Below are 57,193 nucleotides of genomic sequence, written 5' to 3' on the forward strand. Positions count from 1 at the left end.
GAAGTTAAGCTCTTCAGCGCCGATGGTACTGCACCGGGGACGGTGTGGGAGAGTAGGTCACCGCCGGACAATCTTTTGAAGGGCCCCCACCACTGGTGGGGGCCCTTTTTTTGCGTTCCGGGGCTCCGGATTCGCGGCGAAGGGCCTCGGGCTTCGGCTAAAGGGCCTCGGGGGTCCGGTGAAGCGTCTCGGGGCTCCACTTAAAGGGGCTCGGATTTGTGCCGAGAGGTTCCCGCGAAGGGTTTCGTTCAGCCGCCGGGCGGCTCACTGGCACATTGACCTCACCGGTACATCGGCCTCACCGGCACATGAGCCTTCCCGCCGCCGCGATCGCCTGCCCGGCCGCCGGGGAGTTGAGCTGCACCACCACCTGGCGTCGGCCGTCCTCGCTGCTCATGGCGATTCCCGAGTATCCGTAGATCATCCCGGAGTGGTTCCATACCCGGGTTCCGCACGGCAGCCTGTCGGCGAAGACGCCCAGGCCGTCCGCGCGCTTCAGCGCGGCCCCCTCGGGCAGCCGCCTCGGTGCCGATCCGCCGGACACGGCCCGCCTCTCACCGAACAGTGCCTCGTAGAAGGCACCCACGTCTCCCGCGGTCGACACCAGCCCGCCCGCGGACCAGAAGATCGAGGAGTTCACGACCGTGGCCCCGGGACCGTCGCCCTGCCTGCCCGCGGCGAGCCCGGGTGGCCGCAGGTCCCGTGGTAGTTCGGTGTCGCGCAGGTTCAGGGGCTCGGTGACGCGCTCGCGGAGCGCCTCGGCGTAACTCCGGCCGGTGACCTTCTCGATGATGAGCCCGAGAAGGATGAAGTTGCCGTTGGAGTAGCGGTTCACCCCACTCCTGCCGGGGCTGCCGCCGTAGCCGAGCAGTTCTCTCGGTGGCCAGTCGCGCGTGTGCATGCCGCCGTCGACGATGGCGTCCATGAAGCGGGAGTCGGTGAGATAGTCCGGTATCCCGCTGGTGTGGGTGAGCAGTTGTTCCACGGTCACCCGGTCGGCACCGGGAAGGACGCCGGGAAGCAGCTTGCCGAGCGTGTCGCGGAGGGCCAGCCGCCGCTCGCGTACCAGCTGGAGGGTGATCGCCGCGGTGAACGTCTTGGTGATGCTCGCGATCCGGAAGCGGTGGTCGACCCGCATCGGGGTGCGCGTCGCCGGGTCGGCGAATCCGGAGGCGGCCTCCTGGACCCTTCCGTCGTCACGGACGTGCACGACGGCCCCGGGGGATCCGGCGGCGGCCACCAGGTCGTCCGCGATCACCTGGATGGCGGAGGCCGAGCCGGGCGGTTCCGATGCCGTAGGAAGACGCGGCCGTTCGGAAGACGCGGGCACGGGGCTCGTCCGCGAGGGGGAGGCCGGCGGGGCGGCGCCGGGAGCCGGGGCGCAGGCGGTCAGCGCGATCGCCAGCGAGATGGCTCCGAGTCCGGTCGCGCGCATCCGGCGTTTCCCTTCTCGTTCCCCGCGTTCCTCGCCGGGATCATCGGTTCTCCTTGGACGTGGACTGGACGTGGAGACCCCCGCCTCCGGGCGGGAAGGATGTCAAGACGCTACAAGCGCCGTGCCGAGTAGGGAAGCACACCTGGTGGAGGCCCGGTCCTCGGTTGGAGGTCCGGTGCCCGGCCGGTTCCGGCCTCGCCGGTCGGCGAGCTGCTCGGTGCCTCGTGTTCACTCGATCTTCTGCCGATTATGAGCGAAAGTTCCAGGTTTCTCAACCAAAGTACCCGCCGGATAGGCTCCGTGACGGTTCGTGGCGAGACGGCTCGCGCGTTGATCGGCGAGCCCGCAGGTCCGGCCGGGTGCGGGCCCCGGAACGGGCCGTCCGGTGGCGGTATCTGCCCATATCGTTACAAACCAAGTCTATTGCGGTGCCCCGGGGGGTGGCCACCCCGGTTGACCAGGCAAGATCCCTCATTCGAGGGTGCGCCGGGGCCCGCTGAGCGAGGCCGTGCGCCGGGGTGGCTTTGGTCGTCGATCGTAGAAAGTTCAAGTGATCATGACAAAAGTTCTTCCAAAAAGAGCAGAAGGCGCGTAACTTCCACGCCAAGTTCTCTGCACAACATCAAGAGGGCGAAGTGAGTCGGTCGGCGGCGTTCGCGGGCGGATCTCCTCGGAGAGATGACCCGCCGGACGGGCCGCCGGGCCTGCGGCGGAAGGGAGTCGGCGGTCACTCGACCGAGGCGTCGGGGATCACAGGGCTCCATCCACCCACACGGAGGTAGGAAAGCATGAGTGCACACGAAGAAGAGATCGACGAGGTCGCGGGCGCGCTGCGCCGCAGGCTCGGGCTGAACCGCCGCCAGTTCCTCGCGGCCACGACGGGAGTCACCGCGGTGGCCGCCGTGTCGGCGGTGGGCCCGCTCGCGTCGGCCGCGTACGCGTCTCCCGGAGACGAGCAGGAGCGCGGCCGGGGCCACGGCCACCGGGACCCCCTGGTGCCGGAGGCGAAGCGGGGCATCATCCTCTACACCGTCCGTGACGTCATCTCCCGCGACCCGGCGACGAACCTGCCGGCCGGCTTCCGGCGCGTGTTGGAGGAGCTGTCGCGGATCGGCTACAAGCAGGTGGAGTTCGCCGGCTACCGCCAGCACGCGAACGCCGAGGGCGGGGCCGACCTGGAGACCGTCGAGGGTGCCCGGCTGCTGCGCGGGTGGCTCGACGACAACGGGCTCAAGGCCCAGGGCAACCACGGCTTCATCCCCGGCTCGTGGCCGCTCACCGAGGCCGACCTCGACCGCTTCAAGCGGACCCTGGAGATCGCCAACATCCTCGGCATGGAGCACGTGGGCACCGGTGGCGACCCGACCAACAGCGCCTACAAGGCGGACTGGGACCTCGCCGCCCAGAAGTGGAACGGTCTCGGCTCGATCGCCTCGGCCGCCGGTCTCAAGCTGTACACGCACAACCACGACGCGGCGTACGGCTTCCTCCTCGACGAGGGCCCGCTCGACGAGCTCGGCCGTCCCACCCGCTCGTCCGGCATCCGGAAGCTGGAGTACTTCCTGCGGATCACCAGCCGCAGGCACGTCTATCTCGAGATGGACATCTTCTGGGCGCACGTGGCGCAGTACAAGCACCGCTCGTACGTCTCGCCCAACGGCTCCACCCAGACCGACATCTTCGACCCTCTGAAGCTCGTGCGGCAGAACGAGAAGCGGTTCCCGCTGTTCCACGCCAAGGACGGAAAGGCCAACACGGCCACCGGCAACGGCTACGACATGGTGCCGTTCGGCACCGGTGACATCGACTACAGCGCCTTCTTCTCCAAGCTGGACATCGAGAGGCGCCACAACCCCATGTACGAGCAGGACAACGCGCCCGGAGGGGCCGCGGAGCCGGGTCGCTCGCTCCAGTACGCCGACCTCAGTTACAAGAACCTGGCCGCCCTGCGTCGCCGCCGCTGAGAGCCCGGTAAACGACCGCGAGCACACGCTGAAGAGCACCTCGAACAAGGACCCCGGAGAAGAATCCGCGGGTTTGGCGGACCGCCACGTGATCGAAGCCGTTGCCGCGGCACGCGTGGCGGCCCGCCCTGTCCTGACACCCCCCTGAAGAAGAGGCTCAGGAAGTTGAAGCGTACCCGCGCCATGCTCGGCGGCGCACTGGCCGCCCTGCTGTTCCCCCTGGCGGTGCCCGGCGCCGCACCCGCACAAGTCCATACCGGCGTCCTGGACGCACCCACGGACTGGTCGAACTACGAGAAGATCACACTGACCAAGAACGTCGGCGAGCCGATCGACCTGGCGGTCCTGCCCGACAAGAGGGTCCTGCACACCGCCCGCAACGGTGACATCCGCCTGACCGACGGCGCCACCGGTGTAACCAAGGTCATCAACACGATCCCCGTCTACGCGAACTCCGAGGACGGTCTCCAGACGATCTCGATCGACCCGAAGTTCGCCGAGAACAAGTGGGTCTACGTCTACTACGCGCCGAAGACGATGACGGCGCCGTACCCGGAGACGACCCCCACCGGATCGGCGCCCAACTCGCTGCCCGCGGGCGCGGACGAGTCGTACTGGAACCAGTGGAAGGGCTACAACCAGCTGTCGCGGTTCAAGTGGACCGGTGACGCGCTGGACCTCTCCACCGAGCAGGTCATCATCAAGGTCGAGGCGCAGCGCGGGCAGTGCTGCCACGTCGCGGGCGACGTGGACTGGGACGCCGCGGGCAACCTCTACCTCGTCACCGGTGACAACACCCCCGCGGGCACGCCCGGGGCCAACGGCATGGCGCCCAACAACGACGCCCCCGGGATGAACCCCGGGCTCGACGCGCGGCGCGGCGCGGGCAACAGCAACGACCTGCGCGGCAAGATCCTGCGGATCACGGTGAAGGAGGACGGTTCCTACACCGTCCCGGCCGGCAACCTCTTCCCGCCGGGAACGGCCAAGACGCGTCCTGAGATCTTCGTGACGGGCGTGCGGAACGCCTTCAGGATCGACGTCGACGACGTGACCGGCACGGTCTCCTGGGGCGACTACGGCCCCGACGCCGGGGCGGCAGACCCCGCCCGCGGGCCCCTGGGCTACGTCGAGTGGAACGTCACCCCCATCGACAAGCCGATGAACAGCGGCTGGCCCTACTGCACCGGCAACAACTTCAACTACAACGACTGGAACTTCGCGACCTCGACGCCGCGCGCGTGGTTCGACTGCGCGGGAGGGCCGACGAACACCTCCCGCTGGAACACCGGCGTGGACAAGCTGCCGGCCGCGACCCCCGCGGACCTCTACTACGGTGACAACAACACCCACCAGCCCGCGGAGTGGGCCGGGCTCACCGACTTCGAGCCGGCGGGCGGCCAGGGGCCGATGGGCGGTCCCGTCTACAACTACGACGCGGCGAACCCGTCGACGACGAAGTTCCCGGCGTACTGGGACAAGAAGTTCTTCTACGGCGAGTTCTCCCAGGACTACCTCGCGGCGTTCACCGTGACGGGGTCGGACGGGCCGGTGACCAAGCTCGAACACTTCCTGCCCAACGACGCGCTGACCACGGCGGTGATGCCGATCACCGACAGCCCGATGGACATCGAGTTCGGTCCCGACGGGTCGCTGTACGTGCTCGACTACGGCGACGGCTTCTTCCGCGCGAACCCCGACGCGGGCCTGTACCGCATCGACTACGCCGAGGGGAACAAGACGCCGCAGGCGAAGATCGTCGCCAAGCCGGTATCGAGCAGCGCCGCGCCGCTGACCGTCGCGTTCAGCGCGGAGACGTCCACCGACGCCGAGCCGGGCGCGCTGAGCTACGAGTGGGACTTCGACGGCAACGGCACCTTCGACGCCACCGGCGTGACGGCCTCGCACACCTACCCGGCGCTCGGCCAGTACGCCGCCAGGCTCCGCGTGACCGACGTGCAGGGCAAGTTCGGGCTCACCTCGACCGAGATCACCGTGGGCAACACCGCGCCCGAGGTGACCATCCAGACGCCGGGCAACGGCTCCTTCTTCAACTGGGGCGACGCGGTGCCGTTCCAGATCAAGGTCTCCGACAAGGAGGACGGCGACAATCCGGTGTGCAGCCGGGTGCAGTGGACCTTCGGCCTCGGCCACGACGCGCACGCGCACCCCGAGACCCTCGGTTCGGGATGCTCCGGCGCGTGGCCGACACCGGCCGACGCCCCCGAGCACGGCGAGACCGAGAACATCTTCGGCGTCGTCGTCGTGAGCTACCGGGACAACGGCGCCGGTAACATCCCCGGGGCGCTCGGCGACGCCACGCTCATCCTCAACCCCAAGCAGCTGCAGGCCGAGCACTCGGACGCCGGTAGCGGCGTCACCAAGGTGGAGGACGCGACCGCGTCCGGCCTGGCGAAGATCACGTCCTTCGACGCCGGGGACTGGATCGCGTACGACCCGGTGAACTTCGCCGGTGTCACCGGCGTGAAGACCCGCGCCTCCGGTGCGGGAACGCTGTCCCTGCGATGGGGCTCGGAGACGGCGGAGCCGTTCGCCACCGTCACCGTGCCCGCAGGGTCGGGCTGGCAGAGCGTGGACACCTCGCTCACCGGTGCCCCGACGGGCAGCGGGAAGCTCTACGTCACCTCGACCGGCGGCGTGGAGGTCGACGGGTTCACCTTCCAGGGCGACGGGGTCTCCGACGAGACGCCTCCGACCGTGTCGGCCACGCTCGCCCCGGCCGAGCCGGGCGGGGAGAACGGCTGGTACACCGGCAACGTCACGCTGACGGTCACCGCGACCGACAACGGCACGGTGTCGAGCCGCCAGTACTCGCTCGACGGCACGACGTGGCTGAACGCCAACAACCCGGTCACCCTGACCGCCGACGGGACGGCCACCGTGCGCTACCGGGCGACCGACAACGCGGGCAACGTCTCGCAGGTCGGCACCGTCACGGCGAAGATCGACAAGACCGCCCCGGTCCTGTCCGTGAGCGGGGTGGAGCCCGGCAAGTACGGTGACTCCGCGTCCATCACGCCCGTCTTCTCGGCGTCCGACGCGACGTCGGGGGTGGCGAGCGTGACGGCGGCCATCGGTGACCTGCAGGTGGTCTCCGGCAAGCCGCTCGCCCTGTCCACGCTGGCGCTCGGCGCGCACACGCTGACCGTCACCGCGAAGGACAAGGCGGGCCACGTGACGAAGCAGACCGTCGCGTTCGAGGTCACGACCTCCTTCGCCGACGTGCGCAAGCTCCTGGACCGCTTCAAGGCGGAGGGCTCGGTGCGGGGCGTCCTGCTCGGTGTCCAGCTCGACCAGGCCAGGAAGCACGCGGAGGCGGGAAGGACGAAGGTCGCGATCGCCTCGCTGGAGGTCTTCGTGACACTCGCCCGCCTCAAGCTCTGGGTGCCCGACACCAAGGCGCGCGACGTGCTCGTCCGGGACGGGGAGGCGCTGATCGCTCAGCTGCGCGCCCCGGCCGGCGGCTGACGCGGCGCGGGGGGAGGGCCCGGCCGGGCCCTCCCCCCGTGTTCGGCGTGCGGGTGTCAGTGGGTGGTGAGGTCCAGGTCCTTGATCCTGGGGTCGCCCTCGTCGGCGAAGTAGTGGTCGGGCTTGGTGGAGTCTCCGCCCTCGGTCATCTTGGCGGAACGCGCGATCACTGTGCCGAGCGCGGCGACGGCGAGGTTGACCGCGAGCGCGATGATGCCCGGGTAGATCGTCATCTTGGTGTCCAGGCCCAGCTTCTCCAGCGGGAACGCGGATCCGGCGAAGTGCAGCTTGCCGGTGGCGGGGTTGCCGATGTTGTAGAGCAGGAGCATCCCGGTCCCCATGCCGGCGATCCATCCGGCGATCAGGCCGCCCGGGTGGAACCAGCGGGTGTAGAGGCCGAGCGCCACCGACGGGAGTGTCTGCAGGATGATGACGCCGCCGATGAGCTGCAGGTCGATGGAGAAGCCGGTGTCCAGGAACAGGATGCACAGCACCGCGCCGACCTTGACGAGCAGCGAGGTGATCTTGGAGACCCGGGCCTCGTCGGCGTCGCTCGCGTCCGGCTTCAGGTACTCCTTGTAGATGTTGCGGGTGAACAGGTTCGCCGCGGCGATCGACATGATCGCGGCCGGGACCAGCGCGCCGATGCCGATCGCGGCGTAGGCGACGCCGGTGAACCAGTCGGGGAACATCTTGTCGAACAGCTGCGGCACGATCGTGTTTCTGTCGGTGCCGATGGGCGTGATCCCGGCCGCGATGGCCATGAAGCCCAGCAGCGCGATCAGGCCGAGCAGCAGGCTGTAGGCGGGGAGCGCCGACATGTTCCGCTTGATCACGTCGCGGTTCCTGGAGGCGAGCACGCCGGTGATGCTGTGCGGGTAGAGGAACAGCGCGAGCGCCGAGCCCAGGGCCAGCGTGACGTACTGCAACTGGTTGTTCGCGTTGAGCAGGATGCCGTCACCAGGCGCGGCACTGGCGTCGAACTTGGCCTGGGCGGCGTCGAAGATGCCCGACCAGCCGCCCTCGATCTGGGCGGGGATCGCGAAGATCGCCACCAGGATCACGATGTAGATCAGCGTGTCCTTGACGAACGCGATCAGCGCCGGGGCGCGCAGGCCCGACTGGTAGGTGTACGCGGCCAGGATCGCGAACGCGATGATGATCGGCAGGTGGCCGGTCACCCCCATCGACTTCAGCACGGCCTCGATGCCGACGAGCTGGAGCGCGATGTAGGGCATCGTCGCGACGATGCCGGTGATCGCGATCAGCAGCGCCAGCGTGGGGGAGCCGAACCTGGCCCGGACGAAGTCGGCCGGGGTCACGAAGCCGTGTATGTGCGAGACCGACCAGAGGCGGAGCAGCACCAGGAACACGATCGGATAGACCACGATCGTGTACGGCACCGCGAAGAAGCCCATCGCGCCCGCGCCCCAGAGCAGGGCGGGTACGGCCACGAAGGTGTAGGCGGTGTAGAGGTCGCCGCCGACCAGGAACCAGGTGACCCACGGGCCGAAGTTGCGGCCGCCGAGCCCCCACTCGTCGAGGCTGGCCAGGTTCTCCGGGCGGCGCCAGCGCGCGGCCACGAACCCCATGCCGCTGACCAGCAAGAACAGCACGGAGAAGACGATGATCTCTGTCAGGTGAGCTTCCATCGGATCACCGCCGCCGCTTCGTCATCTGGTAGACGATCGAGGTGAACGTGACACCGACCGCGATGAAGGCGAGCTGGAGCCAGTAGAACAGCGGGAAACCGAAAAGCCGGGGTTCAGTGGAATTGTAGAGAAACGGGAGCAAAGGTAGGATGATCGGCACGATAAGCAGCCAGTTCCATGGGCTGCGGTCGCTCCGGTCCCCGTTTGGAGTGGTCAACACGGTCTCCTCTAGCTGGAGAGGGGACGTCCGGGCAGGATCGTCCCCTTCGGCTGACCGGCAGCGTAATTACACGGCCGTTTCATTCAGGTCACCGAGCGCCGAGCGGCACCGGTGGCGCGACGAACGGCGGTCTCACTCCTTCGGCCAGGCCGAAGGCCAGGTCACGGCTACCGCGCCTCCGGGGCGGGTTCACTTCGCCGACGGGTTCCCGCCGGTCACCGAATCCCCGGCGCGGCTTCCTTGACACGATCGAGTGCATCTCGTAAAGGCGCGCTGGACAAGGTGGGCCGGCCCGTCGTCACGCGGTGCTGCCGCCCCGTGGGGCTCGACCGCCGGTGCCGTCGTACGAGGTGTCGTCGCCCCTGCCGGTGGGCCGTCTCACGAGGTGCCGCCGGTGCGCCGCGTCATGCGCTGCCGCCGCCGGTGCCCGGCCCGCCGGTGTGCCGTCTCACGAGGTGTCGCGCGCGGGCTCACACGGTCCTGTCGGCGGCGGTTCTCGGTTCGTGCCGTACGTCCTCCGGCAGGCCGAGGTTCCTGGTCCAGGCGGCGAACTCCACCAGGATGCCGTCGGGGTCCTTGAAGTAGATCGACCGGACGAACACGCCCTCTCCCATGGCGGGCGCTATGCCGAACTCGCTGTCGTCGTGGTTGAGGATCACCCCGACGTCCACGCCCTTGGCGATGAGCTTGTCGCGGTACTCCTCGATCCGGTCCGGGGCGACGTCGAGGGCGATGTGGTTCATCGAGCCGACCGCCGAGAGCAGCTCGCCCCGGTCGGGCAGGTTCTTCGGGGCCGAGACGCCGGGCACGCCCTCCGGTGCGTCGGGGAACCAGAAGAACGCCAGCGCGTTGCCGCCGCCGCAGTCGAAGAAGAAGTGCTGCCCCCAGCCCATCGGCAGCTCGATCGTCTTGATCAGGGGCATGCCCAGAACGCCGGAGTAGAAGTCGACCGTCTGCTTCATGTCCGAGCACACCAGCGCGAGGTGGTTGATCCCGCGAAGCTCGAACTCGGTGTTGTCCGCCATGTTCTCCTCGCTTCTTCCAGTAATGAACTGCTTATCACAGGGAGGTGTGGCGGGCAGACGCGGGCGCCGGTCGTACGTGTCAGCGAGAAACGGCACGGCCCGCCGCGTCGCTCACGGCCGTCCGGCGGTGGTCACCAGGCGACCTTCAGGGACGACAGGCCGTACACGAAACTGAAGGAGCGGAAGTGCGCGTCGGGTTCGACCGCGTGAAGCTCGGGGAAGCGCGCGAGCAGCGCGGGGAAGGCGATGTGCATCTCCATCCGCGCCAGCGGCGCCCCCAGGCAGTGGTGCACGCCGTGACCGAAGGCCACGTGGCCGGGCGCCCCCCGGGCGATGTCCAGCACCTCCGGGTCGGACAGGAACGCGGGGTCGCGGTTGGCGGCGAGCAGCGCGCACATCACCAGCTGGCCGGGCCCGATCTTACGGCCGGCGATCTCGACCTCCGTGGTGGTCGTCCTGAAGGTGCTGGAGTGGACGATGCTGAGCCAGCGCAGCAGCTCCTCCACCGCGGCGTCGATGCGATCGGGCTCCTTCCTGAGCAGCTCCAGCTGGTCGGGCTGGCGCAGCAGGGCCAGTGTGCCCAGCCCGAGCATGTTGGCGGTGGTCTCGTGACCGGCCACCAGCAGCAGGCCACCGATGCCGGTGAGCTCGTCCGCCGTCAGGTCGTCGTGCTCGCGCACCAGCATGCCGAGCAGATCCTCTCCCGGCTCGGCCTGGGCGCGGGCGACCAGCTCGGCCATGTAGGCGCGCGATTCCGCCTGCGCCGCCCTGCGCTCCTCGACGTGCGCCGACATGTCGAGCAGCCGGCCGGTCCTGCGCTGGAAGTCCTCCCGGTCGGTGTACGGCACGCCCAGCAGCTCGCAGATGACGAGGGAGGGGATCGGCAGCGCGAACGACGACACCAGGTCGGCGGGGGAGCCCGCGCTCTCCATCGCGTCCAGGTGGTCTTCGACGATGCGCGTGATCCGCGGCTCCAGCCGGCGCATCCGGCGGAGCGTGAACTCCGGGGTCAGTATCCGGCGCAGCCGGGTGTGCTCGGGAGGATCGAAGGCGAGCAGGTTGCCCGCGCGAAGCGCGGCGAGCTCCTCCTTGCTGCTCTGGTCGCCGGGCAACCGGAACGTGGCCGTCTGGGCGTTGCTGAACCGCTCCGCGTCGCTCAGCACCGCGCGCACGTCCTCGTGGCGGGTCACCAGCCAGGCGTCGACACCGGGGGGTGTCCTGATGAGCCTGACTCCCTCCCCGTCCCGCAGCGCCTCCAGCTCCGGAGCCGGGTCGAACCCCTCCCGCCGCATGTGCAGCGGCAGCGTCGGCGACTCGCTCATACAACCCCCCGGTTGACTTGTCGTCCTGACTTCTCCCACAAAAACCATAACAACCCAATGATTAGGCGCAAAGGATCCAGCGGTCGTCCCGGACCTGTGTCGTGTCGCTGACCGGCCCCCCTCTGAGGCGAACGCGTCCGCCCAGGGCGCGGTTCCTCCGGCCGTCCTTTCGCCCCGGCCGTCGCGTTCATCGGCGAGCGCGGCGAAAACATGACAGTAGATGTCCTGTTTTCGCGTCACGCTGGTTCCATGACAAGAACGCTGGAAGGAAAGGTCGCCCTGGTGGCGGGGGCGACGAGGGGGACCGGGCGGGGGATCGCGGTGGAGCTGGGCGCGGCCGGCGCCACGGTGTACTGCACCGGGAGGAGCACACGGGAGCGGCGTTCGGAGATGGGCCGGCCGGAGACCATCGAGGAGACGGCCGAACTCGTGACCCGCGCCGGCGGACAGGGCATCGCGGTCCAGGTGGACCATCTGGAGCCGGAGCAGGTCCGCGCCCTGGTGGAGCGGATCCGGAACGAGCGGGGCAGGCTCGATATCCTCGTCAACGACGTCTGGGGCGCCGACCCGCTCACCGAGTGGCACGTCCCCGTCTGGAAGCACTCCCTTGACGACGGCCTGCGCATTCTCCGGCTGGCGGTGGACACCCATCTCATCACCAGCCACCACGCGCTGCCCCTGCTGATCGAGAACCCCGGGGGCATGGTGATCGAGGTGACCGACGGCACCCTGGAGTACAACACCGCCAACTACCGGCTCTCGGCCTTCTACGACCTGGCCAAGATCTCGGTGAACCGCCTGGCGTTCACCCAGGCCCACGAGCTGCGCCCGCACGGCTGCGCCGCGATCTCGCTCACCCCGGGCTGGCTCAGGTCGGAGAGCATGCTGGAGATCTTCGGCGTCACCGAGGAGAACTGGCGGGACGCCACCGCCAAGCAGCCACATTTCGTGATCTCCGAGACACCCGCCTACACCGGCCGCGCGGTGGTCGCCCTCGCCGCCGACGAGGACCGGATGCGCTGGTCGGGGCAGTCGGTGTCCAGCGGGCAGCTCGCCCAGGTGTACGGCTTCACCGACGTCGACGGCAGCAGGCCCGACGCCTGGCGCTACATCGAGGAGGTCGAGAGCAAGGGGAAACCCGCCGACGCCACCGGCTACCGCTGACCGTCGCCGGGACCGTCGGGTGGGATCGCAGACCGGGACCGCGGTGAGGGGTCAGCGGTCCGATAGGCCGGTGTCGGCGGTGTCGGCGGTGTCGGCGGTGTCGGCGGTGTCGGCGGTGTCGGCGGTGTCGCCGGAGGGGCGGGGGGAGGCGTACAGGGCGCGCAGGCGGGTGGCGGCTTCGGCGAGACGGGCACGGAGGACGGGCGGGGCGACGACCTCGGCCTCCGGGCCGAAGCGGAGGATCTGGCTGTAGGCGACCTCCGGCGACTCGACGGGCAGGCGGAACGTGATCCACCCCTGCCCGTCGGGCTCACCGGCGGAGGCCAGGGCCGCGTCGAGGGCCGCCGGGTCGGCGACGGCGGGGAGCGCGCGGCGGCCGGCGGGACTGAGCCGTACGGTGACGTGCCCGGTGAGCAGGGAACCGGCGAACTGCGCCGCCCGCTCGCTCCAGAACGCGGCCAGGTCGAAGGTTCCATCCCGCTCGAAGCGCAGGCCGGAGTGGATCTCGACCTCCTCGAAGCGGTCGACCCGGTAGATGGCGAACCGGGTCGCCAGGTACCAGACCCCCGCCTTCAGCACGAGCCCGTACGGCTCCAGGCGCCGGGCGGCCACGGCTTGCCCGGCCCTGCCGGCCTGTTCGCCGTGCCCGATATGCCCGTCGTGCTCTGTCCGCTCAGCCGCGGTCCGCCCGGTTTCCCCGGACCGGCCGGGCTGACCGGGCCGACCGGACTGATCGGCCTGTTCGCCCGGCCGGGTGCGTGAGGCGCGCCGGTACAGGGCGGTGACCGGGTGGTCACCCCACACCGCCCTGGCCAGGGGGGCCAGCGACGCCGGTGGAGGCCGCTCGCTCGCGAACCAGCCGGGGGCGTCCAGGTGGAAGCGCTGAGCCGCGGTCGCGGGGGCGTCGCGGAGTCCGGGGGAGAGCGCGGCCGAGGCCTTCAGCCGCGCCGTGGCCGCCACCTCGCTCAGTCCCATCTCCCGCAGCGCCTCCGGCACGCCCGACAGGAACAGCGCCTCCGCCTCGGCGCGGTCGAGTCCGGTGAGGCGGGTGCGGTATCCGTCCAGCAGGCGGTAGCCGCCGCCCCGCCCGCGGTCGGCGTACACCGGCACGCCGGCCTCCGACAGGGCGAGCACGTCACGGTGGACGGTCCGCTCGGAGACCTCCAGCTCCCGGGAGAGCTCCACCGCGGTCATCCCGCCCCGGGCCTGGAGCAGCAGGACCAACGACATCAATCTGGCCGCACGCACCCTCCGACCCTAGCCCCGGCGCACCGGTGACCACGGCCGGCACCGAATCGGGTGCCGCACGGGGACGCGTGGGAGCGAATGGCGGGCCGCCGCGGCGACGAAACGGGACCGTACGAGGGCATGCGAAGGCGGGACTCAGAGGGCCGGGAGGGTCAGGAGGGAACGAGGGGCAGCACGATCGCGGACGGGTGGGACGGGTCGTGGAAGATCTCGTGGTCGGTCGCGACCATCGCGCTGCCCGTGCCCAGGGGCTCTCCGGTGCCGAGGTTGCGGGCGATCCGGGGATACGCGCCTCCGGCGACGTGGACGCGGATCCGGTGGCCGCGCCGGAACCGGTGGCCGATCGGCCACAGGTCCACCCGGACCCGGCGGATCCCGTCGTCCCCGGCGGGCGGATCACCGGGCACCAGGCGGCGCACGCCCTCGCACACGTTGTAGGAGGCGCCGTCCGGGTGCACGTCGCAGACCCGGACCACCACGTCGGCGTGCCCGGTGCCCGAGGAGCGTACGTACAGGTCGGCGAAGACCGGGCCGATCATCTCGGTGTCTCGCCGCAGCTCGGGACCGGTGTGGACGAGCACGTCGCGCCGGGCCTCCAGCCTGCGGTTGTCGCGCGGTTCGGAGTTGCCCAGCAGGACCGGGCCGCCCAGCGCGGGCGTCGGGTGCGCGGGGTCGTAGCGGAAGCGGCCGGGCTCGGCGTCGTGCGGGCCGTCGGGGGCGTCGGGGGACAGGGCGAGGCCGGGGTGCAGGTGCCAGCGCTGCTCCCGCATGCCGGGCACCGGCCAGTCGGGGTAGTCGCGCCACTCGCCCGCGCCCGTCACGTACAGCCTGACCGGCTGCTCGCGCAGCCCCGACGGGTCGCCGAGCAGGTGCGCGCGGAACCAGGCGATCGCCTCGGCGTTGGCCACCCGGCCGTGCCTCACGTCCGCGTGGTACCAGGGGCCGATCGTCAGGTACGGGCGCCGCCCCGCGGCCCGCATCGCCGTGTAGTCCTTGACCTGCCAGGGCAGGAAGACGTCGTACCAGCCGCCGACCATGGTGACCGCGGCCTCCACCTCGCCCACGGAGGCGGAGAAGTCGCGCCTGCCCCAGTAGGCGGCGGGCTCGGCGTGATGGTTCAGCAGGTCCTGGAAGAACGGCATGCCCCTGCCCGCCGACAGCACGTCCAGCTCCCCGAGCGGGCGCCCCGACAGGGCCGCGCGACGCGTTCTGCGCGGGACGAGCAGCGCGCCCGCCCCGCCGAACGGCCGGTCCATGGAGGCGGTCAGCGTGGTCCACATCAACGACGACTCCAGCGCGAACGCCCCGCCCACGTAGGCGGCGTCGCGGAACTGGGAGGCGGTCACCGAGGTGGACATGGCCTTGAGGTCGGGTCCGGCGAACGGGGCGATCGCCCACTGCGTGTATCCCAGGTAGGAGGGGCCGTGCATGGCCAGGCTCCCGCCGTACCAGTCCTGGCCGCGCAGCCAGGCCAGCGTGGCCAGCCCGTCGTCGTGCTCGTCGCCGAGCGGGTCGAGCAGGCCGCCCGAGCCGAAACCGCCCCGGCAGCTCTGCATCACGACCTGGAACCCCTGCTTCGCGAACCCGCGCCCGAAGGTCCGCCCGAACATGCCGCGCCTTCCGTACGGGGAGCGGATCAGGATCGTGGGCGGGCGCACGGCGCCGACCGGCGCGTAGCGGTCGGCCAGCAGGGTGACCCCGTCGGGCATCGGTACGGGCAGGTCGCGCTCGACCGTGATCCGTTGGACGGCCGTCCGCGGCCAGGTGATCGTCCCCATGTGCCCTCCTCGTGCCGCCCCGTGATTACCCACTGGTAACAGAACATGACCTGCGATGGCCAGAGCCCGAGGCTGTGAGGCTCGCCATCCTTTGCTCCCGTTTACTTCCTTCGTCGGCCGGATCGCGCGCCGCGCGTGTCTCGTGGGGATTTCCCCTGTTTTCGGACCGGAGCGGACCCGCCCCCGTGTCGCGTTGCATGATCGCGGTCGCCGCCGGTACTCTGGCCACATGCGACACCCGATTTCCCTTCAGTGGTGGCGCCGCTTCTAGGCGGCGCAGGTTTCGCATTCGCGAGCAGACAGACGGCCGCCCAGGGAGGCGGCCTTTTCTGTGTCCGCTCCCTCAGGGCATCGGGAAGACAAGAGGGGCGATACCGCAGTGGAGACGAGCCGATATACCACCGCAGGCGGCATAGGGGTCGAGGTCACCGCGTCCGACGTGCCCGAGACGGTGCTTGAGGACGTCGTCACGACGCTCGGCGAGCGCCGTGGCGGAGTGCTCTCCTCCGGGATGGAGTATCCCGGCCGCTACAGCCGATGGCACCTCGCCTACGTCGACCCCTGCCTGGAGATCGTGGCCAGGGGACGCAGGATCTCCGCTCGCGCGCTGAACGCCCGGGGCAGGGTGGTCCTGCCGGCCATCGTGTCCTGCCTGCTGGCGGCGGGCAAGCCTGTCGAGGAGCCGACGGCCGACCACGTCGAGGTCCACGTGGCCGAGTCGGAGGACATCCTCCCCGAGGAGATGCGCAGCCGCCGTCCCACGGTCTTCACCGCGATCCGCGAGGTCATCGCCGCGTTCAAGGGTGAGAACGAGCACCTGGGCCTGTACGGCTCCTTCGGCTACGACCTGGCCTTCCAGTTCGAGCCGATCAGGCAGGTCCTGACGCGGGCCACCGACCAGCGCGACCTCGTGCTGCACCTGCCCGACCGGGTGATGGTGATCGACCGCAAGAGGGAGACGAGCAAGGAGTTCCGCTACGAGTTCACCGTGGACGGCGTCTCCACCCACGGGCTCGCCCGCGAGGGGGAGGTCGTGCCGCTGACCCCGCCGCCGTCCGAGCTCCCGGCCGACCCCGAGAGGGGCTCCTACGCCAAGGTGGTGGCCGCGGCCAAGGAGAAGTTCGTCCGCGGCGACCTGTTCGAGGTCGTCCCCGGCCAGGTCTTCCACGCGTCCTGCACCGACCCGGCCGCCTTCTACCGGGGGCTGCGCAAGGTCAACCCGGCGCCGTACGAGTTCCTGTTCAACCTCGGCGAGGGCGAGCACCTCGTCGGCGCCTCCCCGGAGATGTACGTCCGGGTCAGCGGCGACCGCGTCGAGACCTGCCCCATCTCCGGCACCATCGCCCGCGGCGGCAACCCCATCGAGGACGCCGACGCGATCCGGACCCTCCTGTCCAGCGTCAAGGAGGAGTCGGAGCTGACCATGTGCACCGACGTGGACCGCAACGACAAGTCCCGCATCTGCGTGCCGGGGACGGTCCAGGTGATCGGCCGGCGCCAGATCGAGATGTACTCCCGTCTCATCCACACCGTCGACCACATCGAGGGCCGGCTGCGTCCGGAGTTCGACGCCCTCGACGCGTTCCTCACCCACATGTGGGCCGTCACCGTCACCGGCGCCCCCAAGACCTGGGCGATGCAGTTCATCGAGGACCACGAGGAGACCACGAGGCGCTGGTACGGCGGGGCGGTCGGCTACATCGGCTTCGACGGCTCGATGAACACCGGCCTGACCCTGCGCACCGCGCAGATCCGCGGCGGGGTCGCCACCGTCAGGGCCGGGGCCACGCTGCTGTTCGACTCCGACCCCGAGGCCGAGGAGCGGGAGACCGAGCTCAAGGCCAGCGCCCTGCTGGGCGCCCTGGCGGCGGTTGGCGCGGCCCCGCAGGCGCAGGCCGAGGTGGAGGTGGCCGCGGAGCTGCCGGGAAGCGGCATGAAGGTGCTGCTCGTCGACCACGAGGACTCCTTCGTCAACACCCTCGCCGACTACTTCCGCCAGCAGGGCGCCGAGGTCGTCACGCTCAGGCACGGCTTCCCCGTCACGATGATCGACGAGATCGCGCCCTCCCTGGTGGTATTGTCGCCCGGCCCCGGCTGGCCGTCCGACTTCGGCCTGCCCGCCCTGGTCGGCGCCCTCTACGAGCGCGACCTGCCGGTGTTCGGTGTCTGCCTCGGCCTGCAGGGCATGGTGGAGCAGGCGGGCGGCACGCTCGAACTGCTGTCCTACCCCGAGCACGGCAAGCGCGGCCAGGTACGGCGGCTGGGCGCCAGCGCCCTGCTCGACGGGCTCCCCGAGGAGTTCACCGCCGCGCGCTACCACTCGGTCCACGCCAAACAGCAGGGCGTCGCCGGGTTCACCGCCACCGCGCTCACCCCGGACGGCGCGGTGATGGCGATCGAGGACGTGGAGCGGCGCCGCTTCGCGGTGCAGTTCCATCCCGAGTCAATCCTCACCGCCGGGGGAGGCGCGGGAACGAAGATCATCGCGAACGTTCTCCGGCTCTGCCGCCAGACCCGGTAAAGAACCCGTGGTTCGCACCCGGCGGTCACGCCGGGTGACCCTAAAGTTCTCCCCGTCGTGAAGACCGTGGGCGTACCGGGCCAGGCCCGTCCGGTACGCCCACGGCGGGGGAGGAGCGGGCATGAGGTCGGACGTCGTGCTGCCCGTCGAGCTTCCCGACGCCGTACGGGAGGCGCTGCTGGCGCCGCTGGTCGACCACAACTGCCAGGGCGTGCGCCGCGACGACCTGACCCGGGCCCGGTTCGAGACGCTGCTCACCGACTCGGGAATCCCGGCGCCGCCGGGCACCACCCACTTCGACACCCCCGCGGGCGCGGCGGTCCGCCGCTGGTGCGCACCCGTCCTGGGCCTCGCCCCGCACGTGCCGCCCGCCGTCTACCTGGCCCGCAGGATGGAACTCGGCGCGGCCGAGGTGAACCGGCGGCTGCTGGGCGCCGCGGGGATCGCCACCTTCCTCTTCGACGGTTCCGACGACCCCGACGGTTCTGAGGGGCAGGGCGGCTCGGGCGGCTTCGGGGGGTCGGGTGGCCCGGGTGGTCGCGGAGGCGCCGGGAACCTCGGCGCCCTCGGAGGTTCCCGAGGGCCCGAAGGCCCCGGCGGCCCGGACCGGCCGGACCGGCCGGATCGTCCGGATCGTCCGGACCGCCGCGACGTCGGCCTCGGCCTCGGCGCCGGCTTCGGCTTCGGCTTCGGCGCCGGCTTCGGCGGGGCCGAGGTGCTGCCGCCGGCCGAGATGGGCCACGCGGGCGGCGCGGACACCGCGCGGGTCGTCCACATCGAGCGGGCCGAGGAGGAGGTCGCCGGGACCGCCGTCTCGGGGGTCTCCTACATCTCCGCGCTCGCCCAGAACCTCGCCGAGCGGGCCGTCCGCGCCGTCGCGCTGAAGTCGGTCACGGCCCACAGGTCCGGCCACCACCTCGATCCGGCCAGGCCGAGCAGGGGAGCGGTGATCGCGGCGGCCACCCGGAGGCTGGCCTGCCCGGAGAAGAGGCTCACTGACCAGGTGCTGCTGCGCCACCTGCTCTGGACGGCCGTCGACGTGGCCAGGGAGTACGGGAGGCCGCTGCAGTTCCACACCGGCCTCGCCCGCTACGCCGGCGGTCCGCGCCCCGGCGCCCACTCCGGGCGCGGCGCGTACGGCGGCGGTGGTTCAGGGGGTTCCGGTTCCTCCGGAGTCCACGTCGGTTCCGGCTGGGGGGCCGCCTCCGGTCCGCACGGCGCGGGCCCGGCGCCGGTGGCCGGTTTCATCGTGGCCGTGCAGCCGGTGGGCGTCCCCGTCGTCCTGCTGCACTGCCACCCGTTCCACCGCCAGGCGGCCGGCCTGGCGAGCGCCCTCCCGCACGTCTACGTCGACGTGGGGGCGGCCCTGACCCGCAGCGCCACGGGCTCGGCCGCGGTCATGGCGGAACTGCTGGAGCTCGTGCCGTTCCACAAGCAGCTGTTCGGTTCCGGCGGCCACGGCGTGGCCGAGACCTGCCACCTCGGCGCCCTGCACTACCGGCGCGGCCTGGCCGGGGCGCTCGCCGCCCGGCTGGCCGACGGCGAGTGGAGCACCGCCGACGCCGCCCGGGTGGCCCAGATGATCGGCTCCGGCAACGCCCGCCGGATCTACCGCCTGTGACAGGTGCCCGGCCCCGGAACGGCCGGGCACCTGGAATACGATGTGGCGACTGTTGATGCGACGAAGGGGAGCCAGTTGACGGGCGATGGGGCAGAGGCGCGTTTTCTCGACGACGTGACCGTGGAGTTGGTCAAGCACAGTGCCTCCGACACGGACGTGCTCTGGGCGGCGCGGGTGTCGACCGCCGGGGAGCAGTCCCTGGAGGAGGTCGGCAAGGACCCCGAGCGCTCCAGGGGGCTGCTCAACTTCCTGATGCGCGACCGGCACGGCAGCCCCTTCGAGCACAACTCGATGACCTTCCTCGTGTCCGCGCCGATCTTCGTCTTCCGTGAATTCCACCGCCACAGGGTCGGATGGTGCCTGCCGGGGGACGCGCAAATTCCGGTGGGAACGCTGAAGAACGGCAAGACCAAGAAGATCAAAGATATCTATGCGGACTGGCACGAGGGTGTGCGTGACTCCGTAGGACGACTTCGCAGGCTCCCGTCATGCCAGAACCTGAGCACCCGCACGCTCAATCTCGACACCGGGCTCATCGAGTGGACCCGGATGGTCGATGTCTTCAAGAGTGGTGTCAAGCCCATTCTTAAGATCACGACAAGCTACGGCAAGACACTGCGCTGCTCGCCTGACCACGCCATCCTGTCGCGTGGGGCGTGGGTCAAAGCCAAGGACTTGAGACCTGGGGATCTCATCTCTGCCCAAGCGACTGTGCCGGTGGGAGAATACACCGGTATCCCAAGACGTCTGCGCGAGGGCATCCAGTTTTGGACGACCCGGATGAAGCAGGAGGTTGTCGCCGCCGTCGATGTATGCCATGTCTGTCAAGCCCTCTTCGACTTCGGGGATCTCGAAGTCGATCATGTCGTGCCGGTGAGTCGCGAACTCAAACTGGCTCTGGACAAGGACAACCTCGCTCCGATCTGTCTCCCCTGTCACGAGAAGAAGTCAGGTGTGGAGGCATGGGAGGTGAAACGGAGGCCCTCCAGACTCGGTATTCGGGACGAGAAGGTCTCGTCGATCGTTTCGGACGGCGAGGAGGAGACTTATGACATCTCCATGCCTGGCCCATGGCACAACTTCGTGGCCGATGGCATCGTCGTTCACAACTCGTATAACGAGGAAAGTGGGCGTTACCGGGAGCTTCAACCTAATTTTTACGTTCCGGGCCCGGAGCGGAGGCTGGTCCAGGAAGGTCGTCCGGGCAAGTACGTCTTCGCCGAGGGCAGCGCCGAGCAGCACAAGATCGTCACTGAGGCGATGGAGTCGTCGTACCGGCATTCCTACGCCGCCTACCAGGAGATGCTGGAGGCCGGGATCGCCAGGGAGGTGGCCAGGGCGGTGCTGCCCGTCGGTCTCTTCTCGTCGATGTACGCCACCTGCAACGCGCGCTCGCTCATGCACTTCCTCTCCCTGCGCACCAAGAACGAGCAGGCCAAGGTGCCCTCGTTCCCGCAGCGCGAGATCGAGATGGTGGCGGAGAAGATGGAGGCGGCCTGGGCGGAGCTGATGCCCCTCACGCACGCGGCCTTCGTGGCCGCCGGCAGGGTCGCCCCCTAGAACCGTCCGCCGGACGTGCGGGCCGGAGGGTTTTCCGCCCGCCGTTTCTCTGTCTGCCGTTTCTCGGCCCGTTTCCACGCGTCCGCCGCCCGGCGTGGGCGGTCAGCTCGTGGTCTCCTGGCGGCGTGAGAGGGCGGGCAGGACGAAGATCTCGGCGCCCGGGGGCAGCGCGCAGTCGAGGCCGCCGAGATGCCGGGCGTTCTCGCCGCAGACGAACATGCTGATGTGGCGGCGGATGCACCCGTAGTCGTCGCGGAGCCGCTGCTCCAGGGACGGGTGCGTGCGGCGGAGCATGTCGAGGGCGGAGCCCAGCGTGGGATGGCCGTCGTCGTGGTCGGCGATGGCGAAGACGCGGATCTCGGTGGTCTCGCCCGCCCAGTGCCGCAGCGTGGCGGGAAGCATGAAGGTCACGAGGGTGACGGGTCTGGCCATCGGCTAGAGCACCGTGTCGTGCGAGGCGGGCACGGCCAGGGGGTCTGGACGGCGGATGCCGGGACCGGCCGGGGGCCGGGGACGGACGTCGCCCTGGCCTCTGGGGAGCCGCCGCCGGTGGAGGGGACCGGGGACGGGTTCGTGCGGTTGGACGGCTCCGGCCGGGGGGCCGGACGGATGACGATGGTGGCGGACGGGTCCGTGCGGGTGGCGGTCGAGAGGGGGGCACGGGCTGGGAGGGGGGCCGTCGTGCATGACCATCTCCTTTCGGATTGGGCCTCATGCTGCCATGTCACGCCGCGTCCTGCCGTGGTCTATGAAATTTGCGTGATCAGTTCGGGGTGTTAGTCCCGATTGTCGTTCAGGGCTCGCCCTGAACGATGTCCCGGTGGATGTGAGCCGGGGGCATTCCGCCCCGCTGGAGCCTGCGGACCGTCTCGTTGACCATGGCGATCGGGCCGCAGACGTAGGCCTCGTGCTCGGCCCACGAGTGGAACCGCTCCATCACCTCGGGCACCTTGCCGCGCATGCCGTCGTACCCCGGTTCGTCGGAGACCACGGGCAGCACCCGCAGCCGCGGGAAGGCCGACTCCATCCGTACCAGGTCGGTCAGGTCGTAGAGCTCGGCCGCGGTGCGGGCTCCGTGGAGCAGGTGGATGTTGGGGCGGCGCCCGGAGCCGATCACGTGCTCCAGGATGGCCTTGATCGGGGCCAGGCCGGTTCCGCCCGCCACGCACAGGATGTCGCGCCCCGAGTCGGAGGGGACCATGGTGCCGATCGGAGGGCCCAGCATCAGGGTGTCGCCGATCCGGGTGTGCTGGACCAGCGTGGTGGAGACCCAGCCGCCGGTGATCGCGCGGACGTGCAGGCGGACGGTGTTGTCGTCCCGGGGCGCGTTCGCGATGGAGAACGTGCGCCAGACGCGCGGCCAGCGTGCGGTCTGCACGTTGACGTACTGGCCGGGCGTGTAGGGCAGGTCCTGGTCGAGCCGCAGGGTGATCACCGCGATGTCCGGCGTGCGGAGCTCGTGGTCCGTCACCTCGGCCAGCCACCAGGCGGGCGAGACCCCCGCGTCCGACTCGGCTGATTCGATCATGAGATTGGCGGCGGCGGTGTACGCGGCCACCCATGCCGCCTCTATCTCGGTGTCCCAGATCTCGGCGGCGAAGCGCCTGATCGTGGCGAGGAGCGCGTTGCCGACCGCGGTGTAGTGCTCGGCGAGCACCCCGTACTTGCGGTGGTCGCGGCCGAGCTGGCCGAGGAACGACGCCAGGCTGCCCGGACTGTCCAGGCTCCAGACGATCCTGGTCAGCGCGCTGAAAAGACGGTCGCGCTGGACGTCCATCGCCGGGGGGAACATCGCCCGCAGGTGCGGGCTCTCGGCGAACAGGCGCCCGTAGAAGTATGCCGCGGCCTTGTCCGCGGCGGGTTCGACGACGGCGAAACTTTCCTTGACGAGACGCGGATTCAAAGACATTTAACGAACCCACCCTAATTGACCGGCTCAAAGTCCGATCACGCAGATCCACCTCCCTGACGGCTCCGGGTGACGAGCGATCGGGAGCCCCGGCTCACCTGGTCACTCGAATTTGAGTCTTCCATCACCATGTAGACGTCACAACCGTTTCTCAGCAATATAGTGGGAAATCTAACTATCCGTAATTGGAAAGTTATTTTGTGTGACCAATTAATCGGTGGAGGAACGGATAGGCGAATAAGAATCACGTTCTCTTTGAATCAAAGGTTTACTGCTCGTAAGGTTTTTGGTAACGCCGGAGTTCCAGGTCATGGACGGTGCGAACCCCTCCGGGGATGAGGGGTGAGGGCTTCCGACGAGACGACACTGATACCTCAGATGTGTGACATGACCGAAATGGAGTGCGTCATGATAGAGGAGCTGTTGCAGATGGGATCGGTGCTGTCCGAAACAGGTGGCGCCACCTCGCGCACGCCCCCTGGAGAACGCATGCCCCGACCCTTGATCGGTATCACCGCCTACCTTGAGGCCGCCCGCTGGGGCGACTGGGTCAGGGAGGCCGTCCTGTCCCCGCCCTCCTACGCGCGGGCCGTCGAGAAGGCGGGCGGCGCCCCGGTGCTGCTGCCCCCGCTCAACCTCGGCGGGATCGACGACTACGTCCACGGCCTGTCCGGCGTGATCCTCGCCGGAGGGGGCGAGCTCGACCCTTCCCTGTACGGGGCCGCCCGCGAGGAGCGCGTCAGGGACCCCCAGCCGCACCGCGACCGCTTCGAGCTGGCGCTGGCCCGCGCCGCCGTCAAGGCCGACCTGCCGCTGCTCGCCTCGGGGCGGGGCATGCACGTCCTGAACGTCGCCCAGGGCGGGACCCTGATCCCCTGGCTCCCCGAGGTGGTCGACCACGACCGCCACGCCGCCTCCCAGGCGCATCTCATCCAGATCAGCGTCTCCAGCAAACTCGGCAAGGCGGTGGGCGACACGGCCGAGGTGACCGCGCCCCATCACCAGGCCGTCAAGCGGCTGGGCACCGGGCTGCTCGCCGTGGCCTGGGCCGACGACCAGATCGTCGAGGGCGTCGAGCTGCAGGGGCACCGGTTCGGTGTCGGCGTGCAGTGGAACCCCGCGCGCGCCGGGGACAACCGGCTCATCGAGGCCCTGGTCGAGGCCGCCCGCCGTTGAGGCTCGTCACCGGCGTCCGCCTGCGACGTCCGGCGCTGGGGTGCGTCACCGATGTCCGCCTGCGATGTCCGGCGCTGACGCTCGTCACCGGCGTCTGGTGCCGACGTCCGCCGGTGACGTTTGCCGGTGAGGTCCGGCGCCGATGCTCAGCCACTGACGTCCGGCGCCGATGTTCGGCGCGGGGCTCAGGGGCCGCCACGTCCGGGGCCCGGCGGGTAAAGTGCCGATCATGCCGTTGCATCCGCAGGCCGAGGCCTACCTGAAGCTCTTCCCGACGGACCTCGGAGCGTCCCTCTCCACGCTCACACCCGAGATGATCGAAGAGCTGCGGGCCCTCGACGGCTTCGCCGAGCAGCGTGGCCCGATCATCCCCCTCCCGGTGGTCAGGGACGGCGTCGCCGCGGGCGTGCCCGTCCGGGTCTACCGGCCCGAGGAGGGTGACCGTCCCCTTCCCTCGATCGTCTACTTCCACGGCGGAGGCTGGGTCTTCGGGAGCGTCGAGCGCAACGACGCCCTCGGCCGCGACCTCGCGGTGCGCAACGGGGCGGTCGTGATCTCGGTCGACTACCGGCTCGCGCCCCACCATCCCTTCCCCGCGGCCGCCGACGACGCCTGGAGCGTCGTCCAGGACGTCTTCGCCCGCCCCGGCGCCTACGGCGCTGACCCCGAGCGCGTCGCGGTCTGCGGCGACAGTGCCGGGGGCAACGTCGCGGCCGTGGCCGCCTGGCAGGCCAGGGACGCCGGGCTCCGGCTGGTCCACCAGCTGCTCGTCTACCCGGTGGCCGACGTGGCCATGGACACCGAGAGCTACCGCGCCTACGCCTCCGGCTTCGGGCTCGGCGCCGACGAGATGGCCTGGTTCATCGAGCAGTACGGCGGTGACCCGGCCGACCCCCGGCTGGCCCCGGCCCGGCTGGCCGACAAGTCGGGCCTGGCTCCGGCGACAGTGATCACCGCCGAGTGTGACCCGCTCCGCGACGAGGGCGAGGAGTACGCCGCCCAGCTCGCGGCGGCCGGGGTGCCGGTCGAGGCCAGGAGGTACGAGGGGGCCATCCACGGCTTCTTCGGCCTGCCGGGCTTCTTCGACCAGGCGACCGAGGCTCGCAAGTACGCCGCGGCCCGTCTCGCGGAGGCCTTCCGGTAAGCGGAGGCCTTCTGGTGAGCGGGGTTCTTCCGGTGAGCGGAGGCCTTCCGGCGAGGCGGGATCCCGCGATGAGCGGTGGGGCGGGACCCGTTGCCGGGCGCCGCCCGGATCCGTACGACATGGTCGTCCGGGGGGGCGGCGCCCGGTCAGAGGCACTTGTGCAGGGAGGCCAGGCCGGGTTCGAAGACCTGGCGGGTGACGAACTCCTCGATCTTCGCCATGTCGTCGGCCTCGAAGGTGGCCGACCACTCGACGAACGCGCTCCCGCTGTCGGTGACGGGCGCGACACGGTAGAACGCCCGGTAGTCGCGGACCGGCAGCGGGCTCTCCAGGATCTCGTACGCCGCCGAGCGCGAGACGTCGTCGAGGGCGAGCAGCCGCTCCCTGAAGGTTCCGCCGGGGCCCTCCAGCCTGCGCACCGCGCCCGGCAGGGATTTCCCGCCGCCCTCGATCTCGCAGCCGGTTATCCCCGGCACCCACTCCGCCGGGTTGCCGAAATCCCTCAGGTACTTCCACACCTCGTCGGCGGAGGCGTTGATCACTGTGCTGGCGTACGCGGACATCGGCTACTCCTCGTGTTCGTCCTGTCACCGAGGTCTTCCCGTGCCCGCCGCCGGGCAACCCGGTCAGAAGCTTCTGGGCAGCCCGAGCACCTGGGTGGCCAGGTAGTTGAGCAGGAGCTCCTCGGTGACGGGGGCGACCTTGCCGATGCGGGCGTCGGCCAGCAGGCGGGCCACCGGGTACTCCAGCGAGTAGGCCATGCCGCCGTGCGTCTGGAAGGCGTGGTCCGCCGCCTCCCAGGCGGCCTGCGAGGCGGTCAGCTTGGCGATGTTGGCCTCGGTGCCGCAGGGAAGCTGCCTGTCGAACAGCCAGGCGGCCTTGTAGAGCATCAGCCTGGCCAGCTCGATCTTGGCCTTGACCTGGGCGAGGGGGAAGGCGATGGCCTGGTTGGCGCCGATCGGGCGGCCGAAGACCTCGCGCTCCTTGGCGTACTGCACGGCCACCCGCAGCGCCACCTCGGCGCCACCGAGCGCGGAGGCGGCCAGCAGGACGCGCTCGGGGTTGAGGATGTCCCACAGCACCAGCGCGCCCTGGTCGACCTCGCCGACGACGTTCCTCTCCGGGACCCGCAGGTCGTCGATGAAGACCATGTTGGACGGGGTGGTGTTGGCGCCCATCTTCGGGATCGGCTGGAAGGACAGCTGCCCGGCCGCGACGGCCTCGGGGACGTTCACCAGCAGGATGGTCAGGCCGTTGGAGCGGGGCTTGGCCTCGGCGGCCGGGATGGTCCTGGTGACCAGGAGCATCCAGGTGGCGCGCTGCACGCCGGTGATCCAGATCTTCTGCCCCTTGACGACGAACTCCGCTCCGTCGCGGCGGGCGAAGGTGGAGATGCCCAGGGCGTTGGACCCGGCGTCGGGCTCGGTCAGCGCGAAGCAGGTCTCCAGCTCGCCGGTGGCCAGCCCGGGCAGCAGCTCGTCGCGCTGCCACCGGCTGCCGTGTCTGGCCAGGGTCATGGCGCCGAACCCGGGGGTGAGCACGTAGGTGAACGCCGAGCCGCCGGCCGAGCCGGAGGCCGACAGGGTCTCCGTGGCCACGGCCAGCTCCAGCAGGCCCTGCCCGCCGCCGCCGTACTCCTCGGGCACGGCCAGGCCGAGCCAGCCGCCCTTGGCCAGGTCCTGCCAGACCTCCTCCGGCCAGCGCTTCTCGCTCTCGCACCGCTGCCAGTAATCCAGGTCGTAGCGGGCGCAGATGTCGCCGATGCCGCGCTGCACGGCGATGGCACTCTCGGGGAGGGTGAAGTCCACGATGATCAACTCCATTCTAGCTGCGTGCGCAATCGTAGAACGTAGTTCGGTATCTCTGCGGCAGCGCGGCCCCGGACTCCGCGGGTTCAGGCCTCCCGGGCGGGATCCAGGCGCGGCCTGCGCGCGTGGTAGACGAAGGCCGGCGGCACGTTCCCCCACACCGTCCGGCCCGCGACGACCTCCTCGAAGGTGTCGATCAGGCGCTTCCTGAAGCGCCGCGCGGGGGGAAGGCGCTTGGCGAAGCTGTACGCGAAGGTGGTGAAGGCCGTGTGCGGCCCCATGATCGCGGTGACTGCGTCCAGCAGGCGGCCCTGTGTCTCCGCGGAGAACGCGGCCCAGGGGAGCCCGCTCACGATCGCGTCGGCCTTGGACAGGCCGCGCTCCTCGAGCAGCTGCGGCAGCCGTGCCGCGTCGTCGACCACGACGTCCACCCCCGGATTCCCGGCGGCCAGGAACTCGGCCAGCTTCGGGTTGATCTCGACGGCCATGTGGTGCCCCCGGCCGCCCAGCCGGCGCTGGATCTCCGCCGTGAACGCGCCCGTGCCGGGGCCGAGCTCGACGATCACCGGGTCGCCCCGGTGGGGGATCGGCGAGGCCACCGCCTCGGCGAGCCGCCGCGAACTCGGCGCCACCGCTCCAACGGTGCCCGGCGAGCGGATCCACTGCCCCAAAAAGAGCGTGGTGTCATTGGTCATGGTTTGAAGCGTAGAGGGTGGGAGGAGCCGGGCAGTACGCCGTCTGACCGATCTTGACGGCCGCCCGGAGGAGGAGCCCTCCTCTCCCGGAGGATGACCGGGGTCCGGTGCGAGACGGGACCGCCCCGCCCCTGGAAGTCCGCGCCCCGGTTCCCGCGCGCCTCTGTCGCCCCGGCCGAGGTTTCGCGCCCGGTTCCGTGCGCCTTCCGGCGGGGAATCCGCCACGCGGTGGATCCCGAGGTCATTCCCCAGGCTGACGACCCGGCCCGCACCCCGCGGTCACGATGTGCTTCGAAGCGATCGCCTTTCGAGTCGCTCATCTTTCGAACCGATCACCTGAGAAAGGACACATCTCATGCGGGAGGTCATCGCCCAGCCCGATCCGACGCGGAGCCCCCCGGTCTCCACGGGCCTGCTGTACGGCGTCCGCGTCCTCGTCGTCGCCCAGGCCGCCGGGCTCGTCGTCGCCGCCTCGTTCGCCGGCCAGGCCGTGCAGAGCGGGGGAGAACTGGGCGAGACCCATGTCATGGCCGGGATGGTGGTGCACCTGATCGCCCTGCTGCAGATCGTCGCGGCCGTGCTGGTCTGGCGTCCGGGACGGGGAGCGGGCTGGCCCGCCCTGGCCAGCCTCGGCCTGTTCCTGATCGGCATGGGCCAGCACTTCAGCTGGGAGGCGCTCGGCACCCACGTGCCCAGCGGTCTCCTCCTGTTCGGCCTGACCGTGGCGCTGCTCGTCTGGGCCTGGTCACCCCGCGCCGCCGTACGCCGGTCCTGAGGCGGGACGCCCTCCCCGCGCGGCCGTCCGCCCGGTCCGGCCGCCCGTGGGAGCGGGCCGGACCGGGCGCGGGCCCGAGGGCACGGGAGGACGCCGTCGAGGGCGTCCTCCCGTGCCCCGCCGGGTCTCAGGCGCCTTCCACGGGCAGATAGACCCGGCCGCCCTCACGGGAGAACTCCTCGGACTTCTCCCGCATCCCGGCCTCCAGGGCCTCGGCGTCGGTCAGGCCGCGCTCCTCGGCGAACCTGCGCACATCGTGGCTGATCCTCATCGAGCAGAACTTCGGGCCGCACATCGAGCAGAAGTGCGCGGTCTTGGCCGGGGCGGCGGGCAGCGTCTCGTCGTGGAAGGACCGGGCGGTCGCGGGGTCGAGGGAGAGGTCGAACTGGTCCTCCCAGCGGAACTCGAACCGGGCGTCGGACAGGGCGTCGTCCCAGGCCTGCGCGCCCGGATGGCCCTTGGCGAGGTCGGCCGCGTGCGCCGCGATCCTGTAGGTGATCACGCCGGTCTTCACGTCGTCCCTGTCCGGCAGGCCCAGGTGCTCCTTGGGCGTGACGTAGCAGAGCATGGCCGTGCCGTACCAGCCGATCATCGCCGCGCCGATGGCCGAGGTGATGTGGTCGTAGCCGGGCGCGATGTCGGTCGTCAGCGGGCCGAGGGTGTAGAACGGGGCGTCGTCGCAGAGCTCGCGCTGCAGGTCGACGTTCTCCTTGATCTTGTGCATGGGGACGTGGCCCGGCCCCTCGACCATCACCTGGACGTCGTGCTCGTGAGCGATCCCCGTGAGCTCGCCCAGCGTCCTGAGCTCGGCGAACTGGGCCTCGTCGTTGGCGTCGGAGATCGAGCCCGGGCGCAGGCCGTCGCCCAGCGAGAACGCCACGTCGTACCGGGCCATGATCTCGCAGATGTCGGCGAAGCGCTCGTAGAGGAAGCTCTCGCGGTGGTGCGCCAGGCACCAGGCCGCCATGATCGAGCCGCCCCGGGAGACGATCCCGGTCCTGCGCCGCGCGGTCAGCGGCACATGGGCCAGGCGCACCCCCGCGTGGACGGTGAAGTAGTCGACGCCCTGCTCGCACTGCTCGATCAGGGTGTCGCGGTAGATCTCCCACGACAGGTCGGCCGCGTTGCCGCCCGCCTTCTCCAGCGCCTGGTAGAGCGGGACGGTCCCGATCGGCACCGGGGAGTTGCGGATGATCCACTCGCGGGTGGTGTGGATGTTGCGCCCGGTGGACAGGTCCATCACCGTGTCGGCGCCCCAGCGGATCGCCCACGTCATCTTGTCCACCTCCTCCTCGATGGTGGAGGCGACGGCCGAGTTGCCGATGTTGGCGTTGACCTTCACGAGGAAGTTGCGGCCGATGATCATCGGCTCGCTCTCCGGGTGGTTGACGTTGGCCGGGATGATCGCCCGCCCGGCGGCCACCTCGGCGCGGACGAACTCCGGCGTCACGCCCTCGCGGACCGCGACGAACTCCATCTCCCGGCTGACCAGCCCGCGCCGGGCGTAGGCGAGCTGGGTCACCGGCGCCCCCGTCGCGCGCAGCGGCCGGTCGCCGTGGCCGGTGAAGACCGCGTCGAGGGAGCGGAGGTCGCGGGCCCAGGCGTCGCGGTCGCGGTAGCCGTCGTCGCCGGGACCGCCGGGGCGGCCGCCGTAGCGGGCCGTGTCGCCCCGCTCCAGGATCCACTCCTCGCGCGCTCGCGGCAGGCCCCGGGTGATGTCGGTGGTCACGGACGGGTCCGTGTAGGGGCCCGAGGTGTCGTACAGCGTGACCGCGTCCCCGTTGGTCAGGCGCACCTCGCGCATGGGGACGCGCAGGTCGCCCTGGTAGATCTTTGAGCTGGAAATACGCGCGTCGATCATCGCGCAAACTCCCTTCGCCGGCATTACCCGGAGCAGGTTCTGGCGGTCGGCGGCTGTTCCAGCCGTCCTCTCAGCCCGGTTCGCCGGGCTCCCGCGTTGGTCGAGCGGAACGATAGCGCGTCTCCCGCGCGCCCACCATCCACTCGGCCGCACCCGACGCAGTAGTGTCACCATCAGGTAGGGGGAGGGAGATCAGCCGGTGAATCCGGAAGCATCGGGGGCCGAAGACCGAATTTGGACGGTCCCCAACGCGTTGAGCCTGGCCAGGCTCCTGGGGGTGCCGGTTTTCCTCTGGCTGGTGCTGGGCCCGAAGGCCGACGGCTGGGCCGTCGCCCTGCTGATGCTGGCGGGGTTCTCCGACTGGCTCGACGGCAAGATCGCCCGTGCCTGGAACCAGACCAGCAGGCTCGGCCGCCTGCTCGACCCGCTGGCCGACCGCCTCTACATCCTGGCGACCCTGTTCGGCCTCGCCATGCGCGAGATCATCCCCTGGTGGCTGGCGCTGGCCATCCCGCTGCGCGACGTGATGCTGCTGGGCATCCCGCTCATCCTGCGCCGTCTCGGGTACGGTCCCGCGCTGCCCGTGCACTTCCTCGGCAAGGCCGCCACCGCCAACCTGCTCTACGCCTTCCCTCTGCTCTTCCTGGCCCACGATCCCTCCTGGTACGCCGAGGCGGCCCGGGTCGTCGGCTGGTCCCTGGCCATCTGGGGCACAGGCCTGTACTGGTGGTCCGGAGTGCTGTATTGGGTACAGGTGCGTCAGCTGACAAGCGAGGCCAAACGCCTTAAGAGGTGATCCGTGAAGGCCGTCGTCATGGCGGGCGGGGAGGGGACACGGCTCCGGCCGATGACCGCGAACCAGCCCAAGCCCCTCCTGCCCGTGATCAATCGGCCGATCATGGAGCATGTCCTTCGCCTCCTGAAGCGGCACGGCTTCACCGAGACGGTGGTCACCGTGCAGTTCCTGGCAGCCCTGGTCCGCAACTACTTCGGCGACGGCGACGAGCTCGGCATGAGCCTGTACTACGCCACCGAGGACACGCCGCTCGGCACCGCGGGCAGCGTCAAGAACGCCGCCGACCGGCTCCGCGACGACCGGTTCCTGGTCATCTCCGGCGACGCGCTGACCGACATCGACCTGACCGACATGATCCGCTTCCACCGCGAGAACAACGCGATGGTCACGATCGGGCTCAAGCGTGTCCCCAACCCGCTGGAGTTCGGCATCGTCATCGTCGACGACCAGGGCAGGGTGGAGCGCTTCCTGGAGAAGCCGACCTGGGGCCAGGTCTTCTCCGACACCGCCAACACCGGCATCTACGTGATGGAGCCCGAGGTCCTCGACGAGATCGCGTCCGGGGAGTCCGTCGACTGGTCGGGCGACGTGTTCCCGAAACTGCTGGAGCGCGGCGCCCCGCTGTACGGCTACGTGGCCGACGGCTACTGGGAGGACGTCGGCACCCACGAGAGCTACCTCAAGGCCCAGGCCGACGTCCTGTCGGGCCGGGTCAAGGTCGAGATCGACGCCTTCGAGGTCTCGCCGGGCATCTGGGTGGCCGAGGGGGCCTCCATCGACGCCGACTCCGTCCTCAAGGGCCCCCTCTACATCGGTGACTACGCCAAGGTCGAGGCGGGGGCCGAGCTGCGCGAGTACACGGTGCTGGGCAGCAACGCGGTGGTCAGGGAGGGCGCCTTCCTGCACCGCGCGGTCGTCCACGACAACGTCTACGTCGGGCCCAGCGCCCACCTGCGCGGTTGCGTGATCGGCAAGAACACCGACCTGATGACCGCCGCCAGGGTCGAGGAGGGCGCCGTCGTCGGCGACGAGTGCATCATCGAGGCCGAGGCGTACATCTCCTCCGGCGTCAAGATCTACCCGTTCAAGACCATCGAGGCGGGGGCGGTGATCAACAACAGCGTCATCTGGGAGCCGCGCGCCCAGCGCAACCTGTTCGGCCCCCGGGGGGTCTCGGGGCTGGTCAACGTCGAGATCACCCCCGAGCTGTGCGTACGGCTGGCCAGCGCCTACGCCACCACCCTGAAGAAGGGCGCCTCGGTCATCACCTCCCGCGACTCCTCCCGTGCCGCGCGGGCGCTGAAGCGGGCCGTGATCAGCGCCCTGAACGCCAGCGCGATCAACGTGCTCGACCTGGAGGCGTCCCCGCTCCCGGTGGCCCGCTTCCACACCGCCAGGGAGAACGCCGTCGGCGGCATCGCGCTGCGCACCACGCCCGGCGACCCGCAGAGCGTCGACATCGTCTTCATGGACGAGCACGGCGCGGACCTGTCGCCGGCGGCCCAGCGCAAGCTGGACCGGGTCTTCTCCCGGCAGGAGTTCCGCCGTGCCTTCCCCGGGGAGATCGCCGAGCTGAGCTTCCCCGCCAGGGCGGTGGAGGACTACACGCACGAGCTGCTGCGCCTGGTCGACATCAGCGGGGTGCGCGACGCCGACATGAAGGTCGTGGTCGACTGCGCCGGAGGCACCTCCTCCCTGGTGCTGCCCAGCCTGCTGGGCCGGGTCGGGGTGGACGTGCTGACCGTCAACAACCGGCTGGACGACGCCTCGCCCACCGAGACGCTCGCCGAGCGCCGCCGCGACCTGCAGCGCCTGTCGGAGCTCGTCAGCTCCTCCAGGGCGGCCTTCGGGGTGCGCTTCGACCCGGTGGGGGAGCGGGTCGCGCTGGTGGACGAGATGGGCCAGCTGATCAGCGAGGAGCGCGCCCTGCTGGTGGTGCTCGACCTGGTCGCCGCCGAGCGGCGCGGCGGCAGGGTGGCGCTGCCGGTCACCACCACCCGGGTGGCCGAGCAGGTCTGCAGGTTCCACGGCGTCCAGGCCGAGTGGACCTCCACCGCGATCGACGCGCTCACCGCCGCCGCCAGAGGACCAGAGATGATCTTCGCGGCCGACGGGCGCGGCGGCTTCATCGTGCCCGAGTTCGGGCCCACGGTGGACGGCCTGGCGGTGTTCCTGCGCCTGCTGGGCCTGGTCGCCAGGACCCGGCTCTCGCTCAGCCAGATCGACGCCAGGATTCCCGAGGCCAAGCTGCTGCGCCGGACCGTGCCGACCCCGTGGGCGGCCAAGGGCGCGGTGATGCGCTCGGTCATCGAGGCCGCCGAGCACTACCGCATCGACACCACCGACGGGGTGCGGGTCGTCGCCGAGGACGGCAGCTGGACCCTGGTGCTGCCCGACCCGACGGAGGCGGTCACCCACCTGTGGGCCGAGGGGTTCGACGTCGACTCCGCGCAGACCCTGATCGAGCACTGGGCGCGGGTGGTCGAGGAGGCCGCGGGCGGCTGACGGGCCCGGCCGGTGCCGCAGGAGGCGCGAGAGGAGGCCGTGAACCCTCGGGCCCGGGCGCGGGGTGGGAGGCCCTGAGCGGCGGGCTCCGGGCCGGGCGGGAAGGCTCTGGAAGCCGGGGCCCGGCGGGAGGCCCTGGGCGGGGACCACGGGCCGGGCGGGGAGGCCGCGAGCGGGACCGCGGGCCGGGCGGGAAAGGGCGGGGATGAGAACTCCAGCCCGGCGAGAAAGCGGGAGAACGGGGAAGCGGGAGAGCGGGGAACCCAGGGAATCCAGGGAATCCGGTAAAGGGCGAGGGCCCCGGGCGGGCGGAGGCCGCGTGAGGGGGAAAGAGCCGAAAAGAGGGCTCCGGGCCGGGCGGGGAGGCCGCGAGCGGGAAACCGCGGGCCGGGCGGGAAAGGAGCCGGATGAGGGTTTCTGGCCGAGTGATCGCGACAAACGCCGAGTGGTTGCGACAAACACAGCGCGGCGCCATGGACCGGGGACAGTACCCCACTGTAACTTTGTCACCGACCGTACCCGCGGTTCAGCGTCAGCCTTGACCTTCGCGCCTCATCACTGTATGTTGCGGCATTCGCAGTCCGAGAAAACCCTTGAGAAGCGAAGAAGCGAGGCGCGCGCATCACTGAGCACCGTTGCCGCGTCTTCGCGGTAGGAGGCCGAGCCGATCGATGCCGAGCGTCTACTGCACGCAGTGCGGTCATGCCAATCCTGAGGATGCCCGTTTCTGTTCACGATGCGGGTCGCCGCTTACCAAAGCCGAGACCCCCGGAGACAGCACATCGACGATCTCCCTCTCCGGGATCGAGGCCTACGAGGCGGAGACAGGTGAGACGCTTCTCGCCGAACGGCAGGCCGTCGAGCAGTTGCCCCCGGGCACCGCGCTGCTGGTCGCGATGCGCGGTCCCAACGCCGGCAGCCGATTCCTGCTCGACAGTGATCTCACCACCGTGGGCCGCCATCCCGAGAGTGACATCTTCCTCGACGACATCACGGTCTCGCGCCGCCACGTGGAGTTCTACCGGCGCGGCGGCGGGGTCTTCACCGTTCGCGACGTCGGCAGCCTGAACGGCACGTACGTGAACCGCGAGCGCATCGAGGAGGTCCCGCTGTACGGCGGGGACGAGGTGCAGATCGGCAAGTTCCGCCTCGTCTTCCTCACCCGCGGTGCCGCTGGAGGATGATGAGCTCGCAGGCCGCTCGTGCGCACATGAGCATCGGGGAGGTGCTCGCTCTCCTGCAGGGCGAGTTCCCCGACGTCAGCATCTCCAAGATTCGTTTCCTGGAGGGCGAGGGGTTGATCGAGCCGGAGCGCAGTCCCTCCGGTTATCGCAAGTTCACCTACGCCGACGTCGAGCGGCTCCGTTACATCCTCAGCGAGCAGCGTGACCGCTACCTGCCGCTGCGTGTGATCAAGGATCATCTGGAGGCGGCCGACCGCGAGGAGCGTCCGGCCGCCCGGCCGCGTGCCGTCCCCGACGACGCGCCCCCCGAGATCAGGCTCACCCGCGAGGAGCTGCTGGCCGCCGCCGAGCTCGACGAGGAGACCCTCGCCGAGCTGGAGGACTACGGCCTGCTGGCCGCGGTGGCCCGCTACTACGACGCCGAGGCGCTGGCCGTGGCCCGCAGCGTCGGAGCCCTGGCCGCCTTCGGCCTGCGCGCCCGCCACCTGCGGGCGGTCAAGGCCGCGGCCGAGCGCGAGGCGGGCCTGGTGGAGCAGGCCGTCGCCCCGCTGCTGCGCCGCCGCGGACCGGGCGCGATCGACCAGGCCGACGAGACGGCGAGGGAGATTTCCGGCCTGCTGCTGGAATTGCACGCCTCGCTGCTGCGTTCCGGCGTTCGTGGGGCCCTGGGCCGGTGAGAACCTGACCAGGCACTCGTACCCCCACGAGTGTTACGTTGAACAAACCGGTCGGAATCCAGCGAAGACGGAGCAGCCCGTGTTGCAGATGGAGGTCGTGGGCGTTCGAGTTGAGATGCCCTCCAACCAGCCGATCGTCTTGCTGAAAGAGACACATGGGGAGCGTTACCTACCTATCTGGATCGGCATGACGGAGGCCACGGCGATCGCCATGGCCCAGGCCGAGGAACCACCACCCCGGCCGCTCACCCATGACCTGTTCCGGGACGTGCTCGAGGGGCTCGGAGTCCGGCTGAGCACGGTCAACATCGTCGCCCTGCGCGACGGCATCTTCTTCGCGGATCTCGTGTTCTCCAACGGGGTCGAGGTGAGCGCGCGTCCCTCGGACTCGATCGCCTTGGCACTTCGTACCGGCGCACGTATCTTCGCGAGTGAGGATGTGGTCCGGGAGGCGGGGGTGATCATCCCCGACGACCAGGAGGACGAGGTGGAGAAGTTCAGGGAGTTCCTTGACACGATCACGCCCGAGGACTTCGGCCGCGCGGGGTAGGAATTTCGGTGCATTTACGCTTCACGACGCGCCGAGTGGGGTCGTTGACTGGACTTGGCCCCAGTCCTACGGTGCAAGTGAAACCTGCGGTCGTGCGTAAACCCCCAGATCAGGCCGTGGGATGAGAGAAAGCCGGAGGTCCGCGTGGCGGTCAGCAGCGGCGAGGGTAGAAACGCCGATCAGGATGACCCGGAACGGCGCCAGTCGGCACGTCAGCGCGCGGGTGAAGAGGGTCTGCTGTTCGACGGGCAACCGGTGAAGGTGCCCGCCGACATCGGCTACAGGGGCCCCACGGCCTGTTCCGCGGCCGGCATCACCTACCGGCAACTCGACTACTGGGCGCGCACCGGCCTGGTCGAGCCCACCGTGAGAGCCGCCCACGGCTCCGGCTCCCAGCGGCTGTACGGCTTTCGCGACATCCTGGTCCTCAAGGTCGTCAAGCGACTCCTCGACACCGGCGTCTCCCTCCAGCAGATCCGTATCGCCGTGCAGCACCTGCGCGACAGGGGCGTCAACGACCTGGCCCAGATCACCCTGATGAGCGACGGGGTGAGCGTTTACGAGTGCACCTCGCCCAACGAGGTCATCGACCTGCTCCAGGGCGGTCAGGGAGTCTTCGGCATAGCACTGGGACGGGTGTGGCAGGAGGTGGAGGGCTCCCTCGCGGATCTGCCCGGCGAACGTGCGGAGTCGGGCGAGGGCCCTTTAGGCGATCATCAGGCCGATGAGCTGGCCCGCCGTCGCAGAGCACGACGAACCGGGTAAACTCGGACTTGCCACTGACCCTGTGCGGGAGAGACCCCGACCGCGATCGGGGCGCCGAAGGAGCAACCTCCCCGGAATCTCTCAGGCACCCGGTACCGCACGGACGAGGCAACTCTGGAAAGCAGGCGCGCTCGCCAGGCGCGACTCACCGACGGTGCAAGCCTCCCGTCAAGGGCAGGTGAAGCTCTCAGGTCACGACGCGTGAGGACGGTCGTGATGACAGAGGGGGAGACCAGGCATACGCCCGCGCCCAGCGCCGGTCTCCACCCCGTCCCGGGAGGCTTCACCAATGACCGACCTGTCATCGCTCAGCGAGCTCAGCTCCCCGCCGTTCGCGACCCGCCACATAGGGCCGGACGACGCCGGCCAGACCCGCATGCTGGAGGCGGTCGGATTCGCCTCCGTCGCCGACCTGGTCGCGGTGGCCGTGCCCGAGGCGATCCGTTCCTCGGGGCGGCTGAACCTGCCCCCGGCGGCCGGGGAGTCCGAGGCCCTCGCGGAGCTGCGGGTCCTCGCCGGTCGCAACACCGTGCTCACCTCGATGATCGGTCTGGGCTACCACGACACGATCACCCCGGGCGTCATCCGCCGCAACCTCCTGGAGAACCCGGGCTGGTACACCGCGTACACGCCCTACCAGCCGGAGATCTCCCAGGGCCGCCTGGAAGCCCTGATCAACTTCCAGACCGTCGTCTCCGACCTGACCGCCCTCGACGTCGCGGGGGCCTCCCTGCTGGACGAGGCCACCGCCGCCGCCGAGGCGATGACGCTGGCCCGCCGCGCGGGCCGCGTCCCCTCGAAGGTCTTCGTGGTCGACGCCGACGCGCTGCCGCAGACCAAGGCGGTGCTGCGCACCCGCGCCGAGCCGCTCGGCATCGAGCTGGTCGAGAGCGACTTCACCGCCGAGCTCCCCGAGTGTTTCGGGGTGCTCGTGCAGTACCCCGGCGCCAGCGGCAGGGTCCGCGACTTCCGCGCCATCGCCGACGCCGCCCACGCGCGCGGCGCCCAGGTGGTCGCCGCCGCCGACCTGCTGGCCCTCACCCTGCTGGCCGCCCCCGGCGAGCTCGGCGCCGACATCGCGGTCGGCTCCTCGCAGCGCTTCGGCGTCCCCCTCGGCTTCGGCGGCCCCCACGCCGCCTACATGGCGGTCCGCGACGGCCTCCAGCGCCAGCTGCCGGGCCGCCTGGTCGGCGTCTCCCAGGACGCAGACCAGCGCCCCGCGTACCGGCTCGCGCTGCAGACCCGCGAGCAGCACATCCGCCGCGAGAAGGCCACCAGCAACATCTGCACCGCGCAGGTGCTGCTCGCCGTGATCGCCGGCATGTACGCCGTCTACCACGGCCCCGAGGGCCTGCGCAGGATCGGCCGGCGCACCCACCGGCACGCCGTCGTGCTCGCCGAGGGCCTGCGCCAGGGCGGCGTCGAGATCGTGCACGACACCTTCTTCGACACCGTGCTCGCCAGGGTCCCCGGCCGCGCCGCGGGGATCGTCGCCACGGCCCGCGACAACGGCGTCAACCTGCGCCTGGTCGACGCCGACCACGTGGGCGTCACCTGCGACGAGAAGACCGAGCTCCTCCACCTGGAGCAGGTCCTGGCCGCCTTCGAGGTCAGCGGCACCGTGCTGGCCGACCTCGACGCCGCCGCCCACGACGCGCTGCCCGCCGCGCTGGCGCGCGTCAGCGACTACCTGACCCACCCGGTCTTCCACAGCCACCGCTCCGAGACGGCCATGCTGCGCTACCTGCGCAGGCTCCAGGACAAGGACATCGCGCTCGACCGGTCGATGATCCCGCTGGGCTCCTGCACCATGAAGCTCAACGCGACCACCGAGATGGAGCCGATCACCTGGCCGGAGTTCGCCGGGCTGCACCCCTACGCGCCCGAGGACCAGGCCGCGGGCTACATCGAGCTGATCGGGGAGCTGGAGCGCTGGCTGGCCGAGGTCACCGGCTACGACGCCGTGTCGCTCCAGCCGAACGCCGGCTCCCAGGGCGAGTTCGCCGGGCTTCTGGCGATCCGCGCCTACCACACCGCGCGCGGCGAGTCGGGCCGCGACGTCTGCCTGATCCCCTCGTCCGCGCACGGCACCAACGCCGCGAGCGCCGTGATGGCGGGTATGCGCGTGGCCGTCGTCGCCTGCGACGACAAGGGAAACGTGGACGTCGACGACCTCGTCGCGAAGATCGGCAAGCACCGAGACCAGCTTGCCGCGATCATGGTGACCTACCCGTCCACGCACGGCGTGTACGAGGAGACGATCGTCCGGATCTGCGAGCTGGTGCACGAGGCCGGCGGCCAGGTCTACGTCGACGGCGCCAACCTCAACGCGCTGGTCGGCCTGGCCAGGCCCGGGGAGTTCGGGGCCGACGTCTCCCACCTCAACCTGCACAAGACCTTCTGCATCCCGCACGGCGGCGGCGGCCCCGGCGTCGGCCCTGTCGCGGTCCGCGCGCACCTGGCCGACTACCTGCCCGGTCACCCGCTGCGCGAGGGCAGCGCGGTGGGCCCGGTCTCGGCCGCCCCGTACGGCTCCGCGGGCATCCTGCCCATCTCCTGGGCCTACATCCGGATGATGGGCGCCGACGGCCTGAAGGCGGCCACCGAGCAGGCCATCCTGTCGGCCAACTACCTGGCCCGCAGGCTCAGCCCCCACTACCCGGTCCTCTACACCGGCCGCGGCGGCCTCGTCGCCCACGAGTGCATCGTGGACCTGCGCCAGATCACCAAGGAGACCGGCGTGACGGTCGACGACGTGGCCAAGCGCCTCATCGACTACGGCTTCCACGCCCCGACCATGTCCTTCCCGGTGGCCGGCACGCTGATGATCGAGCCGACCGAGAGCGAGGACCTGGCGGAGCTCGACCGGTTCTGCGAGGCGATGATCGCGATCCGCGAGGAGATCGAGAAGGTCGCCTCCGGCGCGTACGACAAGACCGACAACCCGCTGCGCAACGCCCCGCACACGGCCGACAGCCTCGTCGCCGACGAGTGGGGCCACCCCTACACCCGCACCGAGGCGGCCTATCCGCTGCCGTCGGTGCGCGAGGGCAAGTACTGGTCGCCGGTCCGCCGCATCGACCAGGCCTACGGCGACCGCAACCTGGTCTGTTCCTGCCCTCCCCTTGAGGCGTACGAGGACTGATCCCCGCCGGGCCCCGCCGGGGCCCAAAAGGCCGTGCGAACCGTGATATCCGCGGGGAATGCGGGAGGACGGACGGCGCCCCGAGTCGTTAGGCTCGGGGCGTCTCCGTATCCGGAAGGATCATGCATGCCTGAGGTGGACACCCGTCCCTTGGACACCGCGCGAAGACTGGCCGAGTCCGGCGATCTCGAGGGCGCAGCCACGATCTTCGCCGAGCTGGTCGCCGATCCCGCCGAGCCCGATCGGGCCCAGGCGGCGGTGGGTCTCGCGGTGGTGCTGGAGGAGAGCGGAGACGTGACGGGCTCCCGCGCGGCCGCGCGCGCCGCGCTGGCGACCGGGCACCCCGAGTTCGCCGCCCAGGCCGCCTGCCTGCTCGCGGGAAGCTTCGAGCGGGAGGACCTGGCCGACCAGGCCCGCGCCGCCTGGCAGGCCGCGCTGGGCGTCGGCCACCCCGCCTACGTCCCGCTGGCGCACATGGCCCTCGCCAGGCTCGCCACGAGCGAGGAGGAGGCCGAGCGGTCGCTGCGCGACGCGCTGGCCACCGCCGACCCGGAGATCGCTCCTCGTGCCGCTCAGCGGCTGGCGGAGGCGCTCCTGGAGGAGGGGGAGCCGGGAGAGGCCGCCCAGGTGCTCCTGGAGGCGCTCTCGGTGCCCGACGCGGCCGAGGTGGCGAGGCTGCGGGTGATGCTCGGCATCGCTCATCTGGAGCTGGCCTGCGCCGAGTTCTCCGGTGCGATCGAGGAGGGCGGCGACGTCGAGACCGGCGCGCTGGCCATCGAGCTCCTGGCCCGCACGCTCCCGCTCAGGGGGCGCGACGAGGACGCCGAGCGCGTGTGGCGTTACGGCCTGGACAGCGCCGACGAGGATCTCGCCGGAGAGGTCCGCCTCCGCCTCGACCGGGACCTCTGAGGCCCTGGAATGTCCAAGGCCCTGAAACCTCCGGGGCCGGGCCGCGGTGTTCCGGGTGGGGCCCGGCGGGTGTCAGTCGCGCTCCCGCCAGCGGCTCAGGGCGTGGGCGAAGTTGATCGCGACGATCCCGCCCCAGGCCAGCAGCAGTCCGGCGGTGCCGGAGGTGTGCGCCGCGATGCCGGTGAGCGGGATCCCGATGCCCATCGAACCGAGGGCGATCGGAATCGAGGAGTTCGTGCTCTTACGCGGCTTGACCCCGGGCACCCCGGCGGCGTGCATCTCGACGCGCACCCGCTGGGCGATGGTCGCGTCGAGGCGTGACACGAACGACTCGATGAGGGCGGTCTCGTACTCCGGGCCGAGGTCGCGCCGGGCCTCGACGGTGGCGCGCATGTCCTGGCGGATATCTTGATAGTCCTGCACGCTTCGATTGTTCCCGCCGTCCCGCCGCCAGGCATCAGTCATTAGGACGAGATCCGTGTCCACCTCCGAGTCCATTTCCCCCGCCGGCTCCTCCACCCCGGGGGCCATGCCGGAATCCCGGCTCCCGGCGGGCGCGGCCCCGCCCCTGGAGATCACGACCCCGCACGGCCCGGCTCTGGTGGAGATCGACGAGGTGGCCGCCCCGCGCTTCCTGCTGGTGCTCACCCACGGTTCGGCCGGGGGAGTGGACGCCCCCGACCTGCTGGCCGTACGGGACGCCGTGACGGCGATCGGCGGGACGGTCGCGCGGGTGCTCCAGCCGTTTCGCGTGCGCGGGGCCCGCGCGCCGGGGTCGGCGGTCAAGCAGGACGAGGCGTGGGAGACGCTGGTGACCGGACTGCGCGGGCGCTATCCGGGGCTGCCGCTGGCGCAGGGCGGGCGGAGCAACGGGGCCAGGGTCGCGTGCCGTACGGCCGGGAGGGTCGGGGCCCGCGCGGTCGTCGCGCTGGCGTTCCCCCTGCACCCGCCGGGGAAGCCGGAGCGGTCACGCGCCGGGGAGCTGCGCGCGGCGGGTGTGGACGTGCTGGTGGTGAACGGAGACCGTGACCCGTTCGGCGTGCCCGAGGCGGCGGATGCCGCGCGCCTGGTGGTGCTGCCGGGGGAGGGTCACGACCTCGGGAGGAATCCCGCCAGGGTGGGCGAGGTGGTCGCCGAGTGGCTCGACACGAGGATGAGGCCTGGCCCGGCGCACCCGCTCAGCGTGACCGGTCGGGTGTGACGGTCCTCAGACGACGCCGGCCAGTGGCCGGTGCGGCTCGATGACGGCACCGTCGGGGAGAAGCTCGCCGGTGTCGTCGAACAGCACCACACCGTTGCAGAGCAGGCTCCAGCCCTGCTCGGGGTGGGCCGCCATGGTGCGGGCGGCTTCGCGGTCCAGCGCGTCGGCGGACGGACAGGACGGCTCGTGCGGGCACATCGGCGTGCCTCCGGATCTCTCGTGTCGGCTCGCCCGGGTCACGCCGGGCACGGGTGGGCATCGGACATCCGGCGGCACCGTCACCGATGGGTCTCCGTTCCCACGTATGACGGGGACGAGCATCTGAATGTTGTGATATATGGCCATGCGGCCCCCTAACAGACCGAGGACCGCACATCAAGCAGATCAAGTGTGCGATCGATCGCACCTCGGCGACATAGCCCGTTAGGACTGTTTAGGAACTGGTAGAGGGTCAGTCCGTCAGGGCTTTATCAGGGGATGTGACCTATAACACAGCATGCCTCATATAAGGATATTCGACCAAGTGCAACACGCCGCCAAGCGGGTAAACGATCGGTTACAAGTTGCTGACGTGCGCCGATACGGGTTTCCCGCACCCCCCTGACCACCCCTTACCGGCCCCCTGCGTTCATCGTGCGCCCAGCCCGGTCAGGAGTGCGTCCAGGCCGTGCTCGAAGTCGGTGTCCGCCCCGGGGGCGCCGCCTCCCCTGGAGGGGGGACGCCAGGGCTCGTCCTCGTCTCCCGAGGGCTCGGCCCAGCCCGACTGCTGCACCTCCACCGCCACGGCGCCGAAGACGTAGGCCCGAAGGGCCCGTACCGCCCCCGCCGCGTCGGCCAGGCCCGCCTCGGCCAGCTGGTCGGTCTGCTCCCTGATCGCGATCGCCGCCCTGCCCCTCGGAGGCTTGGTCAGGGCCAGGGCCAGCACTCCGGGATGCTCCCTCAGTGCGGCCCGGCTCGCCCGGCACCAGGCCCTCGCGCTCTCCTGCCAGCTCTCGCCGGGCTCGGCGTGGACGGTGGTGACGTGCTCGGCCAGCGCGTCCATGAGGGCGTCCTTGCCGCGTGGCAGGTGGTGGTAGATGGCCATCGCCTCCACCTGGAGCGCGTCGCCCAGCCGCCGCATCGTCAGGCGCCGGAGCCCCTGGCCGTCGGCGATGTGGAGGGCGGCGTCGATGATGCGCTCCCTGGAGAGCGGGACGGGCGGTCGCTTGGCAGGCATGGGTGGCATCCTGCCACCGCTCACCTTACTGCGTAAAGGACGACGCGCCGGACGGAGGGAACGTTCGCCGGCGACGCCGCCGCGCGGTGGGCCGGGCCGCTTCGCGGGAGGTCCGGTCCCTGAGTGTGTGGGGCGGGGGCGGAGCGCGTAGGCTACGAGCGGTGATCTGCCGGAGGAGACCCGGCGACCGGTGAGAGAGGGAAGAAGATGGCGTTTTTCCGACCGCGCGTGAGCCGGGAGGCGGAGGTTCGTCACCACGCTGACCAGGAGGTCGGGAAGAGCTTCCCCGAGCTTCTGGAGAAGGCGCGCGAGGCGGAGGCCGAGGTGCGCCGGGCGCAGGCCGCCGCGGCCCCCGTGCAGGAGCTGCGGGCCGCCGGGCTGGCCTTCGACAGGGCGCTCACCGAGGCCCTGCGCGCGGCCGAGGCCAACCAGCGCGCGACGTTCGGGATCAAGTCGTACGACGACCGGATCCGCCGCCGCAAGGGCAGGGCCACCCCGAAGGGCGCCGAGTGGACCGCCGAGGTCAACCGCCTGCGCACCCTTCGCGAGCAGAACCGGCTGACCGGCATCCCCAGGGTCCCGCGCCCGGTCACCGCCTCCGCCCGCTGACCTCCTGACCTTCACCCGCGGGGCTCTCCTCGCGGGTTTCCCTCCGGGAACGGCCTGCTCCGTCCGCCGGTCCTTTCGCCGTTCCTCGCGCGGGGCTCTCCTCGCGGGTTTTCCCTCCGGTGACGGCCCGCTCCGTCCGCCGGTCCTCGCCCGCGGGTTTTCCGGCGACGGCCTGCTCCTTTCGCCGTTCCTCGCCCGCGGGCCCGGTCCCGCTGAGCCGAAAGCCCGGCCGGGCTTCCGGCTCAGCGGGCGGCGTGCGCGGCCGAGGCGGCGAGCAGCCGCCGGACGCGGACGGCGGGCAGGACCGCCGCGCACCGCTCGGCCGCGTAGGTCTGGGCCATCCGGTGGTGCTCGGCGGAGAAGTCGGCCACCCCGTCGGCGACGAAGAACACCTCGACATCACCCATGAAGGCGTCGCAGGCCGTCATCAGGCAGCCGATGTGGGCGTAGATGCCGGTGACGATGAGCTGGTCGCGTCCCTGCTCGGCGAGCAGGGCGCGCAGCGGGGTGCGGTGGAAGGCGCTGTAGCGCCACTTGGTGAGCCTGATGTCGTCCGGGCCGGGGGTGAGCGCGGCGACGATCTCCTGGGCGCTCGGGTCGGCACCGACCCCGGCCCCCCAGAAGTCCTCCAGCAGGCCTCGCTGGGCCGAGGTCTGCCCGCCGGGCTGGGCCGAGTAGACCACCGGGACGCCCAGCTCCCAGGCCGTCTCGCGAAGACCGGTGATCGCCGAGACCAGTTCCACGATCGGCGAGGTTCCCGGCGCGAACGCGTTCACGAAGTAGTTCTGCATGTCGTGGACGAGCAGCACCGCCCGGCGGGCGTCCGGTGTCCAGGAGACGCGGTTGACGGGCATCTCGTCCTCGCGGGGCATCGGATAGGGGGTGATAGCGGGTATGGCCACGACTGCCTCTCCTTCTGCTTTCTGTCGGCGTCTCGACGTGCTGGGGGTGTCACCGGGCGCGGCGGGTCTCACCGGCCCCATCGGTCCCCGGTGGCGCGGGTGCTCCGGCGGGGCCCGCGCGGGCACGGCCCGGCCGGGCGCCTCGCCCGCGGCCGGTCCCGCTCCGGGTGAGGCGCCGGTGTTCCGGGAGCCTCGGAGCCGGAGGTTCCGGGGCTCCGAAGCGGGAGGGCGGGAGGTTCCCCGCGTTCATGGGCCGGACGTCAGGCCCGGGGGGATGCCGGTCACGCCTGTCCTCTCCCTGGCGTCTCCCCGGTGACGGCGACGGCTCCCATGCCGGAAACCGCGTTCGTGTCCAGGTCCAGGTCCACGTCGAGGTCCGGGGCCAGGCCGAGGGCCTGCAGGAGGGTGCGGAACTTCGCGGAGGTCTCGGCCAGCTCCTCCTCGGGGACCGAGCCGGTGACGATCCCGCCGCCGGCGAACAGCCGGATGCCGTCGCCGGTCACCTCGGCGCAGCGGATCGCCACCGCCCACTCGCCGTTTCCCGAGACGTCGCACCAGCCGACCATGCCGGTGTAGAAGCCCCGGTCGAAGGGCTCGATGCGGGCGATCGCGGCGCGGGCCGCGAGGGCGGGCGTCCCGCAGACCGCGGGGGTCGGGTGCAGGGCGACGGCCAGGTCGAGCGCGGTGGTGCGCGGATCGCCGAGCCGCCCGGTGATCCTGCTGGACAGGTGCCACATGGTCGAGGTACAGATCAGCGATGGCTCGGCCGGGACGCTCAGCGCCCGGCAGTGCGGGGCGAGCGCGGCGGCCACGGCCTGGACCACGACCGCGTGCTCGTGCTGCTCCTTGGCCGAGCAGAGCAGCGCCGCCGCCCGGCGGCGGTCCTCCACCGGGTCGGCGCTGCGCGCGGCGGAGCCGGCCAGCGGGTTGGCGACGATGGCGGGCCCGTCCCTGGAGACCAGCAGTTCGGGGCTGGCGCCCACCAGGGTCCGCCCGCCGGGAAGGTCGACCGCGAAGACGTGGCCGTGCGGGTCGCGGACCGCCAGGCGCCGGACCATCGCGGCGATGTCGACCGGCTCCGGCCTCGTCAGCTCCAGCGACCTGGCCAGCACCACCTTCTCCACCGCGCCCGTGCCGAGCAGCTCCAGCACCCGCCGTACGCCCTCCAGATGGTCCGAGGGGGTGGGGACGGGGGTGATCCGCCACGGCCGCGTGGCCTCGCGGGGTGGCGGTTCGCCCGAGATGAAAGGGTCGGCCCAGCGCGCGCGCACCGGGGTGATCAGCCGTGCCGAGGCGGGGTCGTCGAACGGGATCGCGCCGACGACCAGGTCGCGGTGCTCGCGTACGCGTTCGGCCAGCTCCCGCATGGTCCAGGCGGGCGCCACCACGTCGGCGACGCCTCCGGCGAGAAGGGTGTGCCGGGGAGAGGAGAAGATCGATGAGGAACCCGGCCGGTACTCGTCGAGAAGCTCGGTGGCGCTAACCGCCTCGTATGCGATAGTCAAGGCTGACCTTTCGGGGGATCTCAGGCCCTGAGCGTGGCGCCGCCGTCCACGTACAGGTCTTGCATGGTGATGTGCCGGGCACGGTCCGAGGCCAGGAAGATCACGGCTTCGGCGACGTCCTCGGGGTCGGCCAGCCGGCCCAGCGGGATGCCCACGCGGTAGGAGGAGGGGTCTCCCATCAGCACCGCGCGGGGATCGAGTCCCGCCTGCATGGCGGTGTCGGTCGATCCGGGTGAGACCACGTTGCAGCGGATGCCGTGGCGGGCGAGTTCCAGCCCGGCGCACCGGGTGAACATGACCGCGGCGGCCTTGGACGCCGCGTACGCCGCCATGCCGACGCGCGGCACGCCCGCGGCGTTGGAGGCCACCGTGACGATCGTCCCGCCGCCGCGGGGGATCATGCGGCGGGCGACGGCGCGTACGGTGTGGAAGACCCCGCCGGCGTTCACCGCGAACACGTGGGCCCAGTCGTCGGTGCCCGTCTCCGTCACCGAGCCGGTGCGCAGCACGCCCGCGACGTTGACCAGGACCACGATCGGTCCCAGCTCGTCCTCGATTCTCCCGACGACCGCGTCCACCTGTTCGGGGTCCGTGACGTCGACGTCGTGGCGGGCCACCGGCTCCCCGCGGTCCTCCCAGGGCCCGTCGCGCACGTCGACTCCGGCCACCACCGCCCCGGTACGGGCGAGGGCCGCCGCGACGGCGGCTCCGATGCCCCCGGCGGCACCCGTGACGAGGGCCACCGCCCCGGGAAGCCCGGGATGGTCTTGCCGATCGATCACATGCACCTCACTGATCAATTTAGGTTAGCCTTGCCTCACTTACCCCGACTGTCGAGAGTGTGGCCGGTAAGAGTCAAAGGTGATCTAGCTCCTGATGATTAGGCATCTTGACATTGCCGTCAATGGGGTGGATCTTAGGTTAGGCTTCCCTAATAAGACACTCCGCCCCAGTGGTCCCTCAGGCCACTCGACCAACGCCGTGACCAGGCACTTCGCTGAGGTATACGCAGTTATGCCATTTTCGTCTGCCTTATTCCCGGGCCCGGATGACTCCTCGTGTCCGGCGGGGAAGCGGCGGTCGCCGGCCCCGGGCGCGCCGGTGGGAAACCCCCATCCCGCGGCTCCTGCGGAGGACCCGCGTTGACCGTCACTCCCGGCGCCGGGCGAACCGACCGATCCGGGTCCGCCGCCCGGTACACCCATGCTGGAGGTATCCGATGACCAACCCCTTCGACGACGAGGGCGCGTCCTTCCTGGTGCTGGTGAACACCGAGGGGCAGCACTCGCTGTGGCCCGCGTTCGCCGACGTCCCCCCGGGCTGGGAGATCGCCCACGGCGAGGACTCCCGCGCCGCCTGCCTGGCCTACGTCGAAAGCTCCTGGACCGACATGCGCCCCAGAAGCCTCGTCGCCGAGATGGGCGGCTGATCTTCCGAAGCCCTTCCCCGACCACCCGGGTGGCCGGTACGGAGCCGCCGCCCCGATCCGGCCTTCCCGGTACGGGGACACCGCTCTGATCCCCGCACAGCCCTTCCGGCAAGGGGCGCCTGGCGCTCCCGTGGGCCGGACACGACGAAGGGCGCCGTCGCGGACCGGGAGGTCTCGCGACGGCGCCCTTCGAAACGGGCCGGACGGGGTCAGGCGGCGCTGTGCCGGTCGGTCGTGCCGGTCAGCTGGCCCAGTCGAGCAGCGGACGGGTGTTGCTGGGGTGGCGGAGCTTGGAGAGCGACTCCTTCTCCAGCTGGCGGATGCGCTCGCGCGTCAGGCCGAGGTGCTTGCCGATCTCGTCGAGGGTGTGGGGCTTGCCGTCGACGAGGCCGAAGCGCAGGGCCATGATCTTGGCCTCCCTGGGGGAGAGGTTGCCGAGCACGCCGCGCAGCTGCTCGCCCAGCAGCTGGCGGTCGACGACCTCCGAGGCCTCGGGCGAGTCGACGTCCTCGATGAGGTCGCCGATGGTGGTCTCGCCGTCCTCGCCGATGGTGGCGTTGAGGCTGATCGGCTGGCGGCTGGTGCGCAGCAGCTCCTCGATCTGGTCGGGGCTCTTGTCCAGCTCGACGCCCAGCTCCTCCGGCGTGGGCTCGCGGCCCAGGCGCTGGTGCATGTCACGCTCGACGCGCGACAGCTTGGAGAGCATCTCCAGCACGTGCACCGGCAGCCTGATGGTGCGGGCCGAGTCGGCGAAGCCGCGCTGGATGGCCTGGCGGATCCACCACATGGCGTAGGTGGAGAACTTGTAGCCCTTGGTGTAGTCGAACTTCTCCACCGCGCGGATCAGGCCCAGGTTGCCCTCCTGGACCACGTCGAGCAGGGCCATGCCCCGGTCGGTGTACTTCTTCGCCACGGAGACGACCAGGCGGAGGTTGGCCTCCAGCATGTGGTCCTTGGCCCGGCGGCCGTCCTCGGCGATCCACTCCAGGTCGTCACGCGCGACCGCGGACAGGCCCGGCTCGGCCTCCAGCTTGGACTCGGCGTACAGGCCGGCCTCGATGCGCTTGGCCAGCTCGACCTCCTGCGCGGCGGTGAGCAGGGTGCGGCGGCCGATCGACTTCAGGTAGGTGTGCACCGAGTCGCCCATGACGGAGGACTGGTCGTCGAGGTCGAGGGTCGGCTCGGCCTCCACCTCGGTCTCCTCCGCCGGGTTCCACTCGTCGTCGAGCTCCGCCGCGGCGTCCTTGGCGTCCTTCGCGGCGGTCTTCGCGGTCTTGGCGTCCCTGGTGGTCCTGGGGGCGCTCGCGGGCTCCGCCCCGGTCCCGGCGGCACCGGCCGCGGGCTCGTCCTTCGCCGCGGTCTTCCTCGCGGTGGTGGTCTTCGCCTTGCGGGCGGGGGTCTTGCGGGTGGTCTTGGCGGCGGCCGCGGAGAGCGGGGGCTCGTTCTCGGCCGCCAGGCTGACGCCCGCCTCGGTGAGCTCTCGCAGAATCGACCTGCCCTCGGTGGGGCTGATGCCGGCCTCGGCGAAGGCGTGGCGCAGCTCCGCGAGTGAAAGGTGGCCCTGGACTCGCCCTCGGTCAAGGAGCTGGTCGAGGGTCGTCGGGGCCTCAGATGAGGTCGCCACGGCGGTTGGGGGCATGAGGACACCTCCTCCATCACGGAGTCGTCTGACTTTACGGTCTGCTGGTCTTGGGGTGGGGCCGTCTGGGGGGCCGCTCAGCGCACCAGTACCAATAACCCCAGCCAAGAACTTTCTGTTCCCGGCTTGACTCGGAAAATATGATGGGTGGATCGCCTTCCCGGCGATCCACCCGCACCTGGGCGCCAGGGAAAGCCTATTCGATCACTTCCACGAGGCCCTCTGGTGCCGGGTCCGCGGGACCTTCGAGCAGGGGGCCGTCGACCATGGGCATCGGGAAGGGCTCCGCCTCTTCCAGGCGGTTCTCGTTCCAGTAACCGACGACCTTCTCGGGGTCGGGGTTGACCTCCTTGGAGACCACGTAGTCCTCCGCGGGGGGAGGGGACGCGGTCGGCGACGACTCCTGCGAGGGCGCTCCGGGCTCGTGCGGGGCCACCGGCACCGGCTCGCCCGACGGTTTCCCCGCCTTCCCGATCCCGCCCGCCGCGGCGGCCGCCGTGACGGAGATGCCGCCGGCGAGGACCAGGCTCACGATTCCAGCCGAGACCCATGTCTTCCGGGTGACGTTCATCGGGCTTGTCCTTCCTGCTTCGGCTACCTGTTGGACGTGTGAGAGCGCCTTCACGGTTCCCGATCATGACCATAACGGAGAGCTTCGAGGTCCGGCTTCCCATTGGCCAAAAGCGGTATTTCGGTCACAACAACCAGTTCCGCGGGAGCCGCGTAGCCGGGCAGCCGTTCCTTGGCGAAGGCGCGCAGCTCGGCCAGGGACGGCGGGGAGGGCGAGACGACGACGGCCACCACCCGCTCGCCCCACTCGGGGTCGGGACGGCCGACCACGGCGGCGTCGACGATCGCGGGATGCTCGGCCACCACGGCGGCCACCGCCGCGGCGACGACCTTCTCGCCCCCGGTGTTGATGACGTCGTCGGCCCGCCCCAGGACGCGCAGCCGCCCTCCCTCCAGGGCGCCCAGGTCCGAGGTGAGGAACCAGTCACCGTCGCGGACGGCCTCGGTGAGGTCGGGGCGGAGCCGGTAACCGGAGAACAGTACGGGCCCGCTCAGGCGGATCCGGCCGTCGTCGCCGACGCCGAGCCCCACCCCGTCGAGGGGCTCGCCGTCGTAGACGCAACCGCCGCAGGTCTCGCTCATGCCGTACGTGGTGACCACCCGGCCCCCGGCCGCGCGGGCCGCGGCGAGCAGGCCGGGGGGAGCGGCGGCGCCGCCGAGCAGGATCGTTTTGAACGTCGACAGACGCGTGAGGCGCGTCGAACTCACCTGGAGCAGCCGGCGCAGCTGGGTCGGCACCAGCGAGACGTGGTCCGCGCCGCTGGAGAGCACGGCCTCGGGGGAGAACCCGTCGTGCACGATCGGCTCGGTCCCGCCCAGCAGCGATCTCACCAGGACCTGCAGGCCGGACACGTGGGAGGGCGGCAGGCAGCAGAGCCAGCGCTCGCCCGCCCCGGCGTCCAGGCGCCGCAGCGAGGCCGAGGCGGAGGCGCGCAGGGCCTCGGCGGACAGCTGCGCGCCCTTCGGGACGCCGGTCGAGCCGCTGGTGGCGATGACCACCGCGACGTCGGCGGGCACGCCGACGCCGCCCTCGCGGCGGACCCCGTTGACGTGGGTCGGGCGCAGCGCGTCGAGCGCCGCCCGCAGCGCGGGGGCGGGCAGGGCGGGGGAGAGGGGCAGCACGGCGGGACCGCTGCCGTCCAGTGCCGCGCCGACGGCCCGGAACAGCTTTGGGCCCGCCGGTAACACCACTGCGTGCAATTCCCTTTGCACGGAAAGCCATACCTCGTGCACAGGAATGGTCATCACGGTCGTAAGGTTAGTGCCGGAAGCCGGACAACGGCCGGGGTGGGCCCGGCACAGCGGAGAGGGTGAAGCCATCGTGGGCACGGAGCGGGTCGAGCCGGGCGGGGACGAGCGGGTGGTGGCGGAGACGGCCCCCGAGCGCGACGGCGCGGTCGACTGGAAGAGGTCCGGCCAGTACGAGGACATCATCTACGAGACCGGCGAGGGCATCGCCAAGATCACGATCAACCGTCCGGAGCGGCACAACGCGTTCCGCCCGACGACGCTCTTCGAGCTCAAGGACGCCTTCAACGTCGCGCAGGAGGACGCGGAGATCGGTGTGATCATCTTCACCGGCGCGGGCGACAGGGCCTTCTGCTCCGGCGGCGACCAGAAGATCCGCGGCGACGACGGCTACGTCGACAAGTCCACCCCGCACGTCGGCCGGCTCAACGTGCTCGACCTGCAGGTCCAGATCCGCCGCTGCCCCAAGCCGGTCATCGCGATGATCGCCGGTTACGCCATCGGCGGCGGCCACGTGCTGCACGTGTGCTGCGACCTGTCCATCGCCGCCGACAACGCGGTCTTCGGCCAGACCGGCCCCAAGGTCGGCTCCTTCGACGGCGGCTACGGCTCCTGGCTGCTGGCCGAGACCGTCGGCCTGAAGCGGGCCCGCGAGATCTGGTACCTCTGCCGCCAGTACGACGCGCAGAAGGCCCTCGACTGGGGCCTGGTCAACGCGGTCGTGCCGCTCGCCGAGCTCGAGGCCGAAACGGTCAAATGGGCCAGGGAGATGCTGGACAAGTCGCCGCTGGCGCTGCGCATGCTCAAGGGCGCGCTGAACGCGGTGACCGACGGCGCCGCGGGGATGCAGCAGTTCGCCGGCGACGCCACCCTGCTCTACTACATGAGCGAGGAGGCGCAGGAGGGCCGCGACGCGTTCAAGGAGAAGCGCGCCCCCGACTTCGGCAGGTTCCCCCGCCGTCCCTAGGGACGGCCAAGGGCAGGTTGCGCGGCCCTCACGGGCGGCGAGGGCAGGTTCCCCCGCCGCTCCCAGGGGCAGCGAGGATCCGAACGGGTTCGGTCCCGAGGCGCGCCGTCCCGCGTAGGCGAGGTCGCTTTCGCGCGCCTCACGACGGACTCACCCCCGGGTGCGGAGTTAAGGAGGCGGTGCGGTGAATCCCGCGACCGCGCTCGCGACGGTGCTGGTCGACGAGCTCGCCCGCTGCGGTCTCACGGACGTGGTGCTCGCCCCCGGGTCGCGCTCGGCGCCGCTCGCCCTGGCAGTGCACGCCGACAGCCGCATCCGGCTGCACGTGCGGGTGGACGAGCGCTCGGCCTCCTTCCTGGCGGTGGGCCTCGCCCGCCGCAGCGGCCGGCCGGTCGTCCTGATCTGCACCTCCGGCACCGCGGCGGCCAACTTCCACCCGGCCGTCATCGAGGCGCACGAGTCGGGGGTGCCGCTGCTGGTGCTCACCGCCGACCGCCCGCCCGAGCTGCGCGACACCGGCGCCAGCCAGACCGTCGACCAGGTCAAGCTGTACGGCACGGCCGTCCGCTGGTTCAGCGAGGTCGGCGTGCCCGAGGACCGCCCCGGCCAGGTCGCCTACTGGCGGTCGACGGCCTGCCGCGCCTACCAGCGCGCGCAGGGCCCGTACGACCCGGGGCCGGTCCACCTCAACGTGGCCTTCCGCGAGCCGCTGGTCCCGGACGGCGACCCGTCCTGGTGCGAGTCCCTGGAAGGCGACGCGGCGGGGCCGTGGGTCCGCGCCAGGGTGGCCTCCCCGCCGGTGGCGCTGCACCTGCCGCCGACCCGGCGGGGCGTGCTTGTCGTCGGCGACGGCGCGACCAACACGCGCAGATACGTGGCGGCGGCGGGCATGGCCGGGTGGCCGGTCCTGTCGGAGCCCAACGGCGGCGCCCGCTACGGCGACCACGCGATGTCGGCCTACCACTTCCTCCTGGGCACCCCGGAGTTCGCCGACCGCCACCGCCCCGACGTCGTGGTCACCCTGGGCCGCCCCGGGCTGTCCCGGCCGCTGCTCAACTGGCTGAGGCACGCGGACGAGCACATCGTGGTCGCCGCCGACATGACCCGCTGGCCCGACCCGACCCGCTCGGCCACCCAGGTCGCCCAGGTGGTGGAGATCCCGGTCGCCGCGGGCGACGACGCGTGGCTGCACTCCTGGCGCCGCGCCGAGACGGCGGCCAGGACCGCGATCGACGAGGTGCTGGACGGGACGGGGCTCAGCGAGCCGCGCCTGGCCCGCGACCTGGTGGAGGCGCTGCCCAACGGGGCGCTGCTGTTCTCCGGCTCCTCCATGCCGATCCGCGACCTCGACCAGGCGATGCGTCCCCGGCGGGGGCTGCGGATCCTGGCCAACCGGGGGGCGGCGGGCATCGACGGCGTGGTGTCGTCCGCGATGGGCGCGGCGCTCGCCCACAACGGCCCCTCCTACGCCCTGATGGGCGACCTGACCTTCCTGCACGACCAGAACGGGCTGCTCCTCGGCTCCCGCGAGCCCCGCCCCGACCTCTGCCTGGTCGTGGTGAACAACGACGGCGGCGGGATATTCTCGCTGCTTCCCCAGGCCGCGCTGCGCGACCCCTTCGAGCGGGTCTTCGGCACCTCGCACGGGGTGGACCTGGGCTACGTGGCCGCCGCCACCGGCACGCCCTACACCTTCGTGGACGAGCCGGGCCAACTGGTCAAGGCGCTGCGCGGCGACGGGTTGCGCATGGTCGAGGTACGGACCGACCGGGAGTCCAACGCGATGCTGCACTCCATGATGCGCGACGCGGCCCACGCCGCCGTCCGCGACGTCGTGGCGTGACACCGTGACGCGACGCTGTGACGTGACGTCGTGGCGTGACGCCGTGGCGTGACGCGCTCCCGGGATCACGCCGCGTCGCGTGCTCCCGGGATCACGTCGTACGGCGAGGTCACGTGACGTCGCGGCGGAGCGTCAGGGCGCGGGCGGCGAGCACGGTCACCGCGACGTAGCCCGCGAACAGCAGCCCGCCGGCCCAGACGGGCAGCAGCTCGCCGCCCAGGGGCATGCCGCTCAGGGCGCGGGCCGCCCCGGTCGGCAGCCACCTGCCCAGATCGGGCAGGAAACTGACGAGCAGGTAGTCGGCGTACATGAACCAGGTCAGTGCCACCGCCACCGCCGCGACCTGGTTGCGGATCAGGGCCCCCAGGCCCACCCCGAGCAGGCCGTACAGGACGACCGCGAGCGCCGATCCGAGCAGGACCGCGGGCACCCGGGGGGTCCAGGCGGGGTGGCCCGCCAGGCCGAGCATGACCAGGCCCGCCACCAGCGTGACCAGCGCCGAGACCGTGGCGATCAGCAGGCCGATGATCCCGTACGCGGCCAGCTTGGCCCTCACCACCCGGTCCCGCCTGGGGTTGACCAGGAACTGCCAGGTGATCGTCTGGTGGCGGTTCTCCCCGGCCATGCCGAGCACGCCGAGCAGCAGGGTGAAGACGTAGGCCTGCTGGGTCATGGTGTAGACGTTCTCGATCTGCGCGTCGAGCGGCACCCCGCCGCCCTGCCCCATCAGGAGGACCATCAGCCCCACCCAGGCCACGCACAGCGGGGGCGCGAGGGCGGCCAGGATCCAGGTGGTGCGGTTCGCGCGCGCCTTGAGCAGTTCGGCGCGGATCAGGTCGGTCATCATCCGGCCACCTCCATGTAGAGCTCCTCCAGATCGGTCTCCGGAGTGAGCGGGCCCTGCCAGGCGAGGCGCCCCGCCCGTACGACGATCGCCTGGTCGGCGATCTGCTGGATCTCGGCGAGCACGTGGGTGGAGACCAGGACCGTGCGCCCCTGGTGGGTGTAGGCCCGCAGGAAGCCCCGCAGCCAGCGCATGCCCGCCGGGTCCAGGCCGTTGGCGGGCTCGTCGAGGATGAGGATCTCCGGGTCCCCCAGCAGGGCGGAGGCCAGGGCGAGCCGCTGGCGCATGCCCAGGGAGAAGCCCCGCACCCTGCGGTCGGCCGAGGCGGTGAGGTCGACCTGTTCCAGCACGTGCTCCACGCGCCCGGGATCCAGTCCCGCGGCGAGGCGGAGCGCCTCCAGGTGCGTGCGGGCGCTCAGCCCCGGGTGGAAGGCCGCGGCCTCCAGCACCGCGCCGACCGTGGTGACGGGACGCTCCAGGTCGCGGTAGGGCCTGCCGCCGATCGTCGCGGTGCCCGTGGTGGGCGTGACCAGGCCGAGGATCATGCGCAGGGTGGTGGTCTTGCCCGCCCCGTTGGGGCCGATGAAGGCCGTGAGTGTTCCCCGCTCCACCGTGAACGACAGGTCGTCGACGGCTCGTACCCCGCCGAACGTCTTTCCGAGGTGGGTGACGCTGATTGCTGACATGGCCTCGACGATGGCCCCGGGGAGGGTGGGAACGCACGGTCCCGGGGGTGGAGTCCGCGACGTCCACCCGGAAGGAGGCAGCGGCGGCCCGGGGTGGAGACGATCTCCACCCCGGGGCCCATGGCCGGCCGCCGGGAGCATGGGTAGCTTGGCGTCGTGACGTTCCTCCGCCGCCCCTCGGTACGCGGGTTCCTCGCCGTCGCGCTGGTGGTGTACCTGCTCCTCGGCCCGGTGCTCGCCGCGGTCGAGATGGGCTGGCCGGGCCTGTTCACGGTGGTCCCCATCTGCGCCGTGGCCTTCGGCTGCTGCGTGTGGGCGCTGCTGGTCCAGAACACCCGGCGCAACGCCTGGCTGCTCGCGGTCACCCTGACCGGCGGGCTCGCCCTGCACGTGATCAATCACTTCAGCGGTCTGCCCTTCCTGTACGTCGTCCTCTACGCCGCGCCGTTCAGGACCCGCTTCTGGCCGGCGGTGCTCCTGGTCACGGCCGACATCGCCGGAACGACGGGCCTGTCCCTCCTGGTCGGGCTGCAGGGCTGGGAGGTGATGGGCAACGTCTTCGGCCTCACCTACGTCGCCGTCCTCGCCTTCCTGATACGGCACGTGAAGACGACCAGGGAGCACGCCGCGGCGCTCGCCGAGGCGCGGGCGGGCGAGGCCGTGCTGGCCGAGCGGGCCCGGCTGGCCAGGGAGGTTCACGACATCCTGGCGCACTCGCAGTCGGCGCAGATCGTCCACCTGGAGGGTGCGCGGCTGCTGCTCGAACGGGGCGACGACCCGGCGGCGGCCCTCGACCGGGTCAACCGCGCCGTGCGGCTGGCGCGCGCCGGGCTGGAGGAGACCCGCAGGGCGCTCGACGCGCTGCGCGGGGAGGAGCTTCCGCTGGCCGAGCGGCTGGAGCGGCTGGCGGTGGAGTTCCGGTCGGTGACCGGCGCGTCCTGCGCGGTCTCGGTCGCGGGGAACCTCGACTCGCTGGAGGCGGGGGCCAGGCTGGCGGTGGCCAGGACCGCGCAGGAGGCGCTGACGAACGTGCGCAAGCACGCGCCGGGCGCGGCGGTGTCGGTGGCATTGCGCCGTGTCGGCGCCTGGTGCGAGCTGGAGGTACGCGACACGGGCGGCCCGCCGGACCCGCCGGCGTCGCCGGGAGGGGGATACGGGCTGGTGGGGATGCGCGAGCGGGCCGAGCTGATCGGCGGTTCGCTGGCCGCCCGGCCGGGCGCGGAGGGCTTCGAGGTCCTCCTGCGGGTCCCGGCGTGAGCCGCCCGCGGCACGGCGCCGCCGTGGGGGCGGGCACCGCGCCGCGGGCGGCTCACGCCGGTGCCGTACGGTACCGGCGTACGGGGGAGCCGGGCGGGAGCGCCGTCGGGACACGCGGGCGGGTTCGAGGGACGCGGGGGCAGAGGTGACCGTACGGGTGCTGGTGGCCGACGACCAGACGGTGGTGCGGGAGGGGCTGGTGCTGCTGCTGGGACTGCTGCCCGGCATCGAGGTCGCGGGGGCGGCGGCCGACGGGCGGGAGGCGGTCGATCTCGCCGGCTCGCTCCGGCCCGACGTGGTCCTCATGGACCTGCGGATGCCCCGCATGGACGGGGTGGAGGCGACCCGCAGGATCAGGGCGGCCCACCCGGAGATCCAC

General features: G+C 71.1%; 48 protein-coding genes, 1 rRNA gene and 2 riboswitches (1 of these 51 cut by a window edge). Of the genes, 25 read left to right on the forward strand and 24 right to left on the reverse strand.

Annotated elements, in window-relative coordinates; translation table 11 throughout:
- Positions 1-69: ribosomal RNA gene (gene rrf, locus ACSDR0_RS25665) — 5S ribosomal RNA — on the forward strand; the annotation flags it as partial.
- A 229-nt stretch (positions 70-298) separates the two neighbouring features.
- Here the strand turns inward: rrf and ACSDR0_RS25670 are convergent.
- Positions 299-1,435: a serine hydrolase domain-containing protein gene (locus ACSDR0_RS25670; protein ID WP_435291435.1), complete on the reverse strand. Its 1,137-nt coding sequence runs from the start codon at positions 1,433-1,435 to the stop codon at positions 299-301.
- 788 nt (positions 1,436-2,223) lie between these two features.
- Here ACSDR0_RS25670 and ACSDR0_RS25675 point away from each other — a divergent pair.
- Complete coding sequence (locus ACSDR0_RS25675; protein ID WP_435291436.1) at positions 2,224-3,399, forward strand: sugar phosphate isomerase/epimerase family protein; 1,176 nt, start codon at positions 2,224-2,226, stop codon at positions 3,397-3,399.
- A gap of 165 nt (positions 3,400-3,564) precedes the next feature.
- Entirely contained in the window at positions 3,565-6,888 is a 3,324-nt protein-coding gene (locus ACSDR0_RS25680) for a PQQ-dependent sugar dehydrogenase (protein WP_435291437.1), read from the forward strand.
- A 56-nt stretch (positions 6,889-6,944) separates the two neighbouring features.
- Here ACSDR0_RS25680 and mctP read toward each other — a convergent pair whose 3' ends face one another.
- The 4 genes from mctP to ACSDR0_RS25700 form a co-directional block, all read right to left on the reverse strand.
- Positions 6,945-8,540 (reverse strand): monocarboxylate uptake permease MctP, encoded by a 1,596-nt coding sequence (gene mctP / locus ACSDR0_RS25685; protein ID WP_435291438.1) that lies wholly within the window; start codon positions 8,538-8,540, stop codon positions 6,945-6,947.
- Between the two features lie 4 nt (positions 8,541-8,544).
- Positions 8,545-8,757: a DUF3311 domain-containing protein gene (locus tag ACSDR0_RS25690; RefSeq protein WP_435291439.1), complete on the reverse strand. Its 213-nt coding sequence runs from the start codon at positions 8,755-8,757 to the stop codon at positions 8,545-8,547.
- 473 nt (positions 8,758-9,230) lie between these two features.
- Positions 9,231-9,785 (reverse strand): VOC family protein, encoded by a 555-nt coding sequence (locus ACSDR0_RS25695; protein WP_435291440.1) that lies wholly within the window; start codon positions 9,783-9,785, stop codon positions 9,231-9,233.
- Between the two features lie 131 nt (positions 9,786-9,916).
- Positions 9,917-11,107 carry a cytochrome P450 gene (locus ACSDR0_RS25700; protein ID WP_435291441.1) on the reverse strand — a complete coding sequence of 397 codons (1,191 nt, stop codon included), beginning with the start codon at positions 11,105-11,107 and terminating at the stop codon, positions 9,917-9,919.
- Positions 11,108-11,356: 249 nt separating this feature from the next.
- On the opposite strand from ACSDR0_RS25700, the gene ACSDR0_RS25705 reads away from it, so the two are divergent.
- Positions 11,357-12,271, forward strand: coding sequence for an SDR family oxidoreductase (locus ACSDR0_RS25705; protein ID WP_435291442.1), 915 nt, complete (start codon positions 11,357-11,359; stop codon positions 12,269-12,271).
- Between the two features lie 51 nt (positions 12,272-12,322).
- Here ACSDR0_RS25705 and ACSDR0_RS25710 read toward each other — a convergent pair whose 3' ends face one another.
- The gene (locus ACSDR0_RS25710) at positions 12,323-13,519 is read right to left on the reverse strand and encodes a helix-turn-helix transcriptional regulator (protein ID WP_435291443.1); all 1,197 of its coding nucleotides are present in this window, start codon (positions 13,517-13,519) and stop codon (positions 12,323-12,325) included.
- A gap of 152 nt (positions 13,520-13,671) precedes the next feature.
- Positions 13,672-15,297 (reverse strand): CocE/NonD family hydrolase, encoded by a 1,626-nt coding sequence (locus tag ACSDR0_RS25715; protein ID WP_435291444.1) that lies wholly within the window; start codon positions 15,295-15,297, stop codon positions 13,672-13,674.
- A 379-nt stretch (positions 15,298-15,676) separates the two neighbouring features.
- On the opposite strand from ACSDR0_RS25715, the gene ACSDR0_RS25720 reads away from it, so the two are divergent.
- From ACSDR0_RS25720 to thyX, 3 genes are all read left to right on the forward strand, one after another.
- Positions 15,677-17,818, forward strand: a complete 2,142-nt coding sequence (locus tag ACSDR0_RS25720) for an anthranilate synthase component I (RefSeq protein ID WP_435291445.1) — start codon at positions 15,677-15,679, stop codon at positions 17,816-17,818.
- 121 nt (positions 17,819-17,939) lie between these two features.
- Entirely contained in the window at positions 17,940-19,439 is a 1,500-nt protein-coding gene (locus tag ACSDR0_RS25725) for an amidohydrolase (RefSeq protein WP_435291446.1), read from the forward strand.
- A 42-nt stretch (positions 19,440-19,481) separates the two neighbouring features.
- A complete protein-coding gene (thyX, locus tag ACSDR0_RS25730) occupies positions 19,482-20,999 on the forward strand; it encodes an FAD-dependent thymidylate synthase (protein WP_435291447.1) in 1,518 nt (505 codons plus the stop codon).
- Positions 21,000-21,101: 102 nt separating this feature from the next.
- On the opposite strand, the gene ACSDR0_RS25735 is transcribed toward thyX, so the two are convergent.
- Complete coding sequence (locus tag ACSDR0_RS25735; protein WP_350977370.1) at positions 21,102-21,431, reverse strand: hypothetical protein; 330 nt, start codon at positions 21,429-21,431, stop codon at positions 21,102-21,104.
- 361 nt (positions 21,432-21,792) lie between these two features.
- Entirely contained in the window at positions 21,793-22,908 is a 1,116-nt protein-coding gene (locus ACSDR0_RS25740) for a globin domain-containing protein (protein ID WP_435291448.1), read from the reverse strand.
- A 489-nt stretch (positions 22,909-23,397) separates the two neighbouring features.
- Here ACSDR0_RS25740 and ACSDR0_RS25745 point away from each other — a divergent pair, with 489 nt between their 5' ends.
- Entirely contained in the window at positions 23,398-24,084 is a 687-nt protein-coding gene (locus tag ACSDR0_RS25745; protein ID WP_435291449.1) for a gamma-glutamyl-gamma-aminobutyrate hydrolase family protein, read from the forward strand.
- Between the two features lie 229 nt (positions 24,085-24,313).
- The gene (locus ACSDR0_RS25750) at positions 24,314-25,228 is read left to right on the forward strand and encodes an alpha/beta hydrolase (RefSeq protein WP_435291450.1); all 915 of its coding nucleotides are present in this window, start codon (positions 24,314-24,316) and stop codon (positions 25,226-25,228) included.
- A 146-nt stretch (positions 25,229-25,374) separates the two neighbouring features.
- On the opposite strand, the gene ACSDR0_RS25755 is transcribed toward ACSDR0_RS25750, so the two are convergent.
- From ACSDR0_RS25755 to ACSDR0_RS25765, 3 genes are all read right to left on the reverse strand, one after another.
- Complete coding sequence (locus ACSDR0_RS25755) at positions 25,375-25,791, reverse strand: SRPBCC family protein (protein ID WP_435291451.1); 417 nt, start codon at positions 25,789-25,791, stop codon at positions 25,375-25,377.
- Between the two features lie 63 nt (positions 25,792-25,854).
- Positions 25,855-27,051 carry an acyl-CoA dehydrogenase family protein gene (locus ACSDR0_RS25760; RefSeq protein ID WP_435291452.1) on the reverse strand — a complete coding sequence of 399 codons (1,197 nt, stop codon included), beginning with the start codon at positions 27,049-27,051 and terminating at the stop codon, positions 25,855-25,857.
- 71 nt (positions 27,052-27,122) lie between these two features.
- Positions 27,123-27,731 (reverse strand): class I SAM-dependent methyltransferase, encoded by a 609-nt coding sequence (locus ACSDR0_RS25765; RefSeq protein ID WP_435291453.1) that lies wholly within the window; start codon positions 27,729-27,731, stop codon positions 27,123-27,125.
- A 355-nt stretch (positions 27,732-28,086) separates the two neighbouring features.
- On the opposite strand from ACSDR0_RS25765, the gene ACSDR0_RS25770 reads away from it, so the two are divergent.
- On the forward strand, positions 28,087-28,506 hold the full coding sequence (locus ACSDR0_RS25770; RefSeq protein WP_435291454.1) for a hypothetical protein: 420 nt from the start codon (positions 28,087-28,089) through the stop codon (positions 28,504-28,506).
- Positions 28,507-28,633: 127 nt separating this feature from the next.
- Here the strand turns inward: ACSDR0_RS25770 and thiC are convergent, their stop codons facing one another.
- Complete coding sequence (gene thiC / locus ACSDR0_RS25775; protein ID WP_435291455.1) at positions 28,634-30,367, reverse strand: phosphomethylpyrimidine synthase ThiC; 1,734 nt, start codon at positions 30,365-30,367, stop codon at positions 28,634-28,636.
- A riboswitch (TPP riboswitch) is annotated at positions 30,360-30,472 on the reverse strand. It overlaps the preceding gene by 8 nt.
- Before the next feature lie 94 nt (positions 30,473-30,566).
- Here thiC and ACSDR0_RS25780 point away from each other — a divergent pair.
- From ACSDR0_RS25780 to ACSDR0_RS25815, 8 genes are all read left to right on the forward strand, one after another.
- Positions 30,567-31,163 carry a CDP-alcohol phosphatidyltransferase family protein gene (locus ACSDR0_RS25780; RefSeq protein ID WP_435291456.1) on the forward strand — a complete coding sequence of 199 codons (597 nt, stop codon included), beginning with the start codon at positions 30,567-30,569 and terminating at the stop codon, positions 31,161-31,163.
- A gap of 3 nt (positions 31,164-31,166) precedes the next feature.
- The gene (locus ACSDR0_RS25785; protein ID WP_435291457.1) at positions 31,167-33,668 is read left to right on the forward strand and encodes a sugar phosphate nucleotidyltransferase; all 2,502 of its coding nucleotides are present in this window, start codon (positions 31,167-31,169) and stop codon (positions 33,666-33,668) included.
- Between the two features lie 671 nt (positions 33,669-34,339).
- Positions 34,340-34,852: an FHA domain-containing protein gene (locus tag ACSDR0_RS25790; RefSeq protein ID WP_329079681.1), complete on the forward strand. Its 513-nt coding sequence runs from the start codon at positions 34,340-34,342 to the stop codon at positions 34,850-34,852.
- Between the two features lie 26 nt (positions 34,853-34,878).
- Positions 34,879-35,529 carry a transcriptional regulator FtsR gene (ftsR, locus tag ACSDR0_RS25795; protein ID WP_435291458.1) on the forward strand — a complete coding sequence of 217 codons (651 nt, stop codon included), beginning with the start codon at positions 34,879-34,881 and terminating at the stop codon, positions 35,527-35,529.
- A gap of 79 nt (positions 35,530-35,608) precedes the next feature.
- The gene (locus ACSDR0_RS25800; RefSeq protein WP_326639501.1) at positions 35,609-36,079 is read left to right on the forward strand and encodes a bifunctional nuclease family protein; all 471 of its coding nucleotides are present in this window, start codon (positions 35,609-35,611) and stop codon (positions 36,077-36,079) included.
- 144 nt (positions 36,080-36,223) lie between these two features.
- Positions 36,224-36,844, forward strand: a complete 621-nt coding sequence (locus tag ACSDR0_RS25805) for a MerR family transcriptional regulator (protein ID WP_435291459.1) — start codon at positions 36,224-36,226, stop codon at positions 36,842-36,844.
- A gap of 15 nt (positions 36,845-36,859) precedes the next feature.
- Positions 36,860-36,952: riboswitch (glycine riboswitch) on the forward strand.
- 181 nt (positions 36,953-37,133) lie between these two features.
- Positions 37,134-39,989, forward strand: a complete 2,856-nt coding sequence (gene gcvP, locus ACSDR0_RS25810; RefSeq protein ID WP_435291460.1) for an aminomethyl-transferring glycine dehydrogenase — start codon at positions 37,134-37,136, stop codon at positions 39,987-39,989.
- Positions 39,990-40,115: 126 nt separating this feature from the next.
- Positions 40,116-40,898, forward strand: coding sequence for a tetratricopeptide repeat protein (locus ACSDR0_RS25815; protein ID WP_435291461.1), 783 nt, complete (start codon positions 40,116-40,118; stop codon positions 40,896-40,898).
- Positions 40,899-40,970: 72 nt separating this feature from the next.
- Here the strand turns inward: ACSDR0_RS25815 and ACSDR0_RS25820 are convergent, their stop codons facing one another.
- Positions 40,971-41,321, reverse strand: a complete 351-nt coding sequence (locus tag ACSDR0_RS25820) for a hypothetical protein (protein ID WP_435291462.1) — start codon at positions 41,319-41,321, stop codon at positions 40,971-40,973.
- A 106-nt stretch (positions 41,322-41,427) separates the two neighbouring features.
- Between ACSDR0_RS25820 and ACSDR0_RS25825 the strand changes: the two genes are divergently transcribed.
- Positions 41,428-42,099 carry an alpha/beta hydrolase family protein gene (locus ACSDR0_RS25825; RefSeq protein WP_435291518.1) on the forward strand — a complete coding sequence of 224 codons (672 nt, stop codon included), beginning with the start codon at positions 41,428-41,430 and terminating at the stop codon, positions 42,097-42,099.
- Between the two features lie 6 nt (positions 42,100-42,105).
- Here ACSDR0_RS25825 and ACSDR0_RS25830 read toward each other — a convergent pair whose 3' ends face one another.
- Both ACSDR0_RS25830 and ACSDR0_RS25835 read right to left on the reverse strand, forming a co-directional pair.
- Positions 42,106-42,297: a DUF5999 family protein gene (locus ACSDR0_RS25830; RefSeq protein WP_329094021.1), complete on the reverse strand. Its 192-nt coding sequence runs from the start codon at positions 42,295-42,297 to the stop codon at positions 42,106-42,108.
- Positions 42,298-42,727: 430 nt separating this feature from the next.
- The gene (locus ACSDR0_RS25835) at positions 42,728-43,315 is read right to left on the reverse strand and encodes a TetR/AcrR family transcriptional regulator C-terminal domain-containing protein (protein WP_435291463.1); all 588 of its coding nucleotides are present in this window, start codon (positions 43,313-43,315) and stop codon (positions 42,728-42,730) included.
- A 207-nt stretch (positions 43,316-43,522) separates the two neighbouring features.
- Here ACSDR0_RS25835 and ACSDR0_RS25840 point away from each other — a divergent pair, with 207 nt between their 5' ends.
- Positions 43,523-43,924 (forward strand): hypothetical protein, encoded by a 402-nt coding sequence (locus ACSDR0_RS25840; RefSeq protein WP_435291464.1) that lies wholly within the window; start codon positions 43,523-43,525, stop codon positions 43,922-43,924.
- Between the two features lie 242 nt (positions 43,925-44,166).
- On the opposite strand, the gene ACSDR0_RS25845 is transcribed toward ACSDR0_RS25840, so the two are convergent.
- From ACSDR0_RS25845 to ACSDR0_RS25855, 3 genes are all read right to left on the reverse strand, one after another.
- The gene (locus ACSDR0_RS25845) at positions 44,167-44,826 is read right to left on the reverse strand and encodes an isochorismatase family protein (protein ID WP_435291465.1); all 660 of its coding nucleotides are present in this window, start codon (positions 44,824-44,826) and stop codon (positions 44,167-44,169) included.
- Positions 44,827-45,107: 281 nt separating this feature from the next.
- Entirely contained in the window at positions 45,108-46,331 is a 1,224-nt protein-coding gene (locus tag ACSDR0_RS25850) for an isochorismate synthase (RefSeq protein ID WP_435291466.1), read from the reverse strand.
- 20 nt (positions 46,332-46,351) lie between these two features.
- Entirely contained in the window at positions 46,352-47,113 is a 762-nt protein-coding gene (locus tag ACSDR0_RS25855; RefSeq protein ID WP_435291467.1) for a 2,3-dihydro-2,3-dihydroxybenzoate dehydrogenase, read from the reverse strand.
- Between the two features lie 437 nt (positions 47,114-47,550).
- Between ACSDR0_RS25855 and ACSDR0_RS25860 the strand changes: the two genes are divergently transcribed.
- Complete coding sequence (locus ACSDR0_RS25860) at positions 47,551-47,760, forward strand: MbtH family protein (RefSeq protein WP_435291468.1); 210 nt, start codon at positions 47,551-47,553, stop codon at positions 47,758-47,760.
- 241 nt (positions 47,761-48,001) lie between these two features.
- On the opposite strand, the gene ACSDR0_RS25865 is transcribed toward ACSDR0_RS25860, so the two are convergent.
- From ACSDR0_RS25865 to ACSDR0_RS25875, 3 genes are all read right to left on the reverse strand, one after another.
- Complete coding sequence (locus ACSDR0_RS25865; RefSeq protein ID WP_435291469.1) at positions 48,002-49,399, reverse strand: RNA polymerase sigma factor; 1,398 nt, start codon at positions 49,397-49,399, stop codon at positions 48,002-48,004.
- Positions 49,400-49,595: 196 nt separating this feature from the next.
- Entirely contained in the window at positions 49,596-49,970 is a 375-nt protein-coding gene (locus ACSDR0_RS25870; protein WP_435291470.1) for a hypothetical protein, read from the reverse strand.
- 50 nt (positions 49,971-50,020) lie between these two features.
- On the reverse strand, positions 50,021-51,214 hold the full coding sequence (locus tag ACSDR0_RS25875) for an AMP-binding protein (RefSeq protein WP_435291519.1): 1,194 nt from the start codon (positions 51,212-51,214) through the stop codon (positions 50,021-50,023).
- 118 nt (positions 51,215-51,332) lie between these two features.
- Between ACSDR0_RS25875 and menB the strand changes: the two genes are divergently transcribed.
- Positions 51,333-52,184, forward strand: coding sequence for a 1,4-dihydroxy-2-naphthoyl-CoA synthase (menB, locus tag ACSDR0_RS25880; RefSeq protein ID WP_435291520.1), 852 nt, complete (start codon positions 51,333-51,335; stop codon positions 52,182-52,184).
- 184 nt (positions 52,185-52,368) lie between these two features.
- A complete protein-coding gene (gene menD / locus ACSDR0_RS25885; RefSeq protein WP_435291471.1) occupies positions 52,369-54,027 on the forward strand; it encodes a 2-succinyl-5-enolpyruvyl-6-hydroxy-3-cyclohexene-1-carboxylic-acid synthase in 1,659 nt (552 codons plus the stop codon).
- A gap of 109 nt (positions 54,028-54,136) precedes the next feature.
- Here the strand turns inward: menD and ACSDR0_RS25890 are convergent, their stop codons facing one another.
- Entirely contained in the window at positions 54,137-54,874 is a 738-nt protein-coding gene (locus ACSDR0_RS25890; RefSeq protein WP_435291472.1) for an ABC transporter permease, read from the reverse strand.
- Positions 54,871-55,557, reverse strand: a complete 687-nt coding sequence (locus ACSDR0_RS25895) for an ABC transporter ATP-binding protein (RefSeq protein ID WP_435291473.1) — start codon at positions 55,555-55,557, stop codon at positions 54,871-54,873. Before ACSDR0_RS25895 ends, ACSDR0_RS25890 begins: the two co-directional genes overlap by 4 nt.
- Positions 55,558-55,713: 156 nt before the next feature.
- Here ACSDR0_RS25895 and ACSDR0_RS25900 point away from each other — a divergent pair, with 156 nt between their 5' ends.
- Together ACSDR0_RS25900 and ACSDR0_RS25905 are read left to right on the forward strand one after the other, a co-directional pair.
- Positions 55,714-56,814 carry a sensor histidine kinase gene (locus ACSDR0_RS25900; RefSeq protein WP_435291474.1) on the forward strand — a complete coding sequence of 367 codons (1,101 nt, stop codon included), beginning with the start codon at positions 55,714-55,716 and terminating at the stop codon, positions 56,812-56,814.
- Between the two features lie 145 nt (positions 56,815-56,959).
- Positions 56,960-57,193 carry the beginning of a response regulator gene (locus ACSDR0_RS25905; protein WP_435291475.1) on the forward strand. Its footprint extends 411 nt past the window's final position, so only the first 234 of its 645 coding nucleotides appear in the window; the start codon lies at positions 56,960-56,962; the stop codon falls past the right edge of the window.

This window comes from Streptosporangium sp. G11 (assembly GCF_051192615.1).
Taxonomy (GTDB): domain Bacteria; phylum Actinomycetota; class Actinomycetes; order Streptosporangiales; family Streptosporangiaceae; genus Streptosporangium.

Bases quoted from the DNA above. Each gene is read 5' to 3' on its own strand.
- ACSDR0_RS25670 (WP_435291435.1), bottom strand. From the start codon at position 1,435: ATGCGCGCGACCGGACTCGGAGCCATCTCGCTGGCGATCGCGCTGACC.
- ACSDR0_RS25675 (WP_435291436.1), top strand. From the start codon at position 2,224: ATGAGTGCACACGAAGAAGAGATCGACGAGGTCGCGGGCGCGCTGCGC.
- mctP (WP_435291438.1), bottom strand. From the start codon at position 8,540: ATGGAAGCTCACCTGACAGAGATCATCGTCTTCTCCGTGCTGTTCTTG.
- ACSDR0_RS25695 (WP_435291440.1), bottom strand. From the start codon at position 9,785: ATGGCGGACAACACCGAGTTCGAGCTTCGCGGGATCAACCACCTCGCG.
- ACSDR0_RS25700 (WP_435291441.1), bottom strand. From the start codon at position 11,107: ATGAGCGAGTCGCCGACGCTGCCGCTGCACATGCGGCGGGAGGGGTTC.
- ACSDR0_RS25705 (WP_435291442.1), top strand. From the start codon at position 11,357: ATGACAAGAACGCTGGAAGGAAAGGTCGCCCTGGTGGCGGGGGCGACG.
- ACSDR0_RS25715 (WP_435291444.1), bottom strand. From the start codon at position 15,297: ATGGGGACGATCACCTGGCCGCGGACGGCCGTCCAACGGATCACGGTC.
- ACSDR0_RS25725 (WP_435291446.1), top strand. From the start codon at position 17,940: ATGAGGTCGGACGTCGTGCTGCCCGTCGAGCTTCCCGACGCCGTACGG.
- ACSDR0_RS25735 (WP_350977370.1), bottom strand. From the start codon at position 21,431: ATGGCCAGACCCGTCACCCTCGTGACCTTCATGCTTCCCGCCACGCTG.
- ACSDR0_RS25740 (WP_435291448.1), bottom strand. From the start codon at position 22,908: ATGTCTTTGAATCCGCGTCTCGTCAAGGAAAGTTTCGCCGTCGTCGAA.
- ACSDR0_RS25745 (WP_435291449.1), top strand. From the start codon at position 23,398: ATGCCCCGACCCTTGATCGGTATCACCGCCTACCTTGAGGCCGCCCGC.
- ACSDR0_RS25750 (WP_435291450.1), top strand. From the start codon at position 24,314: ATGCCGTTGCATCCGCAGGCCGAGGCCTACCTGAAGCTCTTCCCGACG.
- ACSDR0_RS25755 (WP_435291451.1), bottom strand. From the start codon at position 25,791: ATGTCCGCGTACGCCAGCACAGTGATCAACGCCTCCGCCGACGAGGTG.
- ACSDR0_RS25760 (WP_435291452.1), bottom strand. From the start codon at position 27,051: ATGGAGTTGATCATCGTGGACTTCACCCTCCCCGAGAGTGCCATCGCC.
- ACSDR0_RS25765 (WP_435291453.1), bottom strand. From the start codon at position 27,731: ATGACCAATGACACCACGCTCTTTTTGGGGCAGTGGATCCGCTCGCCG.
- ACSDR0_RS25770 (WP_435291454.1), top strand. From the start codon at position 28,087: ATGCGGGAGGTCATCGCCCAGCCCGATCCGACGCGGAGCCCCCCGGTC.
- thiC (WP_435291455.1), bottom strand. From the start codon at position 30,367: ATGATCGACGCGCGTATTTCCAGCTCAAAGATCTACCAGGGCGACCTG.
- ACSDR0_RS25790 (WP_329079681.1), top strand. From the start codon at position 34,340: ATGCCGAGCGTCTACTGCACGCAGTGCGGTCATGCCAATCCTGAGGAT.
- ftsR (WP_435291458.1), top strand. From the start codon at position 34,879: ATGAGCATCGGGGAGGTGCTCGCTCTCCTGCAGGGCGAGTTCCCCGAC.
- gcvP (WP_435291460.1), top strand. From the start codon at position 37,134: ATGACCGACCTGTCATCGCTCAGCGAGCTCAGCTCCCCGCCGTTCGCG.
- ACSDR0_RS25815 (WP_435291461.1), top strand. From the start codon at position 40,116: ATGCCTGAGGTGGACACCCGTCCCTTGGACACCGCGCGAAGACTGGCC.
- ACSDR0_RS25825 (WP_435291518.1), top strand. From the start codon at position 41,428: ATGCCGGAATCCCGGCTCCCGGCGGGCGCGGCCCCGCCCCTGGAGATC.
- ACSDR0_RS25830 (WP_329094021.1), bottom strand. From the start codon at position 42,297: ATGTGCCCGCACGAGCCGTCCTGTCCGTCCGCCGACGCGCTGGACCGC.
- ACSDR0_RS25835 (WP_435291463.1), bottom strand. From the start codon at position 43,315: ATGCCTGCCAAGCGACCGCCCGTCCCGCTCTCCAGGGAGCGCATCATC.
- ACSDR0_RS25840 (WP_435291464.1), top strand. From the start codon at position 43,523: ATGGCGTTTTTCCGACCGCGCGTGAGCCGGGAGGCGGAGGTTCGTCAC.
- ACSDR0_RS25860 (WP_435291468.1), top strand. From the start codon at position 47,551: ATGACCAACCCCTTCGACGACGAGGGCGCGTCCTTCCTGGTGCTGGTG.
- ACSDR0_RS25865 (WP_435291469.1), bottom strand. From the start codon at position 49,399: ATGCCCCCAACCGCCGTGGCGACCTCATCTGAGGCCCCGACGACCCTC.
- ACSDR0_RS25870 (WP_435291470.1), bottom strand. From the start codon at position 49,970: ATGAACGTCACCCGGAAGACATGGGTCTCGGCTGGAATCGTGAGCCTG.
- ACSDR0_RS25875 (WP_435291519.1), bottom strand. From the start codon at position 51,214: ATGACCATTCCTGTGCACGAGGTATGGCTTTCCGTGCAAAGGGAATTG.
- ACSDR0_RS25890 (WP_435291472.1), bottom strand. From the start codon at position 54,874: ATGATGACCGACCTGATCCGCGCCGAACTGCTCAAGGCGCGCGCGAAC.
- ACSDR0_RS25895 (WP_435291473.1), bottom strand. From the start codon at position 55,557: ATGTCAGCAATCAGCGTCACCCACCTCGGAAAGACGTTCGGCGGGGTA.